The organism is Streptomyces sp. Qhu_M48, from assembly GCF_051305195.1.
GTDB lineage: Bacteria > Actinomycetota > Actinomycetes > Streptomycetales > Streptomycetaceae > Streptomyces.
In genome coordinates this window covers 5,432,638-5,487,556 of the sequence record NZ_CP195432.1, presented here as the reverse complement: position 1 = coordinate 5,487,556, position 54,919 = coordinate 5,432,638, and the positions used below count along the sequence as shown (strand labels likewise).

Genomic DNA, 54,919 nt, shown 5'->3' with positions numbered 1-54,919 from the left:
ACCGTCACCTGGACCCCACCGGACGCGGGAGCCCCGGTGACCCACCATGAGCTCCACCTCAACGGCCGCTTCGCCACCACCATCATCTGGGGCACCACCCCACCCCCCGGCCGCGCCACCTACACCTTCCCTGTCCAGGACCCCCCGGGCACCCGCTACACCGTCACCCTCCGCGCCCGACTCCCGGACGGCACCTGGGGCGACTTCTCGGCACCCCGGACGGTGGCGGTGCGCTGACCGGGTCACCCCTCGGCCCCCGGCCGCCGGGCGGATTCCGCGCCCCTCCCGCCTGCGTCGCACGCCCGTTCCGCCCCTTCCGAACTACCCTGGGAAGCGTGGCCGAGACCGTTCTCACCAACACCGGGCTCGACAGCTTCCTCGACGGAGCACCCGAGCGCCGCGATCCCGTTTTCGTGCGAGCCGCCGAGGCGGTGCTGGGGCTCCTCGCCCTCCGAGGGGCGGACCGGGGGACGGGGGTACCCGAGCCGACGCCCCCTCTCGTGCGCCAGTTGCTCGTCGAGGACCTGCCGACGTTCGTGTACGCGCCGCCCGGGACGCTCGCGGCCTATCCGGCCGTCGTCGGGCGGCTCGCGGCACGGTTCGACGGCGAGCGGGGCGAGCGGGTCGCCGTCGCGGTCAGGGAGACCACCGCCGACTTCGAGCGGGCCATGACCGACCCCGGGAACCTCACCTGGCACCGGTGGTACGCCTCGCTCCTGCGGACCTGCGGCGCCGACCTCGCCGACCCCGAGGACGTACGGCGCCGGCTCGCCGCCCTCGACGGGGCGCCACTGCCCGACGGCGTCCACCGGGCCGACCTCATGGGGCGCACGGCCCTCGCGGACGTCCTCCTCGCCGAGGCGCTCAGCCGCGCGTACGTACGGGACGCCGAGGCGCCGCCCCCCGCCGGGCCGCTGCTCACCGACCACACCGTCGCGGCCGGGATCGGGCAGGTGGCCGCCGCGCTCCAGGACAGGTGGACCGCCGCCGGGCTGACCGAGCAGCTCGCCGGGCCGTACGCGCGGTTCGCGCCCGGGCCCGACGCCTTCCCGCACCTCGTCCTGGCCGACGCCCTCCTCGACGAGCACCTCGACCACCACGGGGACACCGGCGTACCCGTACCCCCGCCGCCCGCGATCGAGCCCGGGCCCGGGACCGTGGAGGAGGACGCCGACGCCCTCATCACCGCGGTCGAGGAGCTGTCGGAAGAGGAGTTCGAGCCCTACGGAGGCGAGGCCCCGCACCTCCTCTACGTGGTCTACCGGCGTGGCTGCTCGGCCGAGTCCGTCGTCCGCAAGGCCGCGGAGTACGAGGACCGGTCCGTCGATCCGGCGCTGGAGGACCTGCCCGTACCGGTACCGGCCGAGGCGGCCGGCCCCTACACGGTCCCGTCCCTGCCCGAGCTCGTACGGATCCTCGGGACGCCCGGGCTGACCGAGGCCGACCGGACGGCGCTCGAAGGGCCCGCACGCGACCTGGCCACCACCCTGGACCGGCTCGCCGCCACCGGTCTGGTCTTCCGCACCGGCGACGCCTTCGGGCTGACGCCGCGCGGCGCGGGCGCCGTCCGCTACCTCCTCGGGGTACGCGGTGTCGCCGCGCCCGACGCCACCGAGGCCGAGGGGTGGACCGCGTCCGAGGTGGTGACCGCCGCGGCGGGCTGGCCCTCGGGCGTCGCCGCGCGCGTGCTCGCCGACTGGCTCCACGCGCGCGGGGACACCGCCGACGCCTGGTCCCAGCTGCTCGCCGCCCTCGGCACCGTCCACGCCGGGACCTCCGACGCCGCCACCGTCCGCGGCCTCTTCGCCGTCCTCGACACCGCCGCCGCCCCGCCCGAGGCCCTGCGCGGCGCCCTGCGCGACCCGGTGATCGGCGCGTACGCCCATCAGGCCCTGCGCGCGCGGGGCGAACCCTCCGACCTGATCCAGGTGCGGACCTCGGCGCGGGCGCTGTTCGTGCTCGACGCGCTGCCCGCCAAGAAGGGTCCCCTGGAGTCCCGTCGTACCGCCTTCGACCAGGCCGCCGCCGCCTGGCCGGGCGGGTCGGCGGCCCTGCTCCGGGCGATGGTCGCGGCCGACCGCCACGAGACGGCGCGGGTACTGGCCCCGCTCGGCCTCACCCCACCGGGAACCCCCGCCTGATCCTCGGCCTCACCCCACCGGGAACCCTCGCCTGATCCTCGGCGTCGGCACACCGGGAGTTCACCCCGCCGTGAGGTACATCCCCGACGGCCCCGACCCCGCCGTGTTCCGGCAGCTGTGGTTGCCGGTCGGGCGGGCGTGGACCAGGGCCAGGCAGCGGCCGAGGGCCTGCTGACCGTAGGCGTTGGGGTGCATGGACTCCTGGACGAGCCCCTGCGTGCTCCGGCTGTCGATCCAGCGCGCCCACTCGCTCGTCGTCCCCGACGCGGGCGCGGCCGACGTCACCTGACGGCTCGCCTTCGCACAGACCTCACGCCCTTGGAGCGCGTCCCGCAGGTCCATGAACTGCACGCCCTTCGCCGCCGCGACGCTCTTCAGCCGGTTGGCGAGCTGCGGGACGAGGGAGTCGCGGGCCCAGTCGGAGTCGGCGTTCCAGAAGGGACAGCCGCCGGTGTCGGTACGGGACCAGCCGCTCTCCCCGTACCGGTTGTCGGCGGCGCGCGGGATGGGGGAGGGGTACGACTGGAGGACGATCCGGTAGTCGGACGAGCTGTATCCGGCGCCTGTCATGACGGCCCGGATCTCGTCGACCGAGCGGCCGACGTCCGCCATGACGCCGTCGATACGGGCGTCGACCTCGCCCTGCTGGTCGTCGTGGCAGTACGAGTACCAGACGATGTAGTCGGTCGCGCAGGCGGTGATGATGTCGGCGAACCCGAGGTCGTTGCCGCCGATGGAGAGGGCGATCAGCTCCACGTCGTGCGAGGCCGCCACCGCCGCCAGCTGGTCGGCCTGCGGCGCCTCGCCCTTGTGGGGAAGGCCGCCCCGCGAGGCGCGGAAGACGTTGTCCGTCGTCGCCCCGGAACAGGCCAGGTTGATGAGGGAGCCCGCGAGCGGGCCCGCGCTCCTCACCTCGGCGGTGTCCGAGCGGTGACAGCCGCCCGCGGTGGCGCCGTACACCCGGGAGGGGTCGTAACCGGCCCCGGTCCAGGCACGGTCGGTGCCGTTGCGGCCGCCCGAGTCGGTGAGGCTGTTGCCCAGCCAGCGGCCGGCCTCGCCGGAGATGTAGCTGTCGCCCATGGCGACGACGGCGGTGGGCCCGGTGCCGGGGGAGGCGGAGGCGGTGGGGGCGGCGACGGAGGCGAGCCCGGCGGCGGTACACAGTGCCAGGAGTGCGCGCAGCGCACGGTGGGGGGTCGAAGGCATGGCTGTGCTCCTGCGGTACGCGGTGACGTGGGGGACAGCCGCCGGCCGGTGGCATGGCGGAATCTCGCACGTCCTGGCTTGTTACCGCTAGGTAGCCGCACATCTCGGTTGTGTCACGTCACCTGTGACCCGGCAGGGCGCACGACAGGCCCCGCCCCCCGGAGCTGTGCGTCCACCGGGGTCGGGGCCTGTGACGGGCCGAGCCTGTGCGGGGCCGAGCCTGTACGGGAGGGGGTCGGGGTCAGCCGACCAACTGCTCGTACGCGGGGAGCGTCAGGAAGTCCGCGTAGTCCGCGTCGAGGGAGACGTGCAGCAGGAGGTCGTGGGCCTGCTGCCACTTGCCGGCCGCGAAGGCCTCCTCGCCGATCTCCGCGCGGATCGCGTCCAGTTCCTCGGCGGCGACCTTGCGGGCCAGCTCCGGGGTGGCGGTCTCGCCGTTCTCGAAGACCACGCCGGCGTTGATCCACTGCCAGATCTGCGAGCGCGAGATCTCGGCGGTGGCCGCGTCCTCCATCAGGTTGAAGATGGCGACGGCGCCCAGGCCGCGCAGCCACGCCTCGATGTAGCGGGTGCCGACCTGCACGGCGCTGACCAGGCCCGCGTACGTGGGCCTGGCGTCCAGCGAGTCGATCGCGATCAGATCGCCCGCCGCGACGGAGACGTCCTCGCGGAGGCGGTCCTTCTGGTTCGGCTTCTCGCCGAGGACGGCGTCGAAGGAGGCCATCGCGATCGGGACCAGGTCGGGGTGGGCGACCCAGGAGCCGTCGAAGCCGTCGCCGGCCTCGCGGTCCTTGTCGGCCTTGACCTTCTCGAAGGCGACCTTGTTCACCTCGGCGTCCTTGCGGGACGGGATGAACGCCGCCATGCCGCCGATCGCGTGCGCGCCGCGCTTGTGGCAGGTGCGCACGAGGAGTTCGGTGTACGCCCGCATGAACGGGGCCGTCATCGTGACCGCGTTGCGGTCCGGAAGGACGAACTTGGCGCCGCCGTCACGGAAGTTCTTGACGATGGAGAACAGGTAGTCCCAGCGGCCCGCGTTCAACCCGGCGGCGTGGTCGCGGAGTTCGTAGAGGATCTCCTCCATCTCGTACGCGGCCGTGATGGTCTCGATGAGGACCGTGGCGCGGACGGTGCCCTGCGGGATGCCGACGTAGTCCTGGGCGAAGACGAAGATCTCGTTCCAGAGGCGGGCCTCCAGGTGCGACTCCGTCTTCGGCAGGTAGAAGTACGGGCCCTTGCCGAGGTCGATCAGACGCTGGGCGTTGTGGAAGAAGTACAGACCGAAGTCGACGAGCGCACCCGGCACCGGGCGTCCGTCGAAGGTGAGGTGACGCTCGTCCAGGTGCCAGCCGCGGGGCCGCATGACGACCGTCGCCAGCTCGTCGGCCGGCCTGAGGGCGTACGACCTGCCCGAGCGCGCGTCCGTGAAGTCGATCTTCCGGCGGTACGCGTCGATCAGGTTGACCTGGCCGAGGACCACGTTCTCCCAGGTCGGCGCGGAGGCGTCCTCGAAGTCCGCGAGCCAGACCTTCGCGCCCGAGTTCAGGGCGTTGATCGTCATCTTGCGGTCGGTGGGGCCGGTGATCTCGACGCGGCGGTCGTTCAGGGCCGCCGGGGCCGGAGCGACCTTCCAGGAGTCGTCGGCGCGGATCGCCGTGGTCTCCGGGAGGAAGTCCAGGGTGGACGTGCGGGCGATCTCGGCGCGGCGCTCCGCCCGGCGGGCGAGGAGCTCGTCCCGGCGCGGGGTGAACCGCCGGTGCAGTTCGGCGACGAAGGTCAGGGCGGCCTCGGTGAGCACCTCTTCCTGGCGCGGCAGGGGCTCGGCATCGACGACGGCCAGGGGGGACGGCGCTGGTGCGGACATGAACTGTCACTTCCTTCAGCGGACTTCACGGGCGGTGCCAGGCGGCCGCCGGGCGTCGCGGGACGGCACGGAGTGCCGCAGGCGCCGAGATACGGCCGCGAGCGCCCTCTGGACTAGCAGGCGCTTCTGAACAGTGGATACTAGTTTCCTCATGGTGGAAGTTCAATGGTTTGTTGATGTCGAGATTCTCCGGATCGACACAACATGGCGCTCGGTGCCAGCCCACTCACTCCAGGTGCGCCAGATCCGCCTCCGTGTCGATGTCGTAGGGCTCGGCCACATCCGAACAGTCCACCGGCGTGATCGCATCCCGGTGCGCCGCCAGATAGTCCCGCGCGCCCCGGTCACCCACCGCCGTCCCGGCGATCCCCGCCCAGTGCCCGGCGCCGAACAGCACCGGATGGCCCCGCTCCCCGTCGTACGAGGCCGCCGCCAGCGAATCCCGCGAGCCGTACGCCGCCCGGACCCGGGCCACCGCCTCCGCCCCGATCCCCGGCTGGTCGACCAGGAACACGAGCGCCGCGTCCACCCCGCGCGGATCGGCGGCCAGCGAGGCGAGCCCGGCCCGCAGCGAGGAACCCATCCCCTCGGCCCACTCAGGGTTGTCCACCAGCACACACCCCGGCAACTCCGCCCGCTCCCGTACGGTCTCCGCCGACGCGCCCAGGACCACGTGCACCACCTCGCAGCCGGCCGCGCGCAACACGCCCACCGCGTGCTCGACCAGCGGCCGCCCGCGGTGCGTGAGCAGCGCCTTCGGCCGCCCGCCGAGCCGCCGCCCGCCCCCGGCGGCGAGCAGCAGACCCGCGACGACGGGGGCGCGGTCGTCGGTTCGATCTTCTGAGGTCTTCATGAGGACTGCATACCGCATCGGCGGAATCACACGGTCGCCTGAATTCCGTCCACGGAGGGTGGCGCGGTGGGGTGGCGAAGGAGTTAACTGGCCCGCGACTCACGGCGCCCGACCACCGTCCGACGGGTCGGCCCGGAAGCGCGGTGTGTTCGGGTACGGCGTTCTGCGCACAGTGTCGTGCGAGGGGGAGAGCCATGTTGCGAAGCGTGGGGCAGAGGCGAGTGACCGGCGAGGGTGTGGACCCCAGGGTGGCCGAACTGCGGTCCGCCGTGTCCCGGCTCCGACGCGAACTGGCCGCACACCGCGTCGATTTCGCCGACCGGGGCATCGCCGAGGGCGAGCTCGCCGCACTCGACGCCATGGCGCTCAGCGGCGCCCCGGAGGTACGGCGACTGCGCCGCTCCCTGCTGATCGTCGCGGGCTGCGTCGGCTCGGTCAGCGCGCTCGCCGAGGGACTCGCCGGGGTGCGGCACGCGGTGGAACTCTTCGGACCGCCGCCGCCCCAAGGGTCTGCCGACCTCTCAGGGGCCTGAGGGCTCAGGGGCCTTGTGGCTCAGCCGGCCGACTCCCGGGTGCCGGGCGGCCCGACGCTCCCGCGCCGGGCGGCCGGGCTCGGTGTCTACCGCCGGATCAGCCGGCGTGCCGTCGCCGTCGCCACCGCCGCGGTGCGGGAGTCGACGCCCAGCTTCGCGAAGACGTGCACCAGATGCGACTTCACCGTCGCCTGGCTCAGGAACAGCACCTTGCTGATCTGCTGGTTCGAAAGCCCCTCGCCGACCAGCTGGAGCACTTCCAGCTCGCGCCGGGTGAGCGCCTCCGCCGGGGTCCGCATCCGGTCCATCAGCCGGTGCGCCACCGCCGGCGCGAGGGCCGACTGCCCGGCCGCCGCCGTCCGGACCGCCGCCGCCAGCTCCTCCGGCGGCGCGTCCTTGAGGAGGTAGCCGGAGGCGCCCGCCTCCACCGCCGCCAGGATGTCCGCGTCCGTGTCGTACGTCGTCAGGACGAGGACCTTCGGCCCGCCCGGGGCCGCCGTGATCGCCGCCGTCGCCTCCGAGCCGTGCATCCCCGAGCCGAACTGCAGGTCCATCAGGACCACGTCGACACCCCCGGCGGCGGCCAGCTCCACCGCCCGCTCGGCGGTGGCCGCCTCCCCGACGACCTCGAAGTCCGGCTCCGTGTCGAGGACGGCGCGCAGGCCCGCCCGGACCACCGGGTGGTCGTCGGCGAGGAGCAGGCGGATGGTCATGATCGGACTCCGATGGGGAGAGGGAGGGAGACTGCGACGGCCGTGCCCTGGCCGGGGGCGGACTCGACGGTGAACGTGCCGCCCAGCGACTCCGCGCGGGAGCGCATCGCCGGAAGCCCGAAACCGCCGTCGGAGGAGGGGCGTACGGAACCCGGCTCGAAGCCCGCGCCGTCGTCGACCACGTCGAGCGTCACCGACGCGTCCATGAACGACAGGGTGATCTCCGCCCGCGAGGCCGCCGCGTGCCGCACCGTGTTCGCGAGCGCCGACTGGGCGATCCGCAGCAGAGCCACCTCGTACGGGGTCGGCAGCTCCACCGGCGTACCGCTGACCGAGAACCGGACCCGCGGCCCGCCCCCCGGTGAGTACGGTCCCGAGCCCGCCCCCGGCTCGCACAGCCGCTCAAGCGCCGCCGCCAGGGAGCCGTGTTCCAGGTCCGGCGGCGACAGGGCCCGGACGAAGCGCCGTGCCTCCGCCAGGTTGTCCTGGGCCGCCTGACGGGCCCGTTCGATGTGGCCGACGGCCGGTGAGCCCGGCGGCAGCGTCCGCTCGGCCGCCCGCAGCAGCAGCTGGATCGAGGACAGGCCCTGCGCGAGGGTGTCGTGGATCTCCCGCGCCAGCCGCTCCCGCTCGGCGAGCGTCCCCGCGTGCCGCTCCGCCGCCGCCAGCTCGGCCCGCGTCGTGATCAGCTCCTCGATGAGCCGCCGCCGCCGCTCGCTCTCCCGGTACAGGGCCTGGTAGCCGAGGACCGTCGCCACCGCGACCGCCGCGCCGAGCAGCGGCCCGATGAAGACCCCCGGATTGAGCGCGGCCCCGTGACCCACGTACGAGAGGATCGCCGCGAGCGCCGTCGACGCGACCACCGGCAGCGACCAGCGCGTCGGCAGCAGGTGCAGCTGGACGAAGTAGAGCGGGAACGCCACCCAGAGGGCCTCCGGGGTCAGACAGAGCATCACGATCCACGACGCGCCCAGGACACCCAGCCACACGGCGGCGGCCCGCTGGGAACTCCGCACGGACGGCAGATACGAACCGGCCGCGTAGATCGCGCCCGTCACCACCGCCAGAACCGTTCCGGCGGCCGAGTCCGCCCGCACCGCCGCCAGGGTGAGCAGGCCCGCCATCAGCAGGTGCAGACAGAGGCGCAGCGCACGCAGGGCGGGGGTGAGGGGACGCCGGGCGGGGTCGAGGGAGGAGTGGGGATCCATGATCCCTCCAGCGTAGACAGCGGCGGACAATCCGGACTCAACCGAAAGATTGATTGCGGAGCCATCCGTGGCGCGATGCCCGCCGGGCACCCGCCGGACCACTCTGGTCAGCATGTTCGTGGCATGGAGAGACCTCAGATTCGCCAAGGGACGGTTCGCCCTCATGGGCACCGTGATCGTGCTGATCACCCTGCTCGTGGGACTGCTGTCCGGGCTGACCGCCGGGCTCGCGCGGGAGAACGTCTCCGCGATCACCGGCCTGCCCGCCGACCGGCTGGCCTTCGCGGCGGCGCCGTCCGGGCAGTCGGTCTCCTTCACCCACTCGACGGTGACGGAGGAGCAGTGGCGCCGGTGGGCCGGACGCCCCGGAGTGACGACGGCCGCGCCGCTCGGCATCCGCACGCTCAACGGCGCCGCCGGAGACCGTACCGCCGCGGTCTCCGCCTTCGGCACGGAGCCGGACGGCGGGCTCGCACCCGTGGCGCCCGCTTCGGGCAAGGCCGTCCTCTCCGCGTCGGCCGCCGAGGAGCTGGGCGTCTCGGCCGGTGACTCCGTCCGCCTCGGCCCCCTGGAGCTGGCCGTCACGGCGGTCGCCGGTGACGCCTCGTACAGCCACACCCCGGTGGTGTGGACCTCCCTCGACGACTGGCAGCGGCTCGGCCACACCGGCACCACGGTGGAGGAACAGGCGACCGTCATCGCGCTCCGCGGTGGCGGGGAGACCGACTGGGCCGCCGGCGACAGGGCCGTCGGCACCGAGGCGCGGACCGTCGACGACGCCCTCACCGCCATAGGGTCGTACCAGGCCGAGAACGGCTCGCTCCAGCTGATGCGCGGGTTCCTCTTCGCCATCTCGGCCCTCGTCATAGGAGCCTTCTTCACCGTCTGGACCATTCAGCGCAGCGGTGACGTCGCCGTCCTGAAGGCGCTCGGGGCCTCGACCCCGTACCTCCTGAAGGACGCCCTCGGGCAGGCCGTGCTCATGCTCACGGCGGGGACCCTGCTCGGCACCGCGCTCGCGGTCGGTATCGGAGCGCTGGTCAGCGGCGGGAACGTGCCGTTCGTGCTCGAACCGCTGACCGTCCTGGGGCCGGCCGCCGTGATCATCGTGCTCGGTGTGCTCGGCGCGGCGCTCTCCATCCGGCGGATCACCGCCGTCGACCCCCTCACGGCCCTGGGGAGCGCCCGATGACCCCCGCCGCCTGTGCGGCCTGTGCCGCCTCCGTTGTCTCCGCTGCCTCCGTCGTCGTGATCCTGTCCGGGAGTGCCCGATGAGTCTCGTCCTCGATGCCGTCACCCTCACCTACCCGGACGGCGACAGCCGCCTGACCGCGCTCGACGCCGTCTCCCTCACCGTCCCCGCCGGCTCCCTCACGGCGGTCGTCGGCCCCTCGGGCTCCGGCAAGTCCAGCCTCCTCGCGGTCGCCGCCACCCTCGTGACACCCGACCGCGGACGGGTCGTCGTCGCCGGTACGGACACGGGCGCGCTGGACGCGGCCGGGCGGGCGGCGCTGCGGCGCGAGCGGATCGGGATCGTGTTCCAGCAGCCCAACCTGCTGCCCTCGCTCACGGTGGCCGAACAGCTCCAGCTCATGGCGCACGTGTCGGGGCGGACGCCCAAGGAGGCCCGGGGCCGGGCCGTGGAACTGCTCGACGCGGTGGGCCTCGCGGAGCTGGCCGGGCGGCGGCCGCACCAGTTGTCCGGCGGCCAGCGGCAGCGGGTCAACATCGCGCGGGCCCTGATGAACGAGCCGGCGGTGCTGCTGGTCGACGAGCCGACCAGCGCGCTGGACCACGAGCGGGGTGCGGCGGTGGTGTCGCTGCTCGCGGGTCTGACGGTGGAGCGGGGGACGGCGACGGTCCTGGTCACCCACGACCGCACGCACCTCGCGCGGGCGGACCACGTGGTCACGGTCCAGGACGGCCACCTCGCGGAACCCGCCCCGGCCTGAGGACAGGGCGCGGCGCGGACCTCGGACCGACCTTGGCCCGGCCCTCACCCGGCCTTGGTCCGGCCTTGGACCGGGCCCGGGTCGAGCCCCGAACCGGCCCCGGGTCGAACTCCGAACCGGCCCCGTGGAGGTGACCCGGAGCAGGGGGTGCGCCCGGGCCCGCGACCGGGCCTCCCGCCACGGCGCGGCGGGAGGCCCGCCCCCGGGGTGTCACGCCCCGCCGTTGCCCGCCGTGTTCGCCAGCGCCGTCGAGAGTTCGCGGGCGACCTCCTGGAGGATCGGGACGATCTTCTCCGTCGCCGCCTCCGTCACCCGGCCGGCCGGGCCGGAGATGGAGATCGCCGCCGCGGTGGGGGAGTCCGGTACCGACACCGCGAGGCAGCGGACTCCTATCTCCTGCTCGTTGTCGTCGACCGCGTAGCCCGTCTCACGGACCGCGACGAGCGCGTCGAGGAAGCCGTCCGGCGTGGTGATCGTCTTCTCCGTCGCGGCGGGCATGCCGGTGCGGGCGAGCAGCGCCCGCACCTCCTCCGCCGGGGTGTGGGCGAGGAGCGCCTTGCCGACGCCGGTCGAGTGCGGCAGGACCCGTCGGCCGACCTCGGTGAACATACGCATCGAGTGCTTGGACGGCACCTGCGCCACGTACACGATCTCGTCGCCGTCGAGCAGCGCCATGTTCGCGGTCTCGCCGGTCTCCTCGACGAGCCGCGCCAGGTACGGACGGGCCCAGGTGCCGAGGAGGCGGGAGGCGGATTCGCCGAGCCGGATGAGCCGGGGGCCGAGCGCGTACCGCCGGTTGGGCTGCTGGCGCACGTAGCCGCAGGCGACCAGCGTGCGCATCAGGCGGTGGATGGTCGGAAGCGGCAGTCCGCTGCTGGCGGAGAGCTCGCTCAGCCCGACCTCGCCCCCGGCGTCGGCCATCCGCTCCAGGAGGTCGAAGGCACGCTCAAGGGACTGGACGCCCCCGCTCGCGGCGGGCTTGGCGGCGTCGGTGGTGCTGGCGCTGGACGTCGGCACGTCAACGGTCCTTTCGGGGCAGGCGGGCAAGGCAGCAGCCTACCGGGCCAGTGGCCGGGACACCCGGTCCCGGTCCCGGCGTACGCGCCGGTCAGGGGGTGTTTGTCCGGTGTCGACGTGGGCCCGGAGGCGTCCGGCTCCACCCCGCATGTGCGGAGCTACGTTCTACTCTACGGAATTTGCATTCCACTTTGTGGAAACGTCCAGACGCGGTTGACCGGCGGCGGATGCTGGAAGTGTGCCCTTGACGACATGTCGTCCGGAAGTGAAGACTCCTTCAACAGTTCGTTGAATTTTCTGCCGGGCGGCCGGGCGGTTCCCGCCGAAGCGCCCGGTTCTCGCCGAAGCACTTGAAGAAGGGGTACGGGTGGACGTCAACCTGGTCCTGCGCTCGACGCGTGTCATCACCCCGGAGGGGACGCGCCCGGCGTCGATCGCCGTCTCCGGAGGGACGATCGCGGCCGTGCTGCCGTACGACGCCGAGGTACCCGCCGGGGCCCGGCTGGAGGACGTCGGCGACGACGTGGTCCTGCCCGGACTCGTCGACACCCACGTGCACGTGAACGACCCCGGCCGCACCGAGTGGGAGGGCTTCTGGACCGCCACCCGCGCGGCCGCAGCCGGCGGCATCACCACCCTGCTCGACATGCCCCTCAACTCGCTGCCCCCCACCACCACCGTCGAGAACCTGCGGATCAAGCAGGAGGTGGCCCGCGCCAAGGCCCATGTCGACGTCGGCTTCTGGGGCGGCGCCCTGCCCGACAACGTCAAGGACCTGCGCCCGCTGCACGACGCCGGGGTCTTCGGCTTCAAGTGCTTCCTGTCACCGTCCGGCGTGGACGAGTTCCCCGAGCTCGACCAGGAGCGGCTGGCGACCTCGCTCGCCGAGATCTCCGGCTTCGACGGCCTGATGATCGTGCACGCCGAGGACCCGCACCACCTGGCCGCCGCCCCCCAGCGCACGGGCGGCGCGTACGCCGACTTCCTCGCCTCCCGGCCCCGGGACGCGGAGAACACGGCCATCGAGAACCTGATCAACCAGGCCCGTCGGCTGAACGCGCGCGTCCACGTCCTCCACCTCTCCTCCTCGGACGCGCTGCCGGTCATCGCCGCCGCCAAGGCCGAGGGCGTCAAGATCACCGTCGAGTCCTGTCCGCACTTCCTCACGCTCGCCGCCGAGGAGATCCCGGACGGCGCCACCGAGTTCAAGTGCTGCCCGCCCATCCGCGAGGCCGTCAACCAGGACGCCCTCTGGCAGGGGCTCGCGGACGGCACGATCGACTGCGTCGTCTCCGACCACTCCCCGTCCACGGCCGACCTCAAGACGCCCGACTTCGCGTCCGCCTGGGGCGGCATCTCCTCCCTCCAGCTCGGCCTGCCGGCCATCTGGACCGAGGCCCGCAGCCGTGGATTCGACCTGACGGACGTCGTCCGCTGGATGTCCGAGGGCCCCGCCCGCCTCGCCGGGCTCACCCGCAAGGGCGCCATCGAGGCCGGCCGCGACGCCGACTTCGCCGTCCTCGCCCCGGACGCCACCTTCACCGTCGACCCGGCCGAGCTCCAGCACCGCAACCGGATCACCGCCTACGCGGGGAAGACCCTCAGCGGCGTCGTCACCTCCACCTGGCTGCGTGGAGAGCGGATCGTCGAACACGGCACCCTCGCCGAGCCCTCCGGCCGCCTCCTCGAAAGGAACAACTGACCCGTGAGCACCGGCATACCCTCCTTCACCGGCGACGCCAGCCCCTACGGCGGCGGCGACCCGTACGCCGACTACCGGACGGCCGAGTTCCCCTTCACCCGGTACGCGGACCTCGCCGACCGGCGCCTCGGCGCGGGCGTCGTCGCCGCCAACGACGAGTTCTTCGCCGAGCGCGAGAACCTCCTCAAGCCCGAGGCCGCCGAGTTCGACCCCGAGCACTTCGGCCACAAGGGCAAGATCATGGACGGCTGGGAGACCCGTCGCCGCCGTGGCGTCTCGGCCCAGCAGCCGCACCCCACCGAGGACGACCACGACTGGGCCCTCGTCCGGCTCGGCGCGCCCGGAGTCGTCCGCGGCATCGTCCTCGACACCGCCCACTTCCGGGGCAACTACCCGCAGGCCGTCTCCGTCGAGGCCGCCTCCGTCCCCGGCTCACCCTCGCCCGAGGAACTCCTCGCCGACGACGTGAAGTGGACGACGCTCGTCCCGCGCACCGCCGTCGGCGGTCACGCCGCCAACGGCTTCGCCGTCGACGTCGAGCAGCGCTTCACCCACCTGCGGGTCAACCAGCACCCCGACGGCGGCATCGCCCGCCTCCGGGTCCACGGCGAGGTCGCCCCCGACCCGGCGTGGCTCGCCGTCCTCGGCACCTTCGACCTCGCCGCCCTGGAGAACGGCGGCCAGGTCGAGGACGCCTCCGACCGCTTCTACTCCCCGGCAACCAACACCATCCAGCCCGGCCGCTCCCGCAAGATGGACGACGGCTGGGAGACCCGCCGCCGCCGCGACAAGGGCAACGACTGGATCCGCTACCAGCTGGCCGCCGAGTCCGAGATCCGCGCCGTCGAGATCGACACCGCGTACCTCAAGGGCAACAGCGCCGGCTGGGCCGCGCTCTCCGTCGCGGCCGCGGACTCCGAGGAGTGGACCGAGATCCTGCCCCGGACCCGCCTCCAGCCCGACACCAACCACCGCTTCGTGCTCGACACCCCGGCGGTCGGCTCCCGCGTCCGGATCGACATCTACCCGGACGGCGGCATCTCCCGCCTCCGCCTCTTCGGCTCCCTCACCGAGGCGGGCACGGCCCGGCTGACCGCCCGCCACCAGGAGCTGGGTGGCTAGAGCCCCTTTCGGGGCTCGGTTCGCCTCCGGGCGTTCCGCGGGGCCGGGGCCCGGGGCGGCCCGCACCGCCCGCCCCGAGCCCGGCCCACCCCCATGGGCCGAGCGGGTGCGACACCCCGCCCGGCCCACGAGGGCGCACCGACCGACAGCATCGGTGCGCCCTCACCCTCCTTCCGGGCTCGGTTCGCCTCCGGGCGCCTGGAACCGGGCTCACCAGCGCTCCGGGCGCCTGGGGCCGGGCTCACCAGCGCTCCGGGCGCAGCCCCGCAGGGCCCGCGCTCACGCCGCGTGCCCGCCGTCCACCGAGAACTCCGCGCCCGTCACGTACCGCCCCTCCGGCCCCGCCAGGAACGCGACCATCGCCGCGACCTCCTCCGGAGTGCCGAAGCGGCCCAGCGCCGTCATGACCGCCTGGCCCCCCGCGTACGGCCCGTCCGCCGGGTTCATGTCGGTGTCGACAGGACCGGGGTGGACGATGTTGGCCGTGATGCCGCGCCCGCCCAGCTCCCGGGCGAGCGCCTTCGTCAGACCGATCAGCGCCGACTTGCTCGTCGTGTAGAGCGTGCCGCCGGTGCCCGTCACCCGCTGGGTGACGCAGCTTCCGATCGTGACGATCCGCCCGCCCTCCGGCAGTCGCGCGGCCGCCGCCTGCGAGGTAAGGAAGGCGGCCCGGACGTTCACCGCGAGGACCCGGTCCACCTCCGCGAGGGTGAGGGACTCCAGGGGGCCGAGGACACCGACACCCGCGTTGTTCACCAGGACGTCGAGCCGCCCCAGGGCGTCCGTCGCCCACTCCACCGCGCCCGTCGCGTCCCCGGCGTCGGCCGCGTCGGCCCGCAGGGGCAGCGCCCTGCGGCCGGTCGCCTCGATCCGGGCGGCGACCTCCTTGGCCCGCGCCTCGTCCTGGACGTAGGTGAAGGCGACGTCGGCGCCCTCCCGGGCGAGGCGAACGGCCGTGGCCGCGCCGATCCCTCGGCTGCCGCCCGTCACCAGGACCGCCGTGCCGTTCATCGTGGACATCCCGAAACCTCCGTGAGAAGCGGTGAGTGGTTGCGGGTTCAATGAAAGTCGGTGGCGCGCGGGGAAGCTGGCGGGAATCGGACCGCGACCCGGACACCGGCACCGGTCGCCGCTCACCGGCGCCAGTCGCCAGCGCCCTTCACCGGCACCGGTCCCCGGCACCCGTCACCGAGACCGCACCGGTCACCGTGGCCCAGGGCGTCACCGATGACTTTCGCCGGGCCGCGCGGTCATCACTGGTGAGACACGATGGACCGGAGACGAAAGGCACCACCATGGCCACGCTCAGCCTCACCCAGTTCCTGACCCTCGACGGCGTCCACCAGGCCCCCGGTGGCCCGAGCGAGGACCCCAGCGGCGGCTTCGAGCACGGCGGCTGGTCCGTCCCGTACGGCGACGAGGACTTCGTGCGGTTCATGACCGAGGTCTTCACCCGGCCGACCGCGTTCCTCCTCGGCCGGCGTACGTACGAGATCTTCGCCGGCTACTGGCCGAAGCAGACCGACCCCGCCGACCCGATCGCCTCCAAGCTCAACGCCCTCCCGAAGTACGTCGCCTCGACCACCCTCGACTCCGTGGAGTGGGCCGGGACCACCCTGCTCCGCGGCGACACCGTCGAGGAGGTCACCGCCCTCAAGGAGCGCACCGAGGGCGAGATCCAGATGCACGGCAGCGGCGGTCTCGCCCGGACCCTCATCGACCACGACCTGATCGACACCCTTCACCTGCTCGTCTTCCCCGTGGTCCTCGGCACCGGCCGCAGGCTCTTCTCCGACGGCGTGCGGCCCACCGCCTTCCGGCAGACCGACGCCCGCACCACCGGCTCGGGCGTCGCCATCCAGACGTACGAGCCGGCCGGGCGCCCGGAGTACGGCAGCTACTGAGGCGCCGTCCGTCGCCGCGCGGGGCCCGTCGTGGGGTGGCGCGCCCTCCGGGTTCCCCGCCTGGTTGAATGCGGGCGTGATCGAACCAGTGTCTCTCGCCGTCGCCGCCATGGCCGCCGCCGGGGCCGCCGCCCTCGTGGGACGGCTGATGAACCGGAAGCGGCGGCAGCGGTCGGACGCCCTGGCCGCGGGGGAGGTGGCCGGGGTGCCCTGCATGCTCAAGTGGTCGGCGCAGGGCTCCCGCTGGCGGCCCGGACGTCTGCTGATCGGTGCGGGCCCTCCGGTCTGGAAGGCCTCCTGGGGCAGGCGGGAGGCCGCGTTGCCGGCCGATCTGCGGCGGACGGGGACGCGCTCGCCCTCCGTGCGCGAGGGGATCTCCATCAATCCGGGGTCCCGGATCGTGGAGTACGCGTCGTCCGGCGGAACCGTCCTGATCGCGGTCATGCCGGACGAGGTGGACCAGGTCGTCAAGGCCCTGGAGAGCCCCTGATCGACGAGGCCTCCGAGCCACGAGGCCCCCGAGCCACGGAACCCCCGAGCCACGACGCCTCCGAGCCGCGAGGCCCCTGATCCGCAGAACCCCCGAAAGGAGACGTCCCCGATCGGCGCGACCGGAAAGGTGTAGCCACCACAGGCCTCTCCCGGTACCGTGATCGCTCCCCGTGCGAGCCGTCGAAGTCTCCACCCCATTGAGAGAGTTGGAGAAACGGCCGCAATGTCCTCGATCGCCGCCCCCCTGCCGGTCGCCGGCCCCCGTCGGGCCTGGCTCACCGATCTGCCCGTCCTGCTCGTCGCCGTCGTCTGGGGCACCAGCTACCTCGCCGCCAAGGGCATCACCACCACCCACACCGTCATCGCGGTCCTCGTGCTGCGGTTCGCGGTCGTGCTGCCCGTCCTCGTCGTCGCCGGCTGGACCAGGCTCCGGGCGTTGAACGCGGCCCAGTGGCGCGGCGCCGCGACCCTCGGCCTGATCCTCGGCGGGATCTTCCTCCTGGAAACCTACGGCGTCGTCCACACCTCCGCCACCAACGCGGGCCTGATCATCAGCCTCACCATGATCTTCACCCCGCTCGCCGAGGCCGCCGTCACCCGGGTCGTCCCGCCCCGCGCCTTCCTCGCCGCCGGAGCGCTCTCCGTCACCGGTGTCGTCCTCCTCACCCAGGGCGGCGGGTTCACCGCCCCCTCCCTCGGCGACCTGCTCATGCTGCTCGCCGCCCTCGCCCGTACCGTCCACGTCCTGGCCATGTCCCGGATCAAGGCGGTCCGGTCGGCCGACTCGCTCTCCCTGACCACCGTGCAGCTCGGCTCCGCCGTCGCCGTCTTCGCCGTCATCGCGGCCTTCCCCGGCACGGGTGCCTCGCCCTGGGCGGTGGCCCTCGACTTCGGCCCGCGCGAGTGGGCAGGCCTGCTCTTCCTCTCCGTCTTCTGCACGCTCTTCGCCTTCTTCGTGCAGATGTGGGCGGTCCGCCGCACCTCCCCGTCCCGGGTCAGCCTCCTCCTCGGTACGGAGCCGCTCTGGGCCGCCGCCGCGGGCATCGCCCTCGCCGGTGACCGCCCCGGCGCGCTCGGCCTCGTGGGCGCGATCCTCGTTCTGGCGGGCACCAGTTGGGGCCGCCGGGCCGTCGACAGGGACGCCGGGTAGGTTCTTCGCCCATGCGTTCACTTACCTACGACAACGAGTTCCGCGCCCGTGCCCGGCGCACCCAGGGCTGGGGCCTGGGCCTGCTCACCCTCGCCGCGCTGCTCTGGGTCTGGTCCGGCGTCCTGCTCCTCACGCCGTACGAGCCGAACGACAGCAGCAACACCTGCCCCGCCCTCCTCACCAGCGAGTACGTCCACGACAGGGCCTGCGAGGAGTCCCGCGACTGGCCCGAACTCGTCGGCGTCATCGGTGCCTCCGTCCCGCTCGCCGTGATCGGCGCCGTCCTCTACACCAGCGGCTCGGTCTCCCACCGCATGTCCGAGCACCTCGCCGAGGTCACCCGCCTCGACTCCGCGAGCGCCTGACCGCCCCGCGGGCGCGCCCGCCCGACGGACCTCGGCACCCCGGGCCGGGGCGCTGCGGGGCCTGTGCACCCCGGGCCGGAGCGCTGCGGGGCCCCGGCACCCCGAAGCGCCCCTCAGGACTTCGGCACCCGGTCCGACGCGATCAGGACGACCAGGCCGAGGACCGCGATCACGATGTTGACGAACAGCTCCCGGCCCTCCAGGAACCACACGTTCTCGGTGAGGAACCGGGTCACCCCGAAGAGCCGGAACCAGCCGCCGGTCAGCTCGCGCACCACCCCCGCCACGCCGAAGAGAGTGAGCAGGAAACCGGCGACCTCCAGAAACTTCTTCATGAAGTGATCATGGCGGGGCCGGGCGAGCGGTCACGTCCGCCTCCCGGCCACGCTTCCGCTACCGAAGTATCGACGTCCGCGACTTCGGTAGCGTCCCGGCCGCCGATGCCCCGCACGGCGCCCCCGGCTGCGTACATTGCGGCCATGACTCGCACGGACCGGCAGCGCTGGCTGCTCCCCTCCGACCTGGTCGAACCGGGCGGGAGCGGGGCGGCCCGGCCCCGCCGTACCGTCCGCGACTGGATCGTGGACACCCTGCTCTTCCTGCTCGCCGCCCTCTTCGGCCTCCTCGTCGCGGATGTCAGCGCGCAGTACAACAGCGAACCGGTCGTCCTCTTCGACCAGCTCGCCGGCGCCGCCGCCTGCTGCGCCCTCTGGCTGCGCCGCCGCCGGCCCGTCGGACTCGCGGTCGCCCTCTCCCTGGTGAACGTGATCGCCCCGGTCGCCGCCGGCGCCCTCCTCGTGGGTCTGTTCAGCGTCGCCGTACGCCGTCCCTTCCGCGAGGTCGCCTGGATCGGGGCGCTCGCCGTCGTCACCTCCACCGTCCAGGTCTTCGTCCGGCCCGACCCCACCACGAACACCGGGCTCTCCATCGGGATCGGCTTCGTCCTCATCCTGCTCGTCACCGCCTGGGGCATGCTCGTCCGGGCCCGCCGCCAGCTCGTCGAAGCCCTCAGGGAACGCGCCCGCCGCGCCGAGGCCGAGGCCGAGCTGCGCGCCGCCCAGGCCCAACGGCTCGCCCGCGAGGCCATCGCCCGTGAGATGCACGACGTCCTCGCCCACCGGCTCACCCTGCTCAGCGTGCACGCCGGAGCCCTGGAGTTCCGGCCCGACGCCCCGCCCGAGCAGATCGCCCGGGCCGCCGGCGTCATCCGCGACAGCGCCCACGAAGCCCTCCAGGACCTCCGCGAGATCATCGGCGTCCTGCGCGCACCCGGCGAGAACGGCGACGGGGGCGATCGCCCCCAGCCCACCCTGGCCACCCTCGACGCGCTGATCGCCGAATCCCGCGAGGCCGGTGCCGAGGTCGTCCTCGACACCACCGTCGACGAACCGGCCGCCGTGCCCGCCGCCACCGGCCGCACGGTCTACCGCATCGCCCAGGAAGGCCTCACCAACGCCCGCAAGCACGCCCCCGGCACGCGGGTCACCGTCACACTGCGCGGCCGCCCCGGCGAAGGCCTCACCGTCGACATCCACAACCCGGCGCCCGACGGACCGGTCCCGCACGTCCCCGGCTCCGGCCAGGGCCTCATCGGACTGACCGAACGCGCCGCCCTCGCCGGTGGCCGCCTGGAGCACGGCCCGGCCCCCGGCGGCGGATTCTCCCTCCACGCCTGGCTACCGTGGCCCTCATGACCATCCGGCTGCTCATCGTCGACGACGACCCCCTGGTCCGCGCGGGCCTCACCCTCATGCTCGGCGGAGCCGAGGACCTGGAGATCGTCGGCGAGGGAGCCGACGGCCGCGAGGTCCCCGAACTCGTCGCCCGGTACGCCCCCGACGTCGTCCTCATGGACATCCGGATGCCCCACGTGGACGGGCTCACCGCCACCGAACTCCTGCGCGCCCGCCCCGGCGCTCCGGAGGTCGTCGTCCTCACCACCTTCCACGCCGACGAGCAGGTGCTGCGCGCCCTGCGCGCCGGTGCGGCGGGGTTCGTCCTCAAGGACACCGCGCCCGCCGAGATCGTCGCCGCCGTCCGCCGGGTCGCCGCGGGCGACCCGGTGCTCTCCCCGGCCGTCACCCGCCAGCTCATGACCCATGTCGCCGGGCAGCCGGAGCGGCCGCCGCGCACCGCCGCGGCCGACCGGCTCGCCGGACTCGCCGACCGCGAGCGGGAGGTGGCCGTCGCCGTCGGCCGCGGTCTCTCCAACGCCGAGATCGCGGCCGAGCTGTACATGAGCGTGCCGACGGTCAAGACCCATGTCTCCCGCGTGCTCGCCAAACTCGGTCTCAACAACCGGGTCCAGGTCGCCCTCCTCGTCCACGACGCGGGCCTCCTGGGCGAGGACGACCCGAGCTGACCCGGCCAGGGGGGCTCGCCCGGTACGGCCGGCACCACCAGGGCCCGCCCGGGCCGGTCGGATAGCCTGTCCCGATGTCCGTCATCGAACTGGGGGAGTACGGCGCGGACTTCACCGCGAACCCGTACCCCTCCTACGCGAAGTTCCGTGAGAGCGGTCCCGTCCACGAGGTACGGATGCCCGACGGCTTCCGGTTCTGGCTGGTCGTCGGCCACGAGGAGGGGCGCGCGGCACTCGCCGACCCCCGGCTCGCCAAGTCCCCCTCCGTCATCGGCGTACGGCCGCCGGAGGAGGACGTCATCGGCGTCCACCTCCTCTCGGCGGACGCCCCCGACCACACCAGGCTGCGCCGGCTCGTCACGGGCGAGTTCACCGGCCGTCGGGTGGAGGGCCTGCGCCCGCGCGTCGAGCGGCTCACGGCGGAGCTCGCCGACGCGATGGAACCGGCCGGCCGGGCCGACCTCGTCGACGCCTACGCGTACCCGCTGCCGATCATCGTCATCTGCGAGCTCCTCGGCGTGCCCGCCGCCGACCGCGACACCTTCCGCGGCTGGTCGAACGAGCTCGTGACGCCCACCGGCGAGCAGAGCATGGCCCGGGCCATGCGGGAGTTCGCCGACTACCTCGACGCACTCGTCGAGGACAAGCGGGCCGCGGGACCCGCCGAGGACCTGCTCTCCGGCCTGATCGCCGCCCGCGCCGAGGACGGGGACCGGCTGTCCGGACCCGAACTCCGCGCCATGGCCTACCTGCTGCTCATCGCGGGCCACGAGACCACCGTCAACCTCATCGCCAACACCGTACGGAACCTCCTCACCCATCCCGAGCAGCTCGCCGCCCTGCGCGCCGACCCGGGCCTCCTCGACGGCGCGATCGAGGAGTCGCTGAGGTACGACGGACCGGTGGAGACCAGCACCTTCCGCTTCAGCCGCGAGGCCGTCACCCTCGGCGGCACCGAGATCCCGGCCCAGAACCATGTGCTCGTCGGCATCGGGGCGCTCGACCGCGACCCGGCCCGCTTCCCCGACCCCGACCGGTTCGACATCCGCCGGGACACCCGGGGCCACCTCGCCTTCGGCCACGGCATCCACTACTGCCTGGGCGCCCCGCTGGCCCGCCTGGAGGGCCGGATCGCGCTCCGGACGCTCCTCGACCGCTTCCCCCGACTGGAACTCGACCCCGACGCGGCCCCCTGGGAGTGGATCCCGGGCCTCCTCCTGCGCGGAGTCCGGCACCTCCCGGTGCGGTGGTGACCCGACGGCTCTCTCAGAGAACCCCGTCCTCCACCCGTACCGGACGCCGCTCCCGGCGCGAGCGCTCGCACGCGTCGGCGATCCGGAGCGCCGCCAGGGCCTCCCGGCCGTCGCAGGGGTTCGCCGCCTCACCGCGCACCAGGCGGACGAAGGCGTCGAGCTCCGCCTCGTACGCGGGGCCGAACCGCTCAAGGAACCCGGACCAGGGCTTCCCCGGCGCGGGCGGGCCCTGCTGTTCCACCGAGGTGAGCGGGGTGCGGTCGTCGAGGCCCACCGCGATCTGGTCCCGGTCGCCCGCCAGCTCCATGCGGACGTCGTACCCGGCGCCGTTGCAGCGGGTCGCCGTCGCCGTCACGAGCGTGCCGTCGTCCAGGGTGAGGAGCGCGGCGGCCGTGGACACGTCCCCGGCCTCCCGGAACATCGCGGGGCCCGCGTCGGAGCCCGTCGCGTACACCTCCACGACCTCCCGCCCGGTCACCCACCGCACGATGTCGAAGTCGTGCACCAGACAGTCCCGGAAGAGACCGCCGGAGAGCGGCAGGTACGCGGCCGGCGGCGGCTCCGGATCGGAGGTCGCCGCCCGTACGGTGTGCAGCCGGCCGAGCCGCCCCGACCGCACCGCCTCGCGCGCCGCCCCGTACCCCGGGTCGAAGCGCCGCATGAAGCCGAGCTGCAGTTCGGTCCCCGCCTCCGTCACCGCCGCGAGCGCGGTGGTCGTGCCCGGCAGGTCCAGGGCGATCGGCTTCTCGCAGAAGGCCGGAAGACCGGCGCCCGCCGCGCGGGCGATCAGCTCGGCGTGCGCGGCCGTCGCCGAGGCGATCACCACCGCGTCCAGGGCGTGGTCGAACAGCGCCGCCACGTCCGGCGCCGCCTCCGCCCCGAGCGCCCCCGCGACCCCGGCCGCCCGGCCGGCGTCCGCGTCCGCCACGACCAGCGCCCCGACCTCCGGGTGGCGGGCCAGCACACCCGCGTGGAAGCTCCCGATCCGTCCCGTACCGATGAGTCCGATGCGCATGGCCCCACCGTGGAGGCCCCCGTCCCCGGTGTCAAGGATTTGTCAGGACAACCGGACGTCACGACTTCCCGTCATCCACGCACCGGGCTACGCTCCCCCCGTGTCCAAGCAGTCCGGCTCCCCCCTGCCCCCGCTCTCCGTGGACCGCACCAGCCCGGTCCCGCTCTACTTCCAGCTGGCCCAGCAGCTGGAGAGCGCCGTGGAGAACGGGACGCTGACCCCGGGCACCCTCCTCGGCAACGAGATCGACCTCGCCACCCGCCTCGGTCTCTCCCGCCCCACCGTCCGCCAGGCCATCCAGACCCTCGTCGACAAGGGCCTCCTGGTCCGCCGCCGGGGCGTCGGCACCCAGGTGGTGCACAGCACCGTCCGCCGCCCGCTGGAACTCAGCAGCCTCTACGACGACCTGGACGCCGCCGGACAACTCCCCGCCACCCGCGTCCTGGTCAACCGGACCGAACCCGCCACCGGCCCGGTCGCGGCCGCCCTCCGCGTACCCGAGGGCAGCGAGGTCCACTACCTCGAACGGCTCCGCACCGCACACGGCGAGCCCATGGCGTACCTGCGCAACCACCTTCCCGCCGGACTCGTCGACCCGGACACCGCCCGCCTGGAGGCCACCGGCCTCTACCGGCTGCTCCGCACCGCCGCGCTCACCCTGCACAGCGCCCGCCAGGCCATCGGAGCCCGCGCCGCCACCGCCGAGGAGGCGGCCCTGCTCGACGAGGCGGAGGGCGCCCCGCTCCTGACGATGGAGCGCGTCACCCTCGACGACACCGGCCGCGCCGTCGAGTACGGCTCCCACCTCTACCGGGCCGCCCGCTACTCCTTCGAGTTCCAGCTGATGGTCCGTCCGTAACCGGGGCACACCGGCGAAGCGGCCGGACACCGGCCCCCTGGCGAGCGCCACGACCCGCATGACCGATACTGCAATGCACGACTGCAATGTACGCAAAGGACACAAAGGAGGGCACGGCCTCGTGACCAGGCTTCGGACAGGAGGGGTACGCGCCGCGGTCGGCGCCGTGCTCGCGCTCGCGCTCACCGCGGCGCTCGCCGGGTGCAGCAGCACCGGCGGGAAGCGGGCGGAGGACGCCCGCAAGGCCGCCGAGGCCCAGGGCAGGGCGGCCGTCGACACCCCCCGCTGGACCGTGGCGATGGTGACCCACTCCGGTGACGGCGACACCTTCTGGGACATCGTCCAGAAGGGCGCCAAGCAGGCCGCCGCCAAGGACAACATCAACTTCCTCTACGCCCACAGCGACGAGGCCCAGCAACAGGCGCAGCTGATCGACTCGTACGTCGCCAAGGGCGTCGACGGTCTGATCGTCACGCTCGCGAAGCCCGACGCCATGAAGGCCGCCGTCGAGAAGGCCGTCAAGGCGGGCATCCCCGTGATCACCGTGAACTCGGGCGCCGCCCAGTCCAAGGCGTACGGGGCGCTCACCCACATCGGCCAGGACGAGACCGTCGCCGGCGAGGCCGTCGGCGAGGAGCTCGACAAGCGCGGCAAGAAGAAGGCGCTCTGCGTCCTGCACGAGCAGGGCAACGTCGGTCACGAGCAGCGCTGCGCCGGCACGAAGAAGACCTTCGGCGGCGAGCTGGTCAACCTCTACGTCGACGGCACCAACATGCCCGACGTGAAGGCGTCCATCGAGGCCAAGCTCCAGTCCGACAAGGACGTGGACGCCGTCGTCACCCTCGGCGCCCCCTTCGCCGACGCCGCCGTCCAGGCCGCGAAGAGCGCCGGAAGCAAGGCCGAGATCGACACCTTCGACCTCAACGCCAAGGTCGCGACCGCCCTCCAGGCCGGCACCCTCGGCTTCGCCGTCGACCAGCAGCCCTACCTCCAGGGGTACGAGGCCGTCGACCTGCTCTGGCTCTACCGCTACAACGCCAACGTCCTCGGCGGCGGCAGGCCCGTCCTCACCGGCCCCCAGATCATCACCGAGGACGACGCCGCGAAGCTCGTCGAGTACGCGGAGCGTGGCACCCGATGAGTTCCACCGCACCGGCGTCCGGGCCGTCCGGTATCGACCACGTCGACGAGCGGCTGCTGCGCACCACCCCGCTGAAGAAGCTCCTCGCCCGCCCCGAGCTCGGCTCGGTCGTCGGCGCGATCGCCGTCTTCGTCTTCTTCTCGGTGGTCGCCGACAGCTTCCTGAAGGCCTCCAGCCTCGGGACCGTGCTCTACGCGGCCTCCACCATCGGCATCATGGCGGTCCCCGTCGCGCTCCTGATGATCGGCGGCGAGTTCGACCTGTCCGCCGGTGTCATGGTCACCAGCTCGGCCCTGATCTCGTCGATGTTCAGCTACCAGATGACGGCCAACGTCTGGGTCGGCGTCGGCGTCTCGCTGCTCGTCACCCTGGCGATCGGCGTCTTCAACGGCTTCATGCTGACCCGTACCAGACTGCCCAGCTTCATCATCACGCTCGGCACCTTCCTCATGCTGACCGGCCTGAACCTGGGCCTCACCAAGCTGATCAGCGGCACCGTCTCCACCAAGACCATCGCCGACATGGAGGGCTTCTCCTCCGCCCGCAAGCTCTTCGCCTCCCAGCTGACCATCGGCGGCGTCGAGTTCAAGGTCACCATCCTGTGGTGGTTCGGCCTCGTCGCGCTCGCCACCTGGATCCTGCTCCGCACCCGCTTCGGCAACTGGATCTTCGCGGTCGGCGGCGGCTCCGACGCGGCCCGCGCGGTCGGCGTTCCCGTCTACCGGACGAAGATCGGCCTCTACATGGGCGTGGCGTTCTGCGCCTGGATCTCCGGCCAGCACCTGCTCTTCTCCTTCGACGTCGTCCAGTCGGGCGAGGGCGTCGGCAACGAGCTCATCTACATCATCGCGGCCGTCATCGGCGGCTGTCTGATCACCGGCGGATACGGCTCCGCCATCGGCTCGGCCGTCGGCGCCCTCATCTTCGGCATGACCAGCAAGGGCATCGTGTACGCCGAGTGGAACCCGGACTGGTTCAAGTTCTTCCTGGGAGCGATGCTCCTCCTGGCGACCCTGCTGAACGCCTGGATCCGCAAGCGCGTGGAGGCCACCAAGTGACGAACGTGACCACGCCGCTGGTCGAGCTCGACGACGTCAGCAAGTACTACGGCAACATCCGCGCCCTCGAAGGGGTCTCCCTGGAGGTCCGCTCCGGCGAGATCTCCTGCGTCCTCGGCGACAACGGCGCCGGCAAGTCCACCCTCATCAAGATCGTCGCCGGTCTGCACCAGCACGACGCCGGCACCTTCCGCATCGAGGGCGAGGAGGTCACGCTCGCCAACCCGCGCGACGCCCTCGACCGGGGCATCGCCACCGTCTACCAGGACCTCGCCGTGGTCCCGCTCATGCCGGTCTGGCGCAACTTCTTCCTCGGCTCCGAGCCGACCAGGGGCTCCGGCCCCTTCAAGCGGCTCGACGTCGGCCTGATGCGGTCCACCACCCGCGAGGCGCTGCTCCGCATGGGGATCGACCTGCGCGACGTCGACCAGCCGATCGGCACCCTCTCCGGCGGCGAGCGGCAGTGCGTGGCCATCGCCCGCGCCGTCCACTTCGGCGCCAAGGTCCTCGTCCTCGACGAGCCGACCGCCGCGCTCGGCGTCAAGCAGTCCGGCGTCGTCCTGAAGTACGTGGCCGCCGCCCGCGACCAGGGCCTCGGCGTGGTCCTCATCACCCACAACCCGCACCACGCCTACCTCGTCGGCGACCGGTTCGTCCTCCTCAAGCGCGGCGTGATGGCCGGCAGCCACACCAAGGGCTCCATCACGCTCGACGAGTTGACCCGGCAGATGGCCGGCGGCACGGAGCTGGAGGACCTCCGCCACGAACTGGAGCGGCCCTCCGCGACGTGACCGCGCCCTCCTCGATGTGACGGCCCCTGCACACCCCACCTGGCAGAATCGGAGCCGATGAGTACCTACCGTGATCTCGCGCACCGGGGCTCCGCCCGCGGCACCGTGCTGCGGACCGTCGGCACCCGGGAGCGGCGCTCCCACCTGACGGCGCCCCGCGTGCCAACCGTCGGCATCGACATCGGCGGTACGAAGGTGATGGCCGGTGTCGTCGACGCCGACGGCAACATCCTGGAGAAGCTCCGCACGGAGACCCCGGACAAGTCCAAGAGCCCCAAGGTCGTCGAGGACACCATCGTCGAACTGGTCCTGGACCTCTCCGACCGGCACGACGTGCACGCCGTCGGCATCGGCGCGGCCGGCTGGGTCGACGCCGAGCGCGCCACGGTGCTCTTCGCCCCGCACCTCGCCTGGCGCAACGAGCCCCTCCGCGACGCCCTCCAGAGCCGCCTCGCCGTTCCCGTCATGGTCGACAACGACGCGAACACCGCCGCCTGGGCCGAGTGGCGCTTCGGAGCCGGACGCGGCGAGGACCACCTCGTCATGATCACCCTCGGTACGGGCATCGGCGGCGCCATCCTGGAGGGCGGCCAGGTCAAGCGCGGCAAGTACGGGGTGGCCGGCGAGTTCGGCCACATGCAGGTCGTCCCCGGCGGGCACCGCTGCCCCTGCGGCAACCGCGGCTGCTGGGAGCAGTACAGCTCGGGCAACGCCCTGGTCCGCGAGGCCCGCGAGCTGGCCGCCGCCGACTCCCCGGTGGCGTACAACATCATCGAGCGGGTCAAGGGCAACGTCCCGGAGATCACCGGACCGCTCATCACCGAGCTCGCCCGTGAGGGCGACGCCATGTGCGTCGAGCTGTTCCAGGACATCGGTCAGTGGCTCGGCGTCGGCATCGCCAACCTCGCCGCCGCCCTCGACCCCTCCTGCTTCGTCATCGGCGGCGGCGTCTCGGCCGCCGACGACCTCCTCATCGGCCCCGCGAGGGACGCCTTCCGCCGCCATCTCACCGGCCGCGGCTACCGCCCCGAGGCCCGCATCACCCGCGCCCAGCTCGGCCCGGAGGCCGGGATGGTCGGTGCCGCCGACCTCGCCCGGCTCGTCGCCCGCCGCTTCCGCCGCGCCAACCGGCGCCGGGTGGAGCGGTACGAACGGTACGAGCGCTACGCCCAGGCCCTGCGCAACGGGACCTCGGGCCGGGCCCCCCGTACCCCCGAGGACCCTCCTTCATGACCGTGCCCCACCAGACCACCCCTCCGCGCACCCCGCGGGACAAGCTGCCCGAGGACCGGCGGCACATGATCCGCCGCCGCTGGCTCACGGCCGTCATCATCGTGCTGCTCGTGGGCATTCCGGCCGGGTACCTCGTCATCTCCGCAGGTCAGAGCCGCGACAGTGGGCGCGACAAGGAGCGCGAGTCCTCGGCGGCCGGTCTCCAGGACAACTGGCCGTCGCTGATGAAGCGCCGGGTCTTCGAGGTCCCGGTCCCGGGCGGGGCCTGGGACGTGGCCTACTACGAGACCAGCAACTGGAAGACGAGCCGGCTGTACGTGCAGTTCACGACGACCGCCACCGGCCTCGACACCTTCCTCGCCGAGTCCGGCACGGGCAGGGCCGCCCTCGCCCCGGGCCGGATCACCGTCGGCGAACGGGACTCCGAGATCGCCGGCTGGACCTTCGTCGAGGGCATGAACTGGGTGGGCACCACGGTGAGGCGCGAGGCGCCGCGCCCGACGACGGACCTCACCGTCGACCTCACCGATCCCGCCTTCCCCCGGGTGTACGCGGTCTCGACGACGAGCCCCTGACACCGCCGGCCGGCGGGTCCCCGGTCAGGCGTTCTTCTCCATGCCCGGGCGCAGCCGGGCGAGCAGGCCGTAGAGAGCCGCGCTCTCGTCCGCGTCGAGCGTGTCGAGCGCTCCGCTGGTGGCCTGCATCTCCTCGCGGACGCGACGGATGACCTCGCGGCCCTCGTCGGTCGCCACGACGTTCTTGACGCGCCGGTCGGCGGGGGAGGGCTCGCGGCGGACCAGGGAGCGGGCTTCGAGGCGGTCGACGATCCCCGTGACGTTGGACGCGTCGCACACCAGCAGGGTGGCGAGGGCGCGCATGGGCAGCGGACCGTCGAGCTGGGCGAGGACCTTGGCCTGGGTGGAGGTCAGACCGTGGTGGGCCGCGGCGGCCGCGAAGTCGCGCCACTGGGCCGTGCCGATGGCGGCGAGGAGCTCCAGGAGCTGGAGCTTGGTGGGGGTCTCGGGGGTCGTCGCGCTCATGGTGCGAGCCTACTGAGAACACTTGACATTATCAATTGTTTACTTGGCATTACTTGACCCTCTCAAGTATCGAGGCCTACCTTCGTCGAAGTACTTGATGACATCAAACATCGACGGCCTGAAGCTCTGGCGCTCCGGCGTTCCCCGGAAAGCCCCGACGCCTCAGGCACGGAAAAGGCCTCCCCTGCCATGAGCCACACCCCCGCGCCGCCCGCCGCCGACCCCCGGCGCGAGACGCGCATCGTCTTCGCCCTGAGCCTCGCCGCCATGGTCGTCTCGATGATGCAGACCCTGCCGGTCCCGATCCTCGGCCTCATCCGCACCGACCTCGGCACCACGACCGCCGACGTCAGCTGGGTGACCACGGCGACGCTGCTCTCCGCCGCCGTCTTCACCCCGCTGCTCGGCCGCTTCGGCGACCAGCACGGCAAGAAGCCCACGCTCGTCGCCGTGCTCGGCGTCATGGTCGCCGGTTCCGTCGTCGCCGCCCTCGCGACCTCGCTGCCCCTGCTGATCCTGGGCCGCGTCCTCCAGGGCGCCGCCACCGCGATCTTCCCGCTCGCCCTGTCCGTCCTGCGCGAAGAGGTCCGCCCGCAGAAGCTGCCCGGCGCGATGTCCCTGGTCAGCGGCACCCTCGCCTTCGGCAGCGGCCTCGCGCTCGTCGCCACCGGCCTGCTCACCTCCGGCTCCGACGCCGACTACCGCAGCGCCTTCTGGATGGCGACCGGCTTCGCCGCTCTCGCCCTGCTCGCCGTCGTCCTCCTCGTCCCCGCGACCCGCCACAAGACCGGCGGCCGCACCGACCTCCTCGGCGCGCTCACCCTCGGCCTCGCCCTGCTGCTGCTCCTGCTGCCCATCTCGCAGGGCCACGAATGGGGCTGGACCTCCGCCCGCACGCTCGGCGCCTTCGCCGGCGCGGCCGTCATGACCGTCGTCTGGGTCCTCGTCGAACGCAAGGTCCGCGAACCCCTCGTCGACATGAGGATGTTCGTCCACCGCCCCGTGCTCATGGCCAACCTGGCCGGCATCCTCGTCGGCTTCGGCATGTTCGCGAACTTCCTGGGCGTCTCCTACCTCGTCCAGATGCCCGAAGCCCTCACCGGCTACGGCTTCGACGCCTCGATCCTGCGCGCCTCCGTCCAGTTCCTGCTGCCCGGCGCGATCGTCTCCCTCCTGGCCTCCCCGATCGGCGGCCGGCTGGTCCGGCACCGCGGCCCCCGCACGGCCCTCGCCCTCGCCGCCGGCCTCGGTACCGTCGGCTTCGCCTGGCTCGGCCTCGACCACGGCCACACCGCCTCGGTGATCGGCGCCGGAGTCGTGGTCGGAGCGGCTGTCAGCTTCGGGTACGCGGCCATGCCGGCCGTCATCATGGCGAGCGTCCCGCACCACCAGAGCGGCATCGCCAACGGCATCAACTCCATCTCCCGCTCCACCGGCAGTGCGATCGGCAGCGCGGTCGTCACCACGATCCTGGCCTCGCGGACCCTCGACCACCTTCCCGCCGGAGCCCCGCCGCTCCCCGCCGAATCCGGCTTCACCCTCACCTTCTGGATCGGGGCCACGGCCTTCGCCCTGGTCGCGGCCATAGCGGGGCTCGGTCTCCGCGGCGCGCAGGCACCCCGTACGGCCCCGGCTCCGGCCGCCCCCGAGCCCGCCGTCGCGGCGGTGCCCGAGAAGGCGCCGGTGGCCTAGGAGACGCCGTGGCGATCGGGCCCCGCCCGATCGCCCGGGCCCGCCTCCGGCCCTCAAGACCGTATTTCCGGAAAAGCCCTAGAATTACGATATGGGGCGAATACGTCGCCCGAACCACCTCCGCCGCCGAACCGGCCAGGAGGACGCAATGGATCCATGGCTGATCTGGTTGAGCGTCGCAGGGCTGCTGGCGATAGCCGAACTGCTCACCCTCACCGCCGCGCTGGGCATGCTGAGCGCGGCCGCGCTGGTCACCGCGGGGTTCGCCGCGGCCGGACTTCCGACGCCCCTGCAGTTCCTGGTGTTCACCGTCGTCGCCGTGGTCAGCGTGGTCTTCGTACGCCCCCTCGCCGTGCGTCACCTGCTCAAGCCCCAGACCGAGCGGTTCGGCGTGGACGCGCTGGTCGGCAGGGCCGCGTACGTCGTCTCGGAGGTCTCGGGCCTGGGCGGCAGGGTCCGCATCGGCGGCGAGGAATGGACGGCCCGCGCCTATGACGAGACGCTGGTGATCCCTCCGGGAACGACGGTCGAGGTCATGGAGATCAGCGGCGCCACCGCCCTCGTCTACCCCCGGGAGTGAGCCATGGAATTCTCGGCGCTGCTCATAGCCGGCCTGATCGTCGCGCTCATCGCCGTCTTCACGGTGGTGCGGGCGGTGCGCATCGTGCCCCAGGCGCGCGCCCGCAACGTCGAGCGCCTCGGCCGCTACCGCCGCACCCTGAGGCCGGGTCTCAACCTCGTCATCCCGTACGTCGACCGGGTCTACCCGGTGATCGACCTGCGGGAACAGGTCGTCTCGTTCAAGCCGCAACCGGTCATCACCGAGGACAACCTGGTCGTCGAGATCGACACCGTCCTGTACTTCCAGGTCACGGACCCCCGCGCGGCCGCCTACGAGATCGCCGACTTCCTCCAGGGCGTCGAGCAGCTCACCGTCACCACCCTGCGCAACGTCGTGGGCTCCATGGACCTGGAGAAGACCCTCACCTCGCGCGACACCATCAACAACCAGCTCCGGGGAGTACTGGACGAGGCCACCGGCAAGTGGGGGCTGAGGGTCAACCGCGTGGAGATCAAGGCCATCGACCCCCCGCAGTCCATCAAGGACGCGATGGAGAAGCAGATGCGCGCCGAGCGCGACAAGCGGGCGGCGATCCTGGGGGCCGAAGGGCAGCGGCAGTCGCAGATCCTCACCGCCGAGGGCGACAAGCAGTCCGCCGTCCTGCGGGCGGAGGGCAACCGCACCGCCGAGATCCTCAAGGCCGAGGGCCAGTCCCGGGCCATCGACGAGGTGTTCCAGGCCGTGCACCGCAACGACCCCGACCCCAAGCTCCTCGCCTACCAGTACATGCAGATGCTGCCGCAGCTCGCCCAGGGCGCGGGCAGCACCTTCTGGGTGATCCCCAGCGAGGTCACCTCCGCCCTCGACGGGGTGTCGCGCGCCTTCAGCGAGGTGCTGCCCCAGTCGCCGGCCACCCGTGAGACGTCCTCGGAGGACCGGGCGGCCGCCCAGGCCGCCGACGACGCGGCACAGGCCGCGGAAGCCGCCGCGGAGGCCCTCGCCGACGCGGCCGACGCCGACGCCGGCGCCCGCCCCCTCGTCGACGGCCGACGGGAAGCGCCGACCGTCGACGAGGAGTAGCCGGTGCCCGGTACCTCACCCTTCGACACGCGAAAACCTGTTGTGACCGTCGTAGACATTCGTCGGCGGCTTGACTATGGTTTTTTCATAACCCATAGAAGTGGCGAGGTCCGGCGGAGACGGACCGCCGGACGGGGTGGCCCGCGGTGATCAGGGGCCACCGAGAGTGGTCCCGCCGCTGACGCGGCGAGTGGTTCGCGCCTTCGGCCGGATCGACACCGGCGGAGGGTGGAGCAGTTCCTTCGGGGTCCTGGTGCCGCTCCGGCGCCAGGACCCCTCTCCGCGTTCCACAGAGAGGTGCGCATGACAGCGGACGACCCGTACGGCCGTCTCGACGACGACGACTACCCCGCCTACACGATGGGCAGGGCCGCCGAGATGCTCGGCACCACCCAGGGCTTCCTCCGGGCCATCGGCGAGGCCCGGCTGATCGCCCCGCTGCGCTCGGAGGGCGGTCATCGCCGCTACTCCCGCTACCAGTTGCGCATCGCCGCCCGCGCCCGCGAACTCGTCGACCAGGGCACGCCCATCGAGGCCGCCTGTCGCATCATCGTCCTGGAGGACCAGCTCGAAGAGGCCCAGCGCATCAACGCCGAGTACCGCCGCGCCGCCGACACGGCCGACCCGCGGACCGATGAATGAGAAGGTGCACGCCCACCGGATACCGGCAGATCGGGCGTGCACAACTCGGACGTGTGGCGCGTAACGCCGTTTCCTCTGGTGACAGCGTGTGCGGACGTGTAGCGTCTGGGTCAGCTGTCGTGGTTCGGAAGTTCCCTTGCTCACGCCTTCGGTGTGGGCGTTTTGCTGTGCTGTGCCGCAGGGACCAGGGCGATCACCTCCGTCTTCCGCATGGTGCGGAAGGCGTTCATCGACTGGAAGGCATGAACATGGCTACGGGAACTGTGAAGTGGTTCAACGCGGAAAAGGGCTTCGGCTTCATCGCCCAGGACGGTGGCGGCCCGGACGTCTTCGCCCACTACTCGGCGATCAACTCGACCGGCTTCCGTGAGCTCCAGGAGGGCCAGACCGTGACGTTCGACGTCACCCAGGGTCAGAAGGGCCCCCAGGCGGAGAACATCACCCCCGCCTGATCCTCTCCCTACCCCGCCCGTCGAACCGCGGGCTCCGCGGAGGCGCGGGCGGGATGCGAGGCGTACGTGATCGGGGCCGCGCGGCGACAGCCGCGCGGCCCCGATCCGCGTCCGGACCGGTGGGCCGGACTCCCGCGACCCCGCGCCCCCGGTGGGCCGGGCTCCCTGACCCCGTGCCCCTGGCGGGCCGGTATCTACGGCGGCGAACAGAGGATTCACCACGCGGCGCGGGGAGGCTTCTCGCCCCGGAGCGCGAGGGTTCTCTCCCCGGAGGACAGCGCGGAGTTATGAAACGTACACGGGTCGAAGCGGCGTGCTACTGTCGACCTCAGTAGTAGTCGTGGCTCCCATACTTCAAGCGCCTATGTCGGCGATGTCAGCCACTGGAAACGTTCTTTCAGCTCCGACGGTCATTCCCGTCGGACCATTGCCACGGTATTCGGTTTCCAGAAGAGCCCGACGGCCGAGAGCATTCGTTCCCGTCCGACACCGACGCGTCTTTCGTAGCTGGGGCCCGCATCCCTCGGGGTGTGGGCCCCAGCTGCAGGTATTCTCCCGACCGGTTCATCCGCGGGGAATCACCGGCATTCCTTTCATCGCCTGCACTCGCACAGAGTCGACCGCAGGTCAGTTTAGATTTCGCATTCCATTCGGCCCGTTCCGGTGATTCCCTGCGCTGCTCTTCCGCTGCGGGAATTCCTCGATGCGTGCCGTATCGAGGAAGGTTCTGAATGAACCCCACACGTACCAACAGCCGTTCTTCCCGGTCCCGTCGCGCCGGGGGTCACTCCTATGACTCCTCCGCCGGGGGTCCGGTGCGGGGCGGTCGTTTCGGTTCGTCCGCGCCGAGCCGGTCGGGTGGTCCGAAGCGTTCGGGCGGTTCCGGCCGGCGGCCCGCGGCGGTGCAGGGCGAGTTCGCCCTGCCGCAGACGATCACTCCGGCGCTGCCCGCTGTGGAGGCGTTCGCCGATCTCGACATGCCCAAGACGCTGCTGGCCGCGCTGACCGCGCAGGGCGTGTCGGTTCCGTTCCCGATCCAGGGCGCGACGCTGCCGAACTCGCTGGCGGGCCGTGACGTCCTGGGCCGGGGCCGGACCGGGTCCGGCAAGACCCTCGCCTTCGGCCTGGCGCTGCTGGCCCGCACCGCCGGACAGCTCGCCGAGCCCCGCCAGCCGCTGGCGCTGGTCCTGGTCCCCACCCGGGAACTCGCCCAGCAGGTCACCGACGCGCTCACGCCCTACGCCCGCGCCGTGAAGCTGCGCCTGGCCACCGTCGTCGGCGGGATGCCGATCGGCCGTCAGGCGAACGCGCTGCGCGGCGGCGCCGAGGTCGTCGTGGCGACCCCGGGCCGGCTCAAGGACCTCATCGACCGCGGCGACTGCCGGCTCAACCAGGTCGGCGTCACCGTCCTGGACGAGGCCGACCAGATGGCCGACATGGGCTTCATGCCGCAGGTCACCGCGCTCCTGAACCAGGTCCGCCCCGAGGGTCAGCGCATGCTGTTCTCCGCGACCCTGGACCGTAACGTCGACCTCCTGGTCCGCCGCTACCTCACCGACCCCGTCGTCCACTCGGTGGATCCCTCCCAGGGCGCGGTCACCACCATGGAGCACCACGTCCTGCACGTGCACGGCGGCGACAAGCAGCGGCTGACGACGCAGATCGCGGCGCGCGAGGGCCGGGTGATCATGTTCCTGGACACCAAGCACGCGGTGGACCGGCTCACCGAGGACCTCCTCAACTCCGGCGTCCGGGCCGCCGCCCTGCACGGCGGGAAGACCCAGCCGCAGCGCACCCGGACCCTGGCCCGGTTCAAGACCGGGCATGTCACCGTCCTGGTCGCGACGAACGTCGCCGCGCGTGGCATCCACGTCGACAACCTCGACCTGGTGGTCAACGTGGACCCGCCGACCGACCACAAGGACTACCTCCACCGCGGTGGGCGTACCGCGCGGGCCGGCGAGTCCGGCAGCGTCGTCACCCTGGTCACCGCCGGCCAGCGCCGTGACATGACCCGTCTGATGACAGCCGCCGGCATCGTGCCCCAGACCACCGAGGTCCGCTCCGGCGAGGAGGCACTGACCCGGATCACCGGCGCGCGGACCCCCTCCGGCATCCCGGTGACGATCACCGCACCCGCCACCGAGCAGCGCAAGCGCGGAACGACCACCCGCGGCCGCCGCAGCACCGCCTCGGCCGCCCGGCGCACCGGCGGACGCCGCCCGGCCACCGACACGGCCGCCTGAGCACCACGCGTTCTCGTACGGCGGCAGAACCCTTCCCTTCTCTCCCTGTGAGGCATCATGCGCTGTGTCATCGCCCGCTTCCCGTTCGACCTCACCAAGAGTGGTGTCCTGGATGCCATGCAGGGCGTCAAGCCCGAGGAGGCCGTCGGCGAGTCCGTGATCATCGGTCGCCGCACCTACCCCGTCAAGCAGGTCGGCCAGATCATCACCCGCCAGGACCGCCGCGACTTCAGCGCCGGTGAGGTCCTCCGCGCGATGACCAAGCTCGGCTTCACCTGCCGGAACCTTCCTCCCCAGGCCGCCGCGCCCGCCCGCGCCCTCGACCCGCTCCAGCACGCCTCGGCGATGCTCGGCGCTCCCGCGGTCGTCTGAGGCCGGACCCCACGGGCTCGGCCTTCGGCGTCAGGAACGTGTGAGGAGAGGGGCCCCGGGCGCCAAGAACGCGCCAGGGGCGGCGGGGTGTGCCTCGGCGACGAGGTCCGCCCGGTGCCGGCCCCGTCCCTCAGCTTCGCTGTGGTCCTCGATGCCCAGCACCACACTGTGCGGGTGCTAGCCCTTCCTGCGGTGCGGGCACCCCGTCTCCACCTCCTCCCTCGCCAGCCCGCCGCCCGGCACGCCCGCGGCGTGACCCGTTCCGGTTCGACCCCCGCCGCCGGGGCACCGGCGGGGGATGAGAGGGTCTAGCGGGTGAGCGAGACACCGACGAACACACCGACGAACACGCTGCAGTACCGCCTCGACGGGCGGGAAGACGCTCCGGTCCTGGTCATCGGGCCCTCTCTGGGGACGACCTGGCACATGTGGGACCGGCAGATACCCGAGCTCACCCGGGACTGGCGGGTCGTGCGTTTCGACCTGCCCGGGCACGGGGGCGCGCCCGCGCAGCCCTTCACCTCCGTCGCCGAGCTCGGTGACCGGCTGCTCGCCACCCTCGACGCGATCGGCGTCCAGCGGTTCGGGTACGCGGGCTGCTCCCTGGGTGGCGCCGTCGGTCTCGACCTGGCCCTGCGCGCGCCCCACCGGGTCGCCTCCCTCGCCCTGGTCGCCACCTCGCCCCGGTTCGGCAGCGCCGACGAGTTCCGTCAGCGCGGTGTCATCGTCCGCGCCAACGGTCTGGAGCCGATGGCCCGGACCGCCCCCGAACAGTGGTTCACCTCCGTGTTCGCCGGTGCGCAGCCCGCCATCGTGGACTGGGCCGTCCAGATGGTCCGGACGACCGACCCCGCCTGCTACATCGCCGCCTGCGAGGCCCTCGCCGTCTTCGACGTCCGCGAGGCCCTCGACCGGATCGGCGTCCCCGCCCTCGTCCTCGTCGGCTCCGAGGACCGGGTCACCGGCCCCGCCGAGGCCCGCACCCTGGTCGCGGGCATCGCCGACGCCCGGCTCGCCGTCGTCCCCGCCGCCTCCCACCTCGCCCCCGTCGAGCAGCCCGCCGCCGTCACCGACCTGCTCGTCGCGCACTTCGCGGGCACGGCCCCGGACACCAGCGGCCCCCTGACGGTGCCGCCCCTGCCCGCGGCCCCGGTGCCCGTGGCCGAGCCCGCCCCGGCCGCCGAGCCGACCGGGTCCGGCCGGCCCGACCCGTACGAGAAGGGGCTCGGGCTGCGCCGCGAGGTCCTGGGCGACGCCCGTGTGGACCAGGCCCTCGCCGGCGACCCCGACGGCGCCTTCCAGGACCTGGTCACCCGCTACGCCTGGGGCGAGGTCTGGACCCGGGAGGGCCTCGACCGGCGCACCCGCAGCGTCGTCACCCTCACGGCCCTGATCGCCGGAGGCCACCGGGAGGCCCTCGCCGACCACACCCGTGCCGCCCTCCGCAACGGCCTGTCGGCCGAGGAACTGCGCGAGATCGTGCTCCACGCGGGCGTGTACTGCGGCTTCCCCGCCGCCGAGACCGCGCTCGGTGTGGTGGCCCGCGTCGTCGAGGAGGAGACGACGCCCCCGGCGTAACCTGGCCCCGTGAAGCTGACGAAGAAGTCCCACGCGTGCGTGCGCCTCGAAAAGGACGGGCGGACGCTCGTCGTGGATCCCGGCGGGTTCACCGAGGAGGACGCGGTCCTCGGGGCGGACGTGCTGCTCGTGACCCACGAGCACCCCGACCACTTCGACGAGGGTCACCTGCGCGCGGCCCTGGAGGCCGACCCGGCCGCCGAGATCTGGACGCTGCGGAGCGTCGCCGAACAGCTTTCGGCGGCCTTCCCCGGCCGGGTGCACACCGTCGGGCACGGCGACGCCTTCACGGCGGCCGGGTTCGACGTCCAGGTGCACGGCGAGCTGCACGCCGTGATCCACCCGGACATCCCGCGGATCACCAACGTCGGGTACCTCGTCGACGGCTCCGTCTTCCACCCCGGCGACGCGCTCACCGTGCCCGACCACCCCGTCGACACGTTGCTGCTGCCCGTCATGGCGCCGTGGAACAAGATCTCCGAGGTCATCGAGTACGTGCGCGAGGTGAAGCCGCGGCGGGCCTACGACATCCACGACGCCCTGCTCACGGATCTCGCCCGCCCGATCTACGACCGCCAGATCGGCGCGCTCGGTGGCACCGACCACAGCCGTCTCGCCCCCGGGGCCTCCGCCGAGCTCTGAGCCCGGCGAGGCCTCGATTGTCGTACCCCGCACGTAGGCTTGCGCACATGCGCATCGCCACCTGGAACGTCAATTCGATCACCGCCCGGCTGCCCCGGCTCCTGGCCTGGCTGGAGAGCAGCGGCACGGACGTGCTGTGCGTCCAGGAGACCAAGTGCACCGCCGAGCAGTTCCCCACCGAGGAGCTGCGCGCCCTGGGGTACGAGTCCGTGGTCAACGCCACGGGCCGGTGGAACGGCGTGGCCCTGGTCTCCCGCGTCGGCCTCGCGGACGTGGTCACGGGCCTGCCCGGCGGCCCGGAGTACGACGGGGCCGAGGAGCCCCGCGCGATCTCCGCGACCTGCGGCCCGGTCCGCGTCTGGTCGGTGTACGTGCCGAACGGCCGGGAGGTCGTCCATGAGCACTACGCGTACAAGCTGCGCTGGCTGGAGGCGCTGAAGGCGGCCGTCGCCGAGGACGCGGCGGGGGACCGGCCCTTCGCCGTCCTCGGCGACTACAACATCGCGCCGACCGACGACGACGTCTGGGACAGGTCCGCGTTCGAGGGGCTGACGCATGTGACGGAGCCCGAGCGGGCCGCGCTCGCCGGGCTCCGGGAGGCCGGTCTGTCCGACGTGGTCCCGCGCCCCCTCAAGTACGACCGCCCCTTCACGTACTGGGACTACCGCCAGCTCGGCTTCCCGAAGAACCGGGGCATGCGCATTGACCTCGTCTACGGCAACAAGCCGTTCGCCGAGGCGGTCACGGACAGCTACGTGGACCGCGAGGAGCGCAAGGGCAAGGGCGCCTCGGACCACGCGCCCGTGGTCGTCGACCTGGACGTGTAGCCCCCGGGCTTCGGGCGAGTGCCCCGCCCCGGCCCGGAAGCGGGCCGGGCCTCCGGCGCACGTCACACCCCCCGGGCCGGGCCTTCGGCATACCTCCCGGCCCGGCCCTCCCGGGCACGTCACGACCCCGGCGGCGGAAACGATCTCCGCGCGCCGGGTGGTCGACCGGGAGGTGACGGTGCAAGGCTGTTCGGATGAACATCCCGTTTCTGGACAACTGGCGCAAGCGGCACGAACCCGAGTCGGCCGAGTCCCCGCTGGCCGCGGCCTTCGACCGCGACCCCGAGGGCGTGGCGGACCTGCTCGCCGAGTGCGGGCTGCTGCGTGCCCGTGTCGCGGAGTCGGGGGTGACGCTCGACGACACCCAGCGTTCCCTCCAGGAGCTCGACCAGCTGCCGCCCCGCTGGCGTGACGACCCGGAGGAGCTGCCCTGGATCGGGAACGACGCGGGGCTCTACCTCGGCACCGTGATCGTGAGGAACGTACCGGGTGCCCGCTGGCAGGTGTGGCCAGGTGGCGGACCGTTCGTGCGGCTCGCCTCGGGGCGGGAGATCCAGGTCGTCGAGGCCGGTCTCGACTGGGCGATGACGGGCTCGCCGGAGCTCTCCCAGGTGTACGCCGAGGCCGCCGAGTACTGACTCCACCGCCCCACCCGGCCCCGCCCGAGCCACCCTTCCGCAGTAAATACGGCTTATTCCGGTTTCATGCGTGTCGGGCGTGAAGTCCCTTTTTCTGGCGGATAGTTTGCGCTGACTCGACCGCTGAGAAATGGGGCAGGGCAGCGTATGGCCGTCGTCGATCCGCTGATCGAACTGCGTGGCGTCAACAAGCACTTCGGCACGTTGCACGTCCTCCAGTCCATCGATCTCACCGTCGGCCGGGGGGAGGTGGTCGTCGTCATCGGCCCGTCCGGATCCGGCAAATCCACCCTCTGCCGGGCGATGAACCGACTGGAGAACGTCGAGTCGGGCGAGATCGTCATCGACGGACAGCCCCTCCCCGAGGAGGGCAAGGCGCTCGCCCGGCTGCGCGCCGAGGTCGGGATGGTCTTCCAGTCCTTCAACCTCTTCGCCCACAAGACCGTCCTCGCGAACGTCTCCCTCGCGCAGATCAAGGTCCGCAAGCGCAGGAAGGACGAGGCGGACCGCCGCTCCCGCGAACTCCTCGACCGGGTCGGACTCGCCGCCCACGCCGACAAGTACCCCGCCCAGCTCTCCGGCGGCCAGCAGCAGCGCGTGGCCATCGCCCGCGCCCTCGCCATGGACCCCAAGGCGCTCCTCTTCGACGAGCCGACCTCGGCCCTCGACCCCGAGATGATCAACGAGGTCCTCGAGGTCATGCGGCAACTCGCCCACGAGGGAATGACGATGGTGGTCGTCACCCACGAGATGGGCTTCGCCCGCTCCGCAGCCAACCGGGTCGTCTTCATGGCCGACGGGAAGATCGTCGAGGACCGCGCGCCGGAGGACTTCTTCACCGCCCCGCGCAGCGAGCGCGCCAAGGACTTCCTGTCCAAGATCCTCAAGCACTGAGCGGGGTGGGAACCATGCAGCGCACGCACCGGACCCTGGCCGCGCTCGCCCTGCTGCTCGCCGCGACGACGGCGCTCGGCGGCTGCGGACGGGAGGGCAGCCCGCCAGTGAAGGGCCCGCAGCCCGACCAACTCCCCGTCTACCAGGTCGATTCGGGATTCACCCTGCCCGACTCGCCCACCTGGGAGCGGGCCAGACGGCGCGGCCACCTCGTCGTCGGCGCCAAGGAGGACCAGCCCTACATGGGGGAGCGGGACCCGGCCACCGGTCGCTACTCCGGCTTCGACATCGAGATCGCCAAGATGATGGCGGCCTCCCTCGGCTTCGACCCGGCCGGCGTCTCCTTCCGTACGGTCGCCTCGGCCAACCGCGAAACCGCCCTGCAGAACGGCCAGATCGACTACTACGTCGGCACGTACACCATCAACGACAACCGCAAGAAGCTCGTCGGGTTCGCCGGGCCCTACTACCTGGCCGGCCAGTCCCTCCTCGTCCGCACCGACGAGAACGACATCAAGGGCCCCCAGGACCTCGCGGGCAAGCGGGTGTGCTCGGCCGCCGGATCCACCCCGTACCAGCGGATCGAGAAGGACCACCCGAAGGCCGAACTCGTCGCCTACGACACCTACTCCGCCTGCGTGGACAACCTGCTCACCTACCAGGTCGACGCGGTCACCACCGACGACACGATCCTCATGGGGTACGCCGCCAAGGTCCCCCAGGAGCTCAAGGTCGTCGGCACGCCGTTCTCCGAGGAGCCCTACGGCATCGGCGTCCCGCGCGGCGACGACGCCCTGCGCCTCGCCCTGGACGACGCCCTCGCCGTCAACGAGAAGAACGGCAACTGGAAGAAGGCGTACGACGCGACCCTCGGTCTCTCCGGCGTCCCCGCCCCGACGCCGCCGCCCATCGACCGCTACCCGGCGAGCTGACCGGAGGAGCCTCCCGACATGGACGTCCTGACCGACAACTTCTCCCTCTACGGCGAGGGATTCCTCGGCACCGTCGAACTCACCGTCTACGCCTCGGCGCTCGCCCTCGTCCTGGGCTTCCTCATGGCCTCGTTCCGGGTCGCGCCCGTGGGCTCCTTCCGGGTCTTCGGCACGGTCTGGGTCACCATCCTGCGCAACACCCCGCTGACCCTGCTCTTCTTCGCGGTCATGCTGGGCCTGCCCCGGTTCGGACTCGTGCTGCCCTTCGAGCTGTTCGCCGTCCTCGCGCTCGGCTGCTACACCTCCGCCTTCGTCTGCGAGGTGCTGCGCTCCGGCATCAACACCGTGCCGCGCGGCCAGGGCGAGGCCGCCCGCAGCCTGGGCATGAGCTTCACCCAGACCCTCGGCACCGTCGTCCTGCCCCAGGCCTTCCGAACGGTCATCTCCCCGATCGGCTCCACCCTGATCGCCCTCGCCAAGAACTCGGCGATCGCCGGCGCGTTCAGCGTCACGGAACTCCTCGGCACCTACAAGACCTTGAGCGAACTCGGCTACAACATCGTCTGGACCTTCGTCTGGATCGCCGTCGGATACCTCATCATCACCCTCAGTATCAGCGCTCTCTTCCACGTCATGGAGAAGCGCTGGGGAGTCGCCCGATGACCGATTCCAACGCCCTCTACGACATCCCCGGGCCGCACGCCCGGCGACGCCACCTGCTCTACGGTGTCGCCTCCACCGTGGTGATCCTCGCGCTGGCCGGCTGGATCCTCTACCTCCTCTTCGACAACGACCAGTTCACCTCGACCAAGTGGTCGCCCTTCCTCTACAAGGGCATCCAGGAGCTGTTGCTCGAAGGGCTCGGCAACACCCTCAAGGCCTTCGCCTACGCCTCGGTGCTCTCGCTCGCCCTCGGCGGGGTCCTGGCCGCCGGGCGCCTCTCCGAGCACCGGGTGCTCCGCTGGCTCTCGACCCTCTTCGTCGAGTTCTTCCGGGCGATGCCGGTCCTCGTGATGATCTTCTTCATCTTCGTGGCGCTCAAGGTGCAGCCGCTGCCCGCGCTGGTCGCCGGACTGACCCTCTACAACGGCTCCGTGCTCGCCGAGGTCTTCCGTACCGGCATCCACGCCGTCGCACGCGGCCAGGGCGAGGCCGCGTACGCGCTCGGCATGCGCAAGACGCAGGTCATGACCTACGTCCTGGTGCCGCAGGCCGTGCGCGCGATGCTGCCCGCCATCATCAGCCAGCTGGTGGTGGCCCTCAAGGACACCTCGCTCGGCTTCCTCATCACCTACGAGGAGTTCCTGCACGCGGGCAAGCTGATCGCCTCGAACCTCGACTACGACCTGCCGTTCATCCCGGTCGTCCTGGTCATCTCACCGATCTACATCGGGATGTGCATGCTGCTCTCCTGGTTCGCCACCTGGGTGGCCCGCAGGGAGCGCCGCAACCCGAAGACGAAGGCCGTGGACGTCGCCCCGGCCGGACCACAGACGCTGCTGCCGGGACCGCAGTAGCGAGCGAGGAGCCGCACCCGCCCGGCAGCAGCCGGTGATCACTCCTTCCGCAGAGGTACCGACACGTACGACGGGTCGGCCGAAGGGGAGGAGAAGGTCAGCTGCGCGCCGGTCGGGTTGTGCTCGATGTAGAGCGGATCGACGGTGTCGACGACCAGGGCGAGCCGGTGCCCGGCCGGGACGTCGTACGCCGTGGAGAACAGCTCCAGATCGACGCCGAACGCCGTGCCCGGGGTCCGGTCGTGGAAGGTGTACGGGGCGTTGCTGACCAGTTTGCCGACGCCGAGCGGGCCCACGTCGTAGAGGTACGCCACGAGGGTGCCGCTCTCCTCGGTGGAGGTGACGGTGGTGTGTACCTTCACCGTGCCGCGCACCCGCTGCGGGGTGTCGTACCGCTCGGACTGCCAGACGCCGGCGAAGGCGCGGGGGAGCAGCGGGACGGAGACGACGGGCGGGGTGCGGAGGAACTGGTCCAGGGCGTTGGTGAGCAGGGTGATGCCGCCGTTGGCGCCGGAGTCCACGTTCGCCAGGACCCGCTGGGTACCGCCGAGGTCGAACTTCCGCTGGTTCGCGTGGACGGACTTCCAGTCGGGGTAGCCCTCGTAGCCGCCGGTGGAACGGGACTTGAGCTGGACGGGCTGCTCGCGGTCGATGCCGTTGTCGGCGCCCTTGAGGTAGCGGTCGAACCAGCGGTGGGCGCTGGTCCACGTGTCGTTGGGCAGCCCGAAGAGGCCGGTCGCCTCGGCGGTGGCGTGGTCGCCGGGTCGGAACTCCAGGCGCTTGGGGCCGGTGAGCTTCTCGTAGAAGTCGGCGTACTGGTTGGGCGGGAAGATGGTGTCGCCCCAGGCGTTGCCGAGCATGATGGCGGCGCCGTTGGCGTTGATCCGGTCCAGGTGGGTCGTGGGGGAGCGCTTGCTGCCCCAGGCGATCATCTCTCCCTCCTTGGCCAGGTTGGAGGAGAGGAAGTCGCCCAGGATCTGTTGGAGTTCGGGGCCGGGGCGGCCGGTGAGGTAGCCGGCGCCGCCGAGCAGGGCGGCGGCCTGGAGGTGCTGGGTCCGTCCGCTGTAGATGGACTCGATGAGGTCGGCCCAGCCGCTGAGCGCGGCGACGGCCTTGATCCTCGGGTCGTGCGCGGCGGCGAGGAGGCTGATCCCGGCGCCGTAGGAGACGCCCGCCATGCCGATGTGGGCGGGGTCGGCGGGGGTGTTCGCGAGGGCCCAGTCGATCACCTTGGAGGCGTCGGCGATGTCCTTCGGGCCCGCCGTCTCGATCTCTCCGCCGGACTGCCAGAAGCCGCGCGAGTTGTAACTCACCACGACGTAACCGGAGTCGGCGAGCCGCTTGGCCTGGGCGAGGTACTCGATCTGGGGCATGGCCCAGCTGGTGGGCAGCACGATCAGGGGGTGACGGGCGCCGGCGACCGCTCCGGCGGGGGTGACGACGTTCGCCTTGAGGACGGTGCCGCCCTCTCCGGCGATGTCGACGAAGCGGATGCCGGCGGCGGTGCTCGCTCCGGTCGTTCCGGTCTCTCCGGCCTGGGCGGCGGGGGCGAGCCCGAAGGCCGTCCCGGCCACGAGAGCGGCCGAGACGGCGAGGGTCAGGGATGTGCGCACGGGTCACTCCTCACTGGGGACACTGCGGGGGCGGTGATGGGGGGCAGTGAAAGTGACCCGACGGTAACGGCCGCGCCTTACCCGTGGTAACCGGTCGGTAAGTTACGTGCGGGTAACGATTGGCGTCCGGGCGGTGCCGTCCCTCCGGGCGGCGCCGTCCAGGAGGCCGACGGCCTCCGCGAAGTCCGCGTGGGCGTCCTGGTACCGCTGGGCGGCGACGAGGAACATGGCGCGATCCGTGAGGGCGTCGGCCAGTGCCTCCGGCGAACCGGAGGTACGGGCGCCGCGCGCGAGGGCGCCGGTCGGCGCGTCCGGTGCGCCGGCGCTGTCACCGGCGGGCGTTCCCGGCGGACCGGTCAGACGCCGGGCGAGCGCCACGTCCTCGTCGAAGAGGGGGCGGAGCTCCTCCTCGAACCGCCAGTGGTGCCCGTCCTGGCGCATGACGACCCGCCGGGCCAGCCGCCGGTGCGCCGCCCACGCCTCGGCCGGGCGCCCGGCCCCGGTCAGCTCCGTGACCGTTGCCTCAAGGGCCGGGATCCCGGCGAGGTAGGGCGTCCTCGTGTCGGGCGACCAGTGGCGGCGGTCCGCCCCGAACGGGGGCACCGGCGCCTCCCGGGTGCCGACGGGCTCCGCCGCCCGGCCCGAGAGGGCGAACAGGGTGACCCACCAGTCGAGGACGTTGCCCCGGCTCCCGGGTTCGACCGCCTCCCTCAGGCGGGAGAGCGCCAGGAGGGCCTCCAGTCGATCCGCTCCCGCCTCCTCGTGATGGCCGGAGGCGTCGAACATCCTTGAGCGGTGGACGAGTTCCCACACCAGGGCGGCCGGCGGGGGCCCCTCCGCCGGCGCCTCCCGCCGGGTCCCGTCCACCAGCGCGGTGAAGGCCGCGAGGGCCTCGCCGTGCCGCCCGGCCGCCGCCAGCTCCGCCGCCCACTCGACCAGGTCCCAGAAGTCGGCCCGGGGCCCGCGGGCCGCGGCCCTCCGGCCGAGGACGTCCGCGGCCTCCGCGTGACGCCCCTCCTCGGCGAGCACGGCCGGAAGGCGGCCCTGTCCGCCCACGAAACCCGTCACCCCGCCCCGCTCGGAGCCGAGCCGCCCGGCCTCGGCCATCTCCTCGCACACGGCGAGCGCCTCGGCCCGCCGCCCCGCGAGGAGGAGCGTGTGCTGGTACGCGTCCAGCGCCGCGCAGAGCACCTCGGTCCTCCCCGGTGCGGCGGCGTCGACGCGCCGGGCGACCCCCACGGCCTCGGCGTGCAGCGCGAGGCGTCCCTCCAGGTCCCGGTCCCCGGCTCGGTACCCGTACGAGACCAACGCCCGCGCCAGCTTCGGCAGATACGTCGCCGGACCCACCGTCACCAGCACCCGGTACGCCCAGACCTCCTGCGACAGGCCCAGCCCGCCGGATCCGAGCAGCATCGTCCGTGCCCGCAGCACCGCGTCGTGATCGATCTTCCCGGAAGTGTTCATGACGGCGATTCTGGGAGTCGCGGGAGGGGCCGGACAAGGTTCTCGAACTGTGCGATCGGTCCTACGAAAACCGCCTCTGACCTGTCATGATGGAAACGTCTTCACCCCTGACGGGAGGCGCGGTGCGGGAGTCGAGCGGTGTACCGGACGTCTTCGACCCGCGGGTCCACGCCGCCGGAATCCCGCACGACCGCTTCCGTGCCCTGCGTGACCACACCCCCGTCGCGTGGCAGGAGGAGCCGGAGATCCTGGGCTGGCCCGCCGGTCCCGGGTTCTGGGCCGTCACCCGGCACGCCGACGTCGTCGGGGTGCTCAAGGACCCGGGGACGTACTCCTCGTGCCTCGGCGCCACCCAGATCCGTGATCCCGACCCCGCCGACCTGCCGTTCATCCGGCGGATGATGCTCAATCAGGACCCGCCCGCGCACGGGCGGTTGCGGCGGCTCGTCAGTCGGGCCTTCACGCCGGGGCGGATCGAGCGCTTCTCCGTCACCGCGCGCCGGCGGGCCCGGAACCTGCTCGCTGAGGCGGTCGCGGACGGGGGCGAGACGGACCTGGTCCGGGCCGTCACCGACGACTACGCACTCCTCAACCTGACCGACCTGCTCGGTGTGCCCGCGAGCGACCGGGGGCTGCTGCACACCTGGACCGAGCGGGTCATCGCCTACCAGGAACCCGACGAACCGCCCGTCCTCGACGCCGGGGGGCGACCGGTCAACCCGCGCTCGCCCGCCATGCTCGCCGAGATGTTCGGCTACGCCCAGGAGCTCGCCGCGTACAAACGCGCACACCCCGCCGACGACGTCATGAGCGTCCTCGCCGTCTCCGAACTCGCCGACGCCGAACTGGAGATGTTCTTCTTCCTGCTGACCGTCGCCGGAAACGACACGGTCCGCGGCGCCGCCCCCGGCGGTCTGCTCGCCCTCGCCGAACACCCGGACGAGCAGCGGAGGCTGTGGGACGGCAAGGTCGGCACCGACACGGCGGTGGACGAACTCCTCCGTGTGCACCCGCCCGTGCTCTCCTTCCGGCGCACGGCCGCCACCGACACCGAACTCGCCGGGCAGGCGATCCGGCGCGGTGACAAGGTCGTCGTCTTCCACGCCTCCGCCAACCACGACGAACGCGTCTTCCGCGACCCGCGCCGCCTGGACCTCGGCCGGACCCCGAACCCGCACGTCTCCTTCGGCGACGGCCCGCACGTCTGTCTCGGCGCCCACTTCGCCCGGCTTCAGCTCCGGGTCCTCCACGAGGAGGTGCGCCGGGCCTGCGACGGCCTGGAGCTCGCCGGGCCACCCCGGCGCCTGGTCTCGAACTTCATCAACGGCGTCAAGTCGCTGCCGGTTCGGCTGCGGGAGCCGTCCGCGCCGCGACCGTGACATCGGCCACCAGCTCCACCACATCGGGGCCGTACGCCTGGGAGTTGACCACCTTCAGGAGCAGCACGAAGGAGCGGTGACGGTGGCGGCGCGCCAACTCGTCGAAGTGGCGTGCGAGATAGCGGGTGGCGGCCTGGTTGGTGATGGCCCGCTGGCCGCAGAAGAGGAAGACGGGCCGGCGGTCCTCACCCGCCATGAGCCGGGCCAGGACGACGTACTCCTCGACGCCGGCGTTCATGCGGTACCGCTCCGGGCCGATCAGGAACGTGCCCTGGTCGGGGCCCCGTTCGACGTCGACGTTCACCGTGAGCCCGGGGAGAAGAGTCGCGAGATGGGCGGCCGTGCGGCGGTTCGACCCCGGACCTCCGACGCAGAACTCGGTGCGGTCGCCGAAGCCCTGGTGCGCCTGGTCGTGCGGCAGGATGCGAGCGTGCGCCCCGCACTCCTTGATGAGCGTGGAGAGTTCGAGGAGCGCGAAGACGTCGAAGCGGTGCACCGCGCCGTTGCCGCCGGCCTCCTTGTTGACCACGAGCAGGCACTCGGAGTTCCCCGGCAGGCCGAAGAACTCCTGCTTGCGGCGGAGCTCGCGCCGCCAGAAGTACGTGCGGCCCAGCCAGCCGAACGACGCGCTGACCCCCGTCGCGAGCACCCCGAGCACGATGTTGCGCAGGTCTTCGTTCATGGGCGCGCATGCTAGCGGGGAAACGGCACTCCGTTCGAGGCGGTCCTGACGTGAGGGACCGGGGGAAGTTACGCTGCGCGGACGGTCATTGACTGGAGGTAGGGAATGCGTCGCTCCACCGCTGGGAAGGTCTCCGTTCTCGCCGTCGCGGCGACGGTGCTCTCGATGGGCGCCGCCGCTCCGCCGCCGGCCCCGGTGACCGCCCCGCCACCGCCGGCCAAGGTGCCCGTCGCCGTCGGGTACGGCGGCGCCGTCGCCAGTGTCGACGCCGACGCCTCTGCCGCCGGGATCGAGGTGCTCCGCAAGGGCGGCAACGCGGTGGACGCCGCCGTCGCCGTCGCGGCCGCCCTCGGGGTCACCGAGCCGTACTCGGCGGGTATCGGCGGCGGCGGCTACTTCGTCTACTACGACGCGAAGAGCCGCACCGTGAACACCGTCGACGGACGCGAGACCGCCCCCCGCTCCGCCGACGCGAACCTCTTCGTGGAGAACGGCGCGCCGATCCCCTTCGAGGAGGGCATGACCAGCGGCCTCGGTGTCGGTACCCCCGGCACCCCCGCGACCTGGCGGACCGCCCTCGACGCCTGGGGCAGCAAGCGGCTCGGGACCCTGCTCGAACCCGCCGAGCGGCTGGCCCGCGACGGCTTCACCGTCGACGCCACCTTCCGCGCGCAGACCGCCGCCAACGAGGCCAGGTTCCGCGACTTCCCGGCCACCTCCGAGCTCTTCCTGCCGGGTGGCCGGCTGCCCGTGGTCGGCTCGGTCTTCAAGAACCCCGACCTGGCCCGTACGTACGAGAAGCTCGGCCGCGAGGGCGTCGGCGCGCTCTACCGCGGCCCGCTCGCCCGCGACATCGTCAACACCGTCCGCGAGCCCCAGGTCCGCGAGGGCGCCACCCGGAAGGTCCGCCCCGGCGACCTGACGGAGCGCGACCTCGCCGCGTACCGCACGGAGTCCCGCAGGCCGACGAAGGTCTCCTACCGGGGGCTCGACGTCTACGGCATGGCACCCTCCTCCTCCGGCGGCACGAGCGTCGGCGAGGCGCTCAACATCCTCGAAGGCACCGACCTCGCGCGCGCCTCCCAGGCCCGCTACCTCCACCGCTTCATCGAGGCCAGCCGCATCGCCTTCGCCGACCGGGGCCGCTGGGTCGGCGACCCGGCCTTCGAGTCCGTGCCGACGCGCGGTCTGCTGTCCCAGCGGTACGCCGACTCGCGCGCCTGCCTCATCCGCGACGACGCCGTCCTCACCAGCCCCCTCGCACCCGGCGACCCCGCGAACCCGGTGCCGTGCGCGAGCGGCGGCACGGCGGCCCCCACCACCTTCGAGGGGGAGAACACCACCCACCTCACGGCGGCCGACAGGTGGGGCAACGTCGTCGCCTACACGCTCACCATCGAGTCCACCGGCGGCAGCGGCATCACCGTCCCGGGCCGCGGCTTCCTGCTGAACAACGAGCTGACCGACTTCTCCTTCGCCCCGGCCAACCCCGCCGTGCACGACCCGAACCTGCCCGGCCCCGGCAAGCGGCCGCGCTCCTCGATCTCCCCGACGATCGTCCTCGACCGGCACGACCGGCCCGTGCTCGCCCTCGGCTCCCCGGGCGGCGCGACCATCATCACGACGGTCCTGCAGACCCTCACCGGGGTCGTCGACCGGGGCCTGCCGCTCGTCGACGCGATCGCCGCGCCGCGCGCCAGCCAGCGCAACCAGACCACCACCGAACTCGAACCCGGCCTGTGGAACAGCCCGGTGAGAGCCGAACTGGAGGCGATCGGGCACGGGTTCCGGCAGAACCCGGAGATCGGCGCCGCGACGGGCGTCCAGCGCCTGCCGGACGGCCGCTGGGTCGCCGCCGCGGAGACGGTCCGCAGGGGCGGCGGGTCGGCGATGGTGGTCCGGTCGGCGGGGAGGTAGCCGCCGGGCGGACCCGATCCGCCGGGCCGCCCGTGACCGGGCCGGTGCGGCGGAGCCTCGGCCTACAGCGCCGTCAGGATGCGCGGGCCCTCGTCCGTGATCGCCACCGTGTGCTCCGCGTGCGAGGCGCGCGAGCCGTCGAGCGTACGGATCGTCCAGCCGTCGCCCGCCGTGTAGTGGTCGTCCGTGCCGCCCCCGATGAGCATCGGCTCGATCGCCAGCACCATCCCGTGGCGCAGCTTCATGCCCCGGCCCGGGCGTCCCTCGTTGGGGACGCCCGGGTCCTCGTGCATGGTGCGGCCGATCCCGTGGCCCCCGAAGCCGTCCGGTACGCCGTACCCGGCGGCACGGCAGACCCGGCCGATCGCGTGCGCGATGTCCCCGACGCGGTTGCCGACGACGGCCGCCGCGATGCCCGCCTCCAGGGCCTCCTCCGCCGCCGCGATCAGCCGGGTGTCCTCCGGCCGGGCCGGCCCCACCGTGAAGCTGACGGCCGCGTCGCCCGCCCACCCGCCGAGCAGCGCCCCGCAGTCCGCGGAGACGAGGTCGCCGGGGGCGAGCCGGGTGCCGTCCGGGATGCCGTGGACGATGGCGTCGTTCACGGAGACGCACACGACCGCGGGGAACGGTACGGGCGCCCACTCCGGGTGGTAGTCGAGGAAGGGCGAACCGGCGCCGGCCTCGGCGAGGACCTCCCTCGCGGCGCGGTCCAGCTCGGTCAGCGCGACGCCGGGCGCCGCCTTCGCCCGGACGGCCGCCAGGGCGCGGGCCACGACCCTTCCCGCCTCGCGCATCGCGGCCAGGTTCTCGTTCGTCTTGATCTCCACCATGCCAATTACTATACCGGTATTAGAATGGCGGCATGGTGCGCACACCCCTGACCCCCGAAGAGCGCGAGCGCGGCGAGCGGCTCGGACAGTTCCTGCGCGACGCGCGCGGCGGACGGTCCATGGTGGAGATCGCCTCCGCCGCCGGACTCTCCGCCGAGACCCTCCGCAAGATCGAGACCGGCCGGGCCCCGACCCCGGCCTTCTTCACCGTCGCGGCCCTCGCCGGGGTCCTCGGCCTCTCCATGGACGAACTGGTCGTCCGGTGCGCGCTCGCGCCGGTCTGAGGCGCGCGACCCTGGCCCGCGCCGTCGACCGCGTCCGGCATAGGCTCCCGGGCATGATCCCCGAAGAGCTGCGGCGCGGCCACTACGTCAGCCTGACCACCTACCGGAAGAACGGCACCGGAGTCGCCACCCCCGTCTGGTACGCCGTGGACGACTCCGCGCTCTACGCCTGGACCCGCACCGACTCCTGGAAGGTCAAGCGTCTGCGGAACGACCCCAGGATCGAGGTGACCGCCTGTGACCTGCGCGGGAACATCGCCGAGGGCGCCGAGCGCTTCACCGGCGAGGGCCGGCTCGTGGAGGGGGAGGAGCTGCGCCGGATCCGGCGGCTCCTCCTGCGCAAGTACACCTGGCGGTTCTGGCTGGTCGACGTGCCGGCCACGATCGCACGGCTCGGGAAGCGCCCCCACACCGGGATCGTCGTGCGATTCGGGTGAATTGGGCGGTGGGGCACCGGAAGGAAAACGGTCCGTAGTCGTCCCGTAACACGACTGCGGTCCAATACCCGCGGACCGGAAGCTTCCAGTCGACCGCGGGGCAGGTGCGTATCGCATGACGGTGTATCAACTCCCGGCGGAGGTCGCCACGTTCACCTCATGGCTGAGGGAGCTCGCGAGTCGCATCCCGTCGGGAGGCGGCTGGTACGGGGTCTTCGCCGAGCGTGACCCCGAGGGGCTGCGCGCCTGCTTCGACGGGGTGGAGATCCTGCCCTGGGACATCGTCGAGTCCCTGCTCCAGGACGCCGGGGAGGCGACCGACGGCCCGCTCGCCGTCCGGGGCAGGAGGCTGTACGCGAAGGCCGTCGGCGCCCATGACCGCCGACCCGGCGGAGCGGCGGCGCTCGCCGAACGCCGGGAGCTGATGGAGCGCGAACGACGGTACGCCGAATCCCGCGCCCTCGACCTCGGCGACCGGCTCCGCACGGCCCCGGCCGCGGGTCCGGAGGAGGTGGCCCGCCTGGAACACGACCTCGCCTGGACCCGCGACGACCACGCGAGGGCGCTCGCGCGGGTCGCGGACCTGACGGCCCGACTCGCCCGGCTCGGGGAGGGCTCGACGGACGCCCCGGTACCGACGCGCACCGGCGCACCGCCCTCGGCGCCCACCGGCCCTTCGCGGGCCCCCGCCGCCTCGGCCCCGAGTCCCCACGCCCGCCCCGCCAAGGACAGACGCCGCCCCCGTGGCGCGCGGTACGCCTGGCTGGAGGGTGGTGCCGAGGGCGAAGAGCCGGTGACCGCTCCCGTATCCGTGCCGGTGCTCCCGGTCGGGGGAGCGGCACCCCGGGGCGCCCGGTTCGGGGGCGCCGCCGCGCCCGAGGGGACCGGCGTCACCGCCGCCCCCGAGGTCGACCCGGTCCAGGCCGCCCGCGCCGCGGCCAACGCGGTCTACGCCCTCCAGCGGCTCCGCGCCCAGGGCCGTAGCGGCGAGGCCCACGCCCTGCTCTGCGAGGCGCTCAGCGGACCGCCGGGCCGGCTGCCCGCCCTCGCCGGGGAGCTGCACCGGGCGGGGCTCGGCGCCGACTGGACCGTCCTGCTCTGGGAGGCGGCCTCGCTGCCGCCCGCCCGGCTCGCCGCCGTCGCCGGGACGCTCGCCGACGCGGGCCGGTCCGCCGACTGCGAGCAACTCCTCCGCCAGGGCGTGGCGCGCCCCGTCGAGGAGCTGGCCGGGGCGTGCGCCGCCCTGCGGGCCGAGGGCCATCATCGCGAGGCCCACGCCCTGCTCACGGCCTTCGTCCGCGTCCGCGCTCCCGAGGACGGGGCCCGCCTCGCGGCCGAGGACCCGCGCGGGCTCGTCCCCCAACTCCTCGAAGCGGCCCGCGCCGTGTCCGTGTCCCGCGAGCGCGACCTGGTCCACGCCCTCCGCGTGGCGGGGATCGCCGGCGGCTGACGGGAAGCCCTGACGGGAGCGGCTGACGTGGAGGGCCGACGGGAAGGGCTGACGCGGAGGGCCGCCCCGCGCGGCGGCATCCCGCGCGGCGGCGTCCCGCACCCATCCCCGCCGCACGTGTCGGTCGTTGCCGGTACGTGTCGGTACGTGTCCGACGTGGACCACTCGGGTATGAAACATGATCGACCCGGCCGCTTAGCGGCGGCGGTCTTGCTCCGGGGTGTGACGGGGCTTACGTTCTCCTCCTACGCACCGCGTCTACGTGCGTAGAGGCTCTCTGACGCCGTGCCGAAGGAGCAGCTCATGACCGACGTCGTACGCGCCGCGCTCGTCCAGGCGACCTGGACCGGCGACACCGAATCCATGATCGCCAAACACGAGGAGTACGCCCGGGAGGCGGCCCGGCAGGGTGCCAAGGTGATCGGCTTCCAGGAGGTTTTCAACGCCCCCTACTTCTGCCAGGTCCAGGAACCCGAGCACTACCGCTGGGCCGAGCCCGTCCCCGACGGACCGACCGTGAACCGGATGCGGGACCTCGCCCGGGAGACCGGGATGGTGATCGTGGTCCCCGTCTTCGAGGTCGAGGGCGAGGGCTTCTACTACAACACCGCCGCCGTGATCGACGCCGACGGCAGCTACCTCGGCAAGTACCGCAAGCACCACATCCCGCAGGTCAAGGGCTTCTGGGAGAAGTACTACTTCCGCCCGGGGAACGCCGGCTGGCCCGTCTTCGACACCGCCGTCGGCCGGGTCGGGGTCTACATCTGCTACGACCGGCACTTCCCCGAGGGCTGGCGCCAACTCGGGCTCAACGGAGCCCAGTTGGTCTACAACCCGTCCGCCACCTCGCGCGGCCTCTCCTCCTACCTCTGGCAGTTGGAACAGCCCGCCGCCGCCGTCGCCAACGAGTACTTCGTCGCCGCCATCAACCGGGTCGGCGAGGAGGAGTACGGCGACAACGACTTCTACGGCACCAGCTACTTCGTCGACCCGCGCGGCCAGTTCGTCGGCGACGTCGCCTCCGACAAGGCCGAGGAACTCGTCGTCCGCGACCTCGACTTCGGCCTCATCGAGCAGGTCCGCCAGCAGTGGGCCTTCTACCGGGACCGCCGCCCCGACGCCTACGACGGGCTGGTGCGGCCGTGAGCAGTCTCTTCGACCGGCACAAGGCCGTCATCCCCGACTGGGTCGCCCTGTACTACAAGGACCCGATCGAGATCACCCACGGCGAGGGCCGCCACGTCTGGGACGCCGAGGGGCGCAGGTACCTCGACTTCTTCGGCGGCATCCTCACCACCATGACCGCCCACGCCCTGCCCGAGGTGACCAAGGCCGTCGCCGACCAGGCCGGGCGGATCATCCACTCCTCGACCCTCTACCTCAACCGCCCGATGGTGGAGCTCGCCGAGCGGATCGCCGGCCTCTCCGGCATCCCCGACGCCCGTGTCTTCTTCACCACCTCCGGCACCGAGGCCAACGACACGGCGCTCCTCCTCGCCACCGCGTACCGCCGCTCGAACCAGATCCTGGCCATGCGGAACAGCTACCACGGCCGCTCCTTCTCCACCGTCGGCATCACCGGCAACCGCGCCTGGTCACCCACCGGTCTCTCCCCGCTGCAGACCCTGTACGTGCACGGCGGCGTCCGCACCCGGGGCCCGTTCGCCCAGTACACCGACGAGCGGTTCACCGAGGCCTGCGTCGCCGACCTCGAAGACCTCCTCGGCCACACCCGGGAGGTCGCCGCCCTCATCGCCGAGCCCGTCCAGGGCGTCGGCGGCTTCACCTCCCCGCCCGACGGCCTGTACGCCGCCT

56 protein-coding genes (2 of these 56 running past the window's edge) are annotated in these 54,919 nt (G+C 72.6%); 42 read left to right on the top strand and 14 right to left on the bottom strand.

The window, feature by feature from the left end; genetic code table 11:
• Both ACRRSS_RS24830 and ACRRSS_RS24825 read left to right on the top strand, forming a co-directional pair.
• Positions 1–237, top strand: partial view of a fibronectin type III domain-containing protein gene (locus ACRRSS_RS24830; protein WP_435973330.1) — the final stretch only. It extends 702 nt beyond the left edge of the window; 237 of the gene's 939 nt are visible here — the last part of the coding sequence; the start codon falls outside the window, past its left edge; its stop codon occupies positions 235–237.
• Between the two features lie 98 nt (positions 238–335).
• The gene (locus ACRRSS_RS24825) at positions 336–2,141 is read left to right on the top strand and encodes a hypothetical protein (protein WP_435973329.1); all 1,806 of its coding nucleotides are present in this window, start codon (positions 336–338) and stop codon (positions 2,139–2,141) included.
• A gap of 60 nt (positions 2,142–2,201) precedes the next feature.
• Here the strand turns inward: ACRRSS_RS24825 and ACRRSS_RS24820 are convergent, their stop codons facing one another.
• The 3 genes from ACRRSS_RS24820 to ACRRSS_RS24810 form a co-directional block, all read right to left on the bottom strand.
• Positions 2,202–3,347, bottom strand: a complete 1,146-nt coding sequence (locus ACRRSS_RS24820; protein WP_435973328.1) for a GDSL-type esterase/lipase family protein — start codon at positions 3,345–3,347, stop codon at positions 2,202–2,204.
• A gap of 241 nt (positions 3,348–3,588) precedes the next feature.
• Complete coding sequence (gene aceB / locus ACRRSS_RS24815; protein WP_435973327.1) at positions 3,589–5,211, bottom strand: malate synthase A; 1,623 nt, start codon at positions 5,209–5,211, stop codon at positions 3,589–3,591.
• Between the two features lie 226 nt (positions 5,212–5,437).
• Positions 5,438–6,064, bottom strand: coding sequence for a nucleotidyltransferase family protein (locus tag ACRRSS_RS24810; protein WP_435973326.1), 627 nt, complete (start codon positions 6,062–6,064; stop codon positions 5,438–5,440).
• A 194-nt stretch (positions 6,065–6,258) separates the two neighbouring features.
• On the opposite strand from ACRRSS_RS24810, the gene ACRRSS_RS24805 reads away from it, so the two are divergent.
• On the top strand, positions 6,259–6,597 hold the full coding sequence (locus ACRRSS_RS24805; RefSeq protein ID WP_435973325.1) for a DUF5955 family protein: 339 nt from the start codon (positions 6,259–6,261) through the stop codon (positions 6,595–6,597).
• Between the two features lie 86 nt (positions 6,598–6,683).
• On the opposite strand, the gene ACRRSS_RS24800 is transcribed toward ACRRSS_RS24805, so the two are convergent.
• Positions 6,684–7,310: a response regulator gene (locus tag ACRRSS_RS24800; protein WP_435973324.1), complete on the bottom strand. Its 627-nt coding sequence runs from the start codon at positions 7,308–7,310 to the stop codon at positions 6,684–6,686.
• Positions 7,307–8,518, bottom strand: coding sequence for a sensor histidine kinase (locus ACRRSS_RS24795; RefSeq protein ID WP_435973323.1), 1,212 nt, complete (start codon positions 8,516–8,518; stop codon positions 7,307–7,309). Before ACRRSS_RS24795 ends, ACRRSS_RS24800 begins: the two co-directional genes overlap by 4 nt.
• 112 nt (positions 8,519–8,630) lie before the next feature.
• Between ACRRSS_RS24795 and ACRRSS_RS24790 the strand changes: the two genes are divergently transcribed.
• Together ACRRSS_RS24790 and ACRRSS_RS24785 are read left to right on the top strand one after the other, a co-directional pair.
• Positions 8,631–9,710, top strand: a complete 1,080-nt coding sequence (locus tag ACRRSS_RS24790) for an FtsX-like permease family protein (protein ID WP_435973322.1) — start codon at positions 8,631–8,633, stop codon at positions 9,708–9,710.
• Between the two features lie 79 nt (positions 9,711–9,789).
• Positions 9,790–10,470: an ABC transporter ATP-binding protein gene (locus tag ACRRSS_RS24785; protein ID WP_435973321.1), complete on the top strand. Its 681-nt coding sequence runs from the start codon at positions 9,790–9,792 to the stop codon at positions 10,468–10,470.
• 210 nt (positions 10,471–10,680) lie between these two features.
• Here the strand turns inward: ACRRSS_RS24785 and ACRRSS_RS24780 are convergent, their stop codons facing one another.
• Positions 10,681–11,487: an IclR family transcriptional regulator gene (locus tag ACRRSS_RS24780; protein WP_435973320.1), complete on the bottom strand. Its 807-nt coding sequence runs from the start codon at positions 11,485–11,487 to the stop codon at positions 10,681–10,683.
• Between the two features lie 367 nt (positions 11,488–11,854).
• Between ACRRSS_RS24780 and allB the strand changes: the two genes are divergently transcribed.
• Together allB and alc are read left to right on the top strand one after the other, a co-directional pair.
• Positions 11,855–13,189, top strand: coding sequence for an allantoinase AllB (allB, locus tag ACRRSS_RS24775; RefSeq protein WP_435973319.1), 1,335 nt, complete (start codon positions 11,855–11,857; stop codon positions 13,187–13,189).
• A gap of 3 nt (positions 13,190–13,192) precedes the next feature.
• The gene (gene alc / locus ACRRSS_RS24770) at positions 13,193–14,311 is read left to right on the top strand and encodes an allantoicase (RefSeq protein ID WP_435973318.1); all 1,119 of its coding nucleotides are present in this window, start codon (positions 13,193–13,195) and stop codon (positions 14,309–14,311) included.
• A gap of 279 nt (positions 14,312–14,590) precedes the next feature.
• On the opposite strand, the gene ACRRSS_RS24765 is transcribed toward alc, so the two are convergent.
• Entirely contained in the window at positions 14,591–15,331 is a 741-nt protein-coding gene (locus ACRRSS_RS24765; protein WP_435973317.1) for an SDR family NAD(P)-dependent oxidoreductase, read from the bottom strand.
• 275 nt (positions 15,332–15,606) lie between these two features.
• On the opposite strand from ACRRSS_RS24765, the gene ACRRSS_RS24760 reads away from it, so the two are divergent.
• The 4 genes from ACRRSS_RS24760 (at position 15,607) to ACRRSS_RS24745 (ending at position 18,222) form a co-directional block, all read left to right on the top strand.
• Positions 15,607–16,215, top strand: coding sequence for a dihydrofolate reductase family protein (locus ACRRSS_RS24760; RefSeq protein WP_435973316.1), 609 nt, complete (start codon positions 15,607–15,609; stop codon positions 16,213–16,215).
• Positions 16,216–16,291: 76 nt separating this feature from the next.
• On the top strand, positions 16,292–16,705 hold the full coding sequence (locus tag ACRRSS_RS24755; protein ID WP_435973315.1) for a hypothetical protein: 414 nt from the start codon (positions 16,292–16,294) through the stop codon (positions 16,703–16,705).
• Between the two features lie 225 nt (positions 16,706–16,930).
• A complete protein-coding gene (locus tag ACRRSS_RS24750) occupies positions 16,931–17,857 on the top strand; it encodes a DMT family transporter (RefSeq protein WP_435973314.1) in 927 nt (308 codons plus the stop codon).
• A gap of 11 nt (positions 17,858–17,868) precedes the next feature.
• The gene (locus ACRRSS_RS24745) at positions 17,869–18,222 is read left to right on the top strand and encodes a hypothetical protein (protein ID WP_435973313.1); all 354 of its coding nucleotides are present in this window, start codon (positions 17,869–17,871) and stop codon (positions 18,220–18,222) included.
• Between the two features lie 113 nt (positions 18,223–18,335).
• Here ACRRSS_RS24745 and ACRRSS_RS24740 read toward each other — a convergent pair whose 3' ends face one another.
• The gene (locus tag ACRRSS_RS24740) at positions 18,336–18,557 is read right to left on the bottom strand and encodes a hypothetical protein (protein ID WP_435973312.1); all 222 of its coding nucleotides are present in this window, start codon (positions 18,555–18,557) and stop codon (positions 18,336–18,338) included.
• A gap of 144 nt (positions 18,558–18,701) precedes the next feature.
• Between ACRRSS_RS24740 and ACRRSS_RS24735 the strand changes: the two genes are divergently transcribed.
• The 3 genes from ACRRSS_RS24735 (at position 18,702) to ACRRSS_RS24725 (ending at position 21,837) form a co-directional block, all read left to right on the top strand.
• Positions 18,702–19,916 carry a sensor histidine kinase gene (locus ACRRSS_RS24735; RefSeq protein WP_435973311.1) on the top strand — a complete coding sequence of 405 codons (1,215 nt, stop codon included), beginning with the start codon at positions 18,702–18,704 and terminating at the stop codon, positions 19,914–19,916.
• The gene (locus ACRRSS_RS24730; protein ID WP_435973310.1) at positions 19,913–20,584 is read left to right on the top strand and encodes a response regulator; all 672 of its coding nucleotides are present in this window, start codon (positions 19,913–19,915) and stop codon (positions 20,582–20,584) included. The genes ACRRSS_RS24735 and ACRRSS_RS24730 overlap by 4 nt, the downstream gene beginning before the upstream one ends.
• A 74-nt stretch (positions 20,585–20,658) precedes the next feature.
• Positions 20,659–21,837: a cytochrome P450 family protein gene (locus ACRRSS_RS24725; RefSeq protein WP_435973309.1), complete on the top strand. Its 1,179-nt coding sequence runs from the start codon at positions 20,659–20,661 to the stop codon at positions 21,835–21,837.
• Between the two features lie 13 nt (positions 21,838–21,850).
• Here ACRRSS_RS24725 and ACRRSS_RS24720 read toward each other — a convergent pair whose 3' ends face one another.
• The gene (locus tag ACRRSS_RS24720; protein WP_435973308.1) at positions 21,851–22,852 is read right to left on the bottom strand and encodes a Gfo/Idh/MocA family protein; all 1,002 of its coding nucleotides are present in this window, start codon (positions 22,850–22,852) and stop codon (positions 21,851–21,853) included.
• Between the two features lie 139 nt (positions 22,853–22,991).
• Between ACRRSS_RS24720 and ACRRSS_RS24715 the strand changes: the two genes are divergently transcribed.
• From ACRRSS_RS24715 to ACRRSS_RS24690, 6 genes are all read left to right on the top strand, one after another.
• A complete protein-coding gene (locus ACRRSS_RS24715) occupies positions 22,992–23,711 on the top strand; it encodes a GntR family transcriptional regulator (RefSeq protein ID WP_435975417.1) in 720 nt (239 codons plus the stop codon).
• A gap of 121 nt (positions 23,712–23,832) precedes the next feature.
• Positions 23,833–24,852, top strand: coding sequence for a sugar ABC transporter substrate-binding protein (locus tag ACRRSS_RS24710; protein WP_435973307.1), 1,020 nt, complete (start codon positions 23,833–23,835; stop codon positions 24,850–24,852).
• Positions 24,849–25,910: an ABC transporter permease gene (locus tag ACRRSS_RS24705; protein WP_435973306.1), complete on the top strand. Its 1,062-nt coding sequence runs from the start codon at positions 24,849–24,851 to the stop codon at positions 25,908–25,910. Before ACRRSS_RS24710 ends, ACRRSS_RS24705 begins: the two co-directional genes overlap by 4 nt.
• Positions 25,907–26,701 carry an ATP-binding cassette domain-containing protein gene (locus tag ACRRSS_RS24700; protein WP_435973305.1) on the top strand — a complete coding sequence of 265 codons (795 nt, stop codon included), beginning with the start codon at positions 25,907–25,909 and terminating at the stop codon, positions 26,699–26,701. The genes ACRRSS_RS24705 and ACRRSS_RS24700 overlap by 4 nt, the downstream gene beginning before the upstream one ends.
• Before the next feature lie 57 nt (positions 26,702–26,758).
• Entirely contained in the window at positions 26,759–27,934 is a 1,176-nt protein-coding gene (locus tag ACRRSS_RS24695; protein ID WP_435973304.1) for an ROK family glucokinase, read from the top strand.
• Complete coding sequence (locus tag ACRRSS_RS24690) at positions 27,931–28,509, top strand: hypothetical protein (protein WP_435973303.1); 579 nt, start codon at positions 27,931–27,933, stop codon at positions 28,507–28,509. Before ACRRSS_RS24695 ends, ACRRSS_RS24690 begins: the two co-directional genes overlap by 4 nt.
• A 24-nt stretch (positions 28,510–28,533) precedes the next feature.
• Here ACRRSS_RS24690 and ACRRSS_RS24685 read toward each other — a convergent pair whose 3' ends face one another.
• Complete coding sequence (locus ACRRSS_RS24685; protein WP_435973302.1) at positions 28,534–28,974, bottom strand: MarR family winged helix-turn-helix transcriptional regulator; 441 nt, start codon at positions 28,972–28,974, stop codon at positions 28,534–28,536.
• Between the two features lie 189 nt (positions 28,975–29,163).
• Between ACRRSS_RS24685 and ACRRSS_RS24680 the strand changes: the two genes are divergently transcribed.
• The 15 genes from ACRRSS_RS24680 (at position 29,164) to ACRRSS_RS24610 (ending at position 43,048) form a co-directional block, all read left to right on the top strand.
• Positions 29,164–30,666 (top strand): MFS transporter, encoded by a 1,503-nt coding sequence (locus ACRRSS_RS24680; RefSeq protein ID WP_435973301.1) that lies wholly within the window; start codon positions 29,164–29,166, stop codon positions 30,664–30,666.
• Positions 30,667–30,814: 148 nt separating this feature from the next.
• The gene (locus ACRRSS_RS24675; protein ID WP_435973300.1) at positions 30,815–31,246 is read left to right on the top strand and encodes an NfeD family protein; all 432 of its coding nucleotides are present in this window, start codon (positions 30,815–30,817) and stop codon (positions 31,244–31,246) included.
• Positions 31,247–31,249: 3 nt separating this feature from the next.
• Positions 31,250–32,308 (top strand): SPFH domain-containing protein, encoded by a 1,059-nt coding sequence (locus ACRRSS_RS24670; protein ID WP_435973299.1) that lies wholly within the window; start codon positions 31,250–31,252, stop codon positions 32,306–32,308.
• A gap of 303 nt (positions 32,309–32,611) precedes the next feature.
• Positions 32,612–32,950, top strand: coding sequence for a MerR family transcriptional regulator (locus tag ACRRSS_RS24665; protein WP_435973298.1), 339 nt, complete (start codon positions 32,612–32,614; stop codon positions 32,948–32,950).
• A 248-nt stretch (positions 32,951–33,198) separates the two neighbouring features.
• Positions 33,199–33,402 carry a cold-shock protein gene (locus tag ACRRSS_RS24660; RefSeq protein WP_351906378.1) on the top strand — a complete coding sequence of 68 codons (204 nt, stop codon included), beginning with the start codon at positions 33,199–33,201 and terminating at the stop codon, positions 33,400–33,402.
• A gap of 731 nt (positions 33,403–34,133) precedes the next feature.
• Positions 34,134–35,648: a DEAD/DEAH box helicase gene (locus tag ACRRSS_RS24655; protein ID WP_435973297.1), complete on the top strand. Its 1,515-nt coding sequence runs from the start codon at positions 34,134–34,136 to the stop codon at positions 35,646–35,648.
• 57 nt (positions 35,649–35,705) lie between these two features.
• The gene (locus ACRRSS_RS24650) at positions 35,706–36,020 is read left to right on the top strand and encodes an SCO5918 family protein (RefSeq protein ID WP_435973296.1); all 315 of its coding nucleotides are present in this window, start codon (positions 35,706–35,708) and stop codon (positions 36,018–36,020) included.
• Positions 36,021–36,335: 315 nt separating this feature from the next.
• On the top strand, positions 36,336–37,598 hold the full coding sequence (pcaDC, locus tag ACRRSS_RS24645; RefSeq protein ID WP_435973295.1) for a bifunctional 3-oxoadipate enol-lactonase/4-carboxymuconolactone decarboxylase PcaDC: 1,263 nt from the start codon (positions 36,336–36,338) through the stop codon (positions 37,596–37,598).
• A 9-nt stretch (positions 37,599–37,607) separates the two neighbouring features.
• Positions 37,608–38,240: an MBL fold metallo-hydrolase gene (locus tag ACRRSS_RS24640; RefSeq protein WP_435973294.1), complete on the top strand. Its 633-nt coding sequence runs from the start codon at positions 37,608–37,610 to the stop codon at positions 38,238–38,240.
• A gap of 47 nt (positions 38,241–38,287) precedes the next feature.
• Positions 38,288–39,067: an exodeoxyribonuclease III gene (locus ACRRSS_RS24635; RefSeq protein WP_435973293.1), complete on the top strand. Its 780-nt coding sequence runs from the start codon at positions 38,288–38,290 to the stop codon at positions 39,065–39,067.
• A gap of 194 nt (positions 39,068–39,261) precedes the next feature.
• Positions 39,262–39,705: a DUF6278 family protein gene (locus ACRRSS_RS24630; RefSeq protein WP_435973292.1), complete on the top strand. Its 444-nt coding sequence runs from the start codon at positions 39,262–39,264 to the stop codon at positions 39,703–39,705.
• A gap of 147 nt (positions 39,706–39,852) precedes the next feature.
• A complete protein-coding gene (locus tag ACRRSS_RS24625) occupies positions 39,853–40,599 on the top strand; it encodes an amino acid ABC transporter ATP-binding protein (RefSeq protein WP_435973291.1) in 747 nt (248 codons plus the stop codon).
• 14 nt (positions 40,600–40,613) lie between these two features.
• Positions 40,614–41,531 (top strand): glutamate ABC transporter substrate-binding protein, encoded by a 918-nt coding sequence (locus ACRRSS_RS24620; protein ID WP_435973290.1) that lies wholly within the window; start codon positions 40,614–40,616, stop codon positions 41,529–41,531.
• A gap of 18 nt (positions 41,532–41,549) precedes the next feature.
• Positions 41,550–42,194: an amino acid ABC transporter permease gene (locus ACRRSS_RS24615; RefSeq protein WP_351906345.1), complete on the top strand. Its 645-nt coding sequence runs from the start codon at positions 41,550–41,552 to the stop codon at positions 42,192–42,194.
• Positions 42,191–43,048 carry an amino acid ABC transporter permease gene (locus ACRRSS_RS24610; protein ID WP_435973289.1) on the top strand — a complete coding sequence of 286 codons (858 nt, stop codon included), beginning with the start codon at positions 42,191–42,193 and terminating at the stop codon, positions 43,046–43,048. The genes ACRRSS_RS24615 and ACRRSS_RS24610 overlap by 4 nt, the downstream gene beginning before the upstream one ends.
• Positions 43,049–43,086: 38 nt before the next feature.
• Here ACRRSS_RS24610 and ACRRSS_RS24605 read toward each other — a convergent pair whose 3' ends face one another.
• Together ACRRSS_RS24605 and ACRRSS_RS24600 are read right to left on the bottom strand one after the other, a co-directional pair.
• A complete protein-coding gene (locus ACRRSS_RS24605; RefSeq protein ID WP_435973288.1) occupies positions 43,087–44,661 on the bottom strand; it encodes an alpha/beta fold hydrolase in 1,575 nt (524 codons plus the stop codon).
• 102 nt (positions 44,662–44,763) lie between these two features.
• Positions 44,764–46,125 carry a hypothetical protein gene (locus tag ACRRSS_RS24600; RefSeq protein ID WP_435973287.1) on the bottom strand — a complete coding sequence of 454 codons (1,362 nt, stop codon included), beginning with the start codon at positions 46,123–46,125 and terminating at the stop codon, positions 44,764–44,766.
• 89 nt (positions 46,126–46,214) lie between these two features.
• Between ACRRSS_RS24600 and ACRRSS_RS24595 the strand changes: the two genes are divergently transcribed.
• Entirely contained in the window at positions 46,215–47,504 is a 1,290-nt protein-coding gene (locus ACRRSS_RS24595) for a cytochrome P450 (RefSeq protein ID WP_435973286.1), read from the top strand.
• Here the strand turns inward: ACRRSS_RS24595 and ACRRSS_RS24590 are convergent.
• Entirely contained in the window at positions 47,455–48,186 is a 732-nt protein-coding gene (locus ACRRSS_RS24590) for a hypothetical protein (protein ID WP_435973285.1), read from the bottom strand. The genes ACRRSS_RS24595 and ACRRSS_RS24590 overlap by 50 nt on opposite strands.
• Before the next feature lie 105 nt (positions 48,187–48,291).
• Between ACRRSS_RS24590 and ggt the strand changes: the two genes are divergently transcribed.
• Positions 48,292–50,103, top strand: a complete 1,812-nt coding sequence (ggt, locus tag ACRRSS_RS24585) for a gamma-glutamyltransferase (RefSeq protein ID WP_435973284.1) — start codon at positions 48,292–48,294, stop codon at positions 50,101–50,103.
• A gap of 62 nt (positions 50,104–50,165) precedes the next feature.
• Here ggt and map read toward each other — a convergent pair whose 3' ends face one another.
• The gene (gene map, locus ACRRSS_RS24580; protein WP_435973283.1) at positions 50,166–50,933 is read right to left on the bottom strand and encodes a type I methionyl aminopeptidase; all 768 of its coding nucleotides are present in this window, start codon (positions 50,931–50,933) and stop codon (positions 50,166–50,168) included.
• A 32-nt stretch (positions 50,934–50,965) separates the two neighbouring features.
• Between map and ACRRSS_RS24575 the strand changes: the two genes are divergently transcribed.
• The 5 genes from ACRRSS_RS24575 to ACRRSS_RS24555 form a co-directional block, all read left to right on the top strand.
• The gene (locus ACRRSS_RS24575) at positions 50,966–51,217 is read left to right on the top strand and encodes a helix-turn-helix domain-containing protein (protein ID WP_435973282.1); all 252 of its coding nucleotides are present in this window, start codon (positions 50,966–50,968) and stop codon (positions 51,215–51,217) included.
• 53 nt (positions 51,218–51,270) lie between these two features.
• Positions 51,271–51,654 carry a PPOX class F420-dependent oxidoreductase gene (locus ACRRSS_RS24570; protein WP_351906319.1) on the top strand — a complete coding sequence of 128 codons (384 nt, stop codon included), beginning with the start codon at positions 51,271–51,273 and terminating at the stop codon, positions 51,652–51,654.
• A gap of 115 nt (positions 51,655–51,769) precedes the next feature.
• Positions 51,770–53,104 carry a UL36 very large tegument protein gene (locus ACRRSS_RS24565; protein ID WP_435973281.1) on the top strand — a complete coding sequence of 445 codons (1,335 nt, stop codon included), beginning with the start codon at positions 51,770–51,772 and terminating at the stop codon, positions 53,102–53,104.
• A gap of 303 nt (positions 53,105–53,407) precedes the next feature.
• Entirely contained in the window at positions 53,408–54,250 is an 843-nt protein-coding gene (locus tag ACRRSS_RS24560; RefSeq protein WP_435973280.1) for a nitrilase-related carbon-nitrogen hydrolase, read from the top strand.
• Positions 54,247–54,919, top strand: the 5' portion of a protein-coding gene (locus ACRRSS_RS24555) for an aspartate aminotransferase family protein (RefSeq protein WP_435973279.1). 608 nt of this gene lie beyond the right edge of the window; only the first 673 of its 1,281 coding nucleotides appear in the window; its start codon is at positions 54,247–54,249; its stop codon lies beyond the right edge, outside the window. Before ACRRSS_RS24560 ends, ACRRSS_RS24555 begins: the two co-directional genes overlap by 4 nt.

What these genes read in the sequence shown, in the direction of transcription:
- ACRRSS_RS24820 (WP_435973328.1), bottom strand. Translation starts at nt 3,347, where the DNA reads ATGCCTTCGACCCCCCACCGTGCGCTGCGCGCACTCCTGGCACTGTGT.
- aceB (WP_435973327.1), bottom strand. Translation starts at nt 5,211, where the DNA reads ATGTCCGCACCAGCGCCGTCCCCCCTGGCCGTCGTCGATGCCGAGCCC.
- ACRRSS_RS24810 (WP_435973326.1), bottom strand. Translation starts at nt 6,064, where the DNA reads ATGAAGACCTCAGAAGATCGAACCGACGACCGCGCCCCCGTCGTCGCG.
- ACRRSS_RS24805 (WP_435973325.1), top strand. Translation starts at nt 6,259, where the DNA reads ATGTTGCGAAGCGTGGGGCAGAGGCGAGTGACCGGCGAGGGTGTGGAC.
- ACRRSS_RS24800 (WP_435973324.1), bottom strand. Translation starts at nt 7,310, where the DNA reads ATGACCATCCGCCTGCTCCTCGCCGACGACCACCCGGTGGTCCGGGCG.
- ACRRSS_RS24795 (WP_435973323.1), bottom strand. Translation starts at nt 8,518, where the DNA reads ATGGATCCCCACTCCTCCCTCGACCCCGCCCGGCGTCCCCTCACCCCC.
- ACRRSS_RS24790 (WP_435973322.1), top strand. Translation starts at nt 8,631, where the DNA reads ATGTTCGTGGCATGGAGAGACCTCAGATTCGCCAAGGGACGGTTCGCC.
- ACRRSS_RS24785 (WP_435973321.1), top strand. Translation starts at nt 9,790, where the DNA reads ATGAGTCTCGTCCTCGATGCCGTCACCCTCACCTACCCGGACGGCGAC.
- ACRRSS_RS24765 (WP_435973317.1), bottom strand. Translation starts at nt 15,331, where the DNA reads ATGTCCACGATGAACGGCACGGCGGTCCTGGTGACGGGCGGCAGCCGA.
- ACRRSS_RS24760 (WP_435973316.1), top strand. Translation starts at nt 15,607, where the DNA reads ATGGCCACGCTCAGCCTCACCCAGTTCCTGACCCTCGACGGCGTCCAC.
- ACRRSS_RS24750 (WP_435973314.1), top strand. Translation starts at nt 16,931, where the DNA reads ATGTCCTCGATCGCCGCCCCCCTGCCGGTCGCCGGCCCCCGTCGGGCC.
- ACRRSS_RS24745 (WP_435973313.1), top strand. Translation starts at nt 17,869, where the DNA reads ATGCGTTCACTTACCTACGACAACGAGTTCCGCGCCCGTGCCCGGCGC.
- ACRRSS_RS24740 (WP_435973312.1), bottom strand. Translation starts at nt 18,557, where the DNA reads ATGAAGAAGTTTCTGGAGGTCGCCGGTTTCCTGCTCACTCTCTTCGGC.
- ACRRSS_RS24735 (WP_435973311.1), top strand. Translation starts at nt 18,702, where the DNA reads ATGACTCGCACGGACCGGCAGCGCTGGCTGCTCCCCTCCGACCTGGTC.
- ACRRSS_RS24730 (WP_435973310.1), top strand. Translation starts at nt 19,913, where the DNA reads ATGACCATCCGGCTGCTCATCGTCGACGACGACCCCCTGGTCCGCGCG.
- ACRRSS_RS24725 (WP_435973309.1), top strand. Translation starts at nt 20,659, where the DNA reads ATGTCCGTCATCGAACTGGGGGAGTACGGCGCGGACTTCACCGCGAAC.
- ACRRSS_RS24720 (WP_435973308.1), bottom strand. Translation starts at nt 22,852, where the DNA reads ATGCGCATCGGACTCATCGGTACGGGACGGATCGGGAGCTTCCACGCG.
- ACRRSS_RS24705 (WP_435973306.1), top strand. Translation starts at nt 24,849, where the DNA reads ATGAGTTCCACCGCACCGGCGTCCGGGCCGTCCGGTATCGACCACGTC.
- ACRRSS_RS24695 (WP_435973304.1), top strand. Translation starts at nt 26,759, where the DNA reads ATGAGTACCTACCGTGATCTCGCGCACCGGGGCTCCGCCCGCGGCACC.
- ACRRSS_RS24690 (WP_435973303.1), top strand. Translation starts at nt 27,931, where the DNA reads ATGACCGTGCCCCACCAGACCACCCCTCCGCGCACCCCGCGGGACAAG.
- ACRRSS_RS24685 (WP_435973302.1), bottom strand. Translation starts at nt 28,974, where the DNA reads ATGAGCGCGACGACCCCCGAGACCCCCACCAAGCTCCAGCTCCTGGAG.
- ACRRSS_RS24680 (WP_435973301.1), top strand. Translation starts at nt 29,164, where the DNA reads ATGAGCCACACCCCCGCGCCGCCCGCCGCCGACCCCCGGCGCGAGACG.
- ACRRSS_RS24675 (WP_435973300.1), top strand. Translation starts at nt 30,815, where the DNA reads ATGGATCCATGGCTGATCTGGTTGAGCGTCGCAGGGCTGCTGGCGATA.
- ACRRSS_RS24670 (WP_435973299.1), top strand. Translation starts at nt 31,250, where the DNA reads ATGGAATTCTCGGCGCTGCTCATAGCCGGCCTGATCGTCGCGCTCATC.
- ACRRSS_RS24665 (WP_435973298.1), top strand. Translation starts at nt 32,612, where the DNA reads ATGACAGCGGACGACCCGTACGGCCGTCTCGACGACGACGACTACCCC.
- ACRRSS_RS24660 (WP_351906378.1), top strand. Translation starts at nt 33,199, where the DNA reads ATGGCTACGGGAACTGTGAAGTGGTTCAACGCGGAAAAGGGCTTCGGC.
- ACRRSS_RS24655 (WP_435973297.1), top strand. Translation starts at nt 34,134, where the DNA reads ATGAACCCCACACGTACCAACAGCCGTTCTTCCCGGTCCCGTCGCGCC.
- ACRRSS_RS24650 (WP_435973296.1), top strand. Translation starts at nt 35,706, where the DNA reads ATGCGCTGTGTCATCGCCCGCTTCCCGTTCGACCTCACCAAGAGTGGT.
- ACRRSS_RS24635 (WP_435973293.1), top strand. Translation starts at nt 38,288, where the DNA reads ATGCGCATCGCCACCTGGAACGTCAATTCGATCACCGCCCGGCTGCCC.
- ACRRSS_RS24630 (WP_435973292.1), top strand. Translation starts at nt 39,262, where the DNA reads ATGAACATCCCGTTTCTGGACAACTGGCGCAAGCGGCACGAACCCGAG.
- ACRRSS_RS24625 (WP_435973291.1), top strand. Translation starts at nt 39,853, where the DNA reads ATGGCCGTCGTCGATCCGCTGATCGAACTGCGTGGCGTCAACAAGCAC.
- ACRRSS_RS24620 (WP_435973290.1), top strand. Translation starts at nt 40,614, where the DNA reads ATGCAGCGCACGCACCGGACCCTGGCCGCGCTCGCCCTGCTGCTCGCC.
- ACRRSS_RS24615 (WP_351906345.1), top strand. Translation starts at nt 41,550, where the DNA reads ATGGACGTCCTGACCGACAACTTCTCCCTCTACGGCGAGGGATTCCTC.
- ACRRSS_RS24610 (WP_435973289.1), top strand. Translation starts at nt 42,191, where the DNA reads ATGACCGATTCCAACGCCCTCTACGACATCCCCGGGCCGCACGCCCGG.
- ACRRSS_RS24600 (WP_435973287.1), bottom strand. Translation starts at nt 46,125, where the DNA reads ATGAACACTTCCGGGAAGATCGATCACGACGCGGTGCTGCGGGCACGG.
- ACRRSS_RS24595 (WP_435973286.1), top strand. Translation starts at nt 46,215, where the DNA reads ATGGAAACGTCTTCACCCCTGACGGGAGGCGCGGTGCGGGAGTCGAGC.
- ACRRSS_RS24590 (WP_435973285.1), bottom strand. Translation starts at nt 48,186, where the DNA reads ATGAACGAAGACCTGCGCAACATCGTGCTCGGGGTGCTCGCGACGGGG.
- ggt (WP_435973284.1), top strand. Translation starts at nt 48,292, where the DNA reads ATGCGTCGCTCCACCGCTGGGAAGGTCTCCGTTCTCGCCGTCGCGGCG.
- map (WP_435973283.1), bottom strand. Translation starts at nt 50,933, where the DNA reads ATGGTGGAGATCAAGACGAACGAGAACCTGGCCGCGATGCGCGAGGCG.
- ACRRSS_RS24575 (WP_435973282.1), top strand. Translation starts at nt 50,966, where the DNA reads ATGGTGCGCACACCCCTGACCCCCGAAGAGCGCGAGCGCGGCGAGCGG.
- ACRRSS_RS24570 (WP_351906319.1), top strand. Translation starts at nt 51,271, where the DNA reads ATGATCCCCGAAGAGCTGCGGCGCGGCCACTACGTCAGCCTGACCACC.
- ACRRSS_RS24565 (WP_435973281.1), top strand. Translation starts at nt 51,770, where the DNA reads ATGACGGTGTATCAACTCCCGGCGGAGGTCGCCACGTTCACCTCATGG.
- ACRRSS_RS24560 (WP_435973280.1), top strand. Translation starts at nt 53,408, where the DNA reads ATGACCGACGTCGTACGCGCCGCGCTCGTCCAGGCGACCTGGACCGGC.